The 57,671-nt window shown below is 63.8% G+C and carries 51 protein-coding genes, 2 tRNA genes and 1 rRNA gene (2 of these 54 running past the window's edge); 27 read left to right on the top strand and 27 right to left on the bottom strand.

Going from position 1 to position 57,671, the window contains the following annotated elements; all coding sequences use genetic code 11:
• The 7 genes from U0023_RS04590 to phoB all read left to right on the top strand — a co-directional run.
• On the top strand, positions 1-905 hold the 3' portion of the coding sequence (locus tag U0023_RS04590) for an ATP-binding protein (RefSeq protein ID WP_009763517.1). 394 nt of this gene lie to the left of the window's left edge; only the last 905 of its 1,299 coding nucleotides appear in the window; its start codon lies off the left edge, out of view; it ends in the stop codon at positions 903-905.
• A 315-nt stretch (positions 906-1,220) separates the two neighbouring features.
• Positions 1,221-2,264: a phosphate ABC transporter substrate-binding protein PstS gene (gene pstS / locus U0023_RS04585; protein ID WP_009763518.1), complete on the top strand. Its 1,044-nt coding sequence runs from the start codon at positions 1,221-1,223 to the stop codon at positions 2,262-2,264.
• Positions 2,265-2,336: 72 nt separating this feature from the next.
• Complete coding sequence (gene pstC, locus U0023_RS04580) at positions 2,337-3,272, top strand: phosphate ABC transporter permease subunit PstC (RefSeq protein ID WP_245273024.1); 936 nt, start codon at positions 2,337-2,339, stop codon at positions 3,270-3,272.
• 8 nt (positions 3,273-3,280) lie between these two features.
• A complete protein-coding gene (pstA, locus tag U0023_RS04575; RefSeq protein ID WP_009763520.1) occupies positions 3,281-4,177 on the top strand; it encodes a phosphate ABC transporter permease PstA in 897 nt (298 codons plus the stop codon).
• On the top strand, positions 4,174-4,992 hold the full coding sequence (gene pstB, locus U0023_RS04570) for a phosphate ABC transporter ATP-binding protein PstB (RefSeq protein ID WP_009763521.1): 819 nt from the start codon (positions 4,174-4,176) through the stop codon (positions 4,990-4,992). The genes pstA and pstB overlap by 4 nt, the downstream gene beginning before the upstream one ends.
• Positions 4,993-5,020: 28 nt before the next feature.
• Positions 5,021-5,734, top strand: a complete 714-nt coding sequence (phoU, locus tag U0023_RS04565; protein WP_009763522.1) for a phosphate signaling complex protein PhoU — start codon at positions 5,021-5,023, stop codon at positions 5,732-5,734.
• Positions 5,735-5,736: 2 nt separating this feature from the next.
• Complete coding sequence (gene phoB, locus U0023_RS04560) at positions 5,737-6,453, top strand: phosphate regulon transcriptional regulator PhoB (RefSeq protein ID WP_009763523.1); 717 nt, start codon at positions 5,737-5,739, stop codon at positions 6,451-6,453.
• A 215-nt stretch (positions 6,454-6,668) separates the two neighbouring features.
• Here phoB and U0023_RS04555 read toward each other — a convergent pair whose 3' ends face one another.
• Complete coding sequence (locus U0023_RS04555) at positions 6,669-7,205, bottom strand: GcrA family cell cycle regulator (RefSeq protein WP_009763524.1); 537 nt, start codon at positions 7,203-7,205, stop codon at positions 6,669-6,671.
• Between the two features lie 370 nt (positions 7,206-7,575).
• Here U0023_RS04555 and U0023_RS04550 point away from each other — a divergent pair, with 370 nt between their 5' ends.
• Genes U0023_RS04550 through U0023_RS04540 form a run of 3 tightly spaced genes read left to right on the top strand, consistent with a single transcriptional unit; the run spans position 7,576 to position 10,702 of the window.
• Positions 7,576-8,784 (top strand): aspartate aminotransferase family protein, encoded by a 1,209-nt coding sequence (locus U0023_RS04550; RefSeq protein ID WP_009763525.1) that lies wholly within the window; start codon positions 7,576-7,578, stop codon positions 8,782-8,784.
• Positions 8,781-9,707 carry an ornithine carbamoyltransferase gene (gene argF, locus U0023_RS04545; protein WP_009763526.1) on the top strand — a complete coding sequence of 309 codons (927 nt, stop codon included), beginning with the start codon at positions 8,781-8,783 and terminating at the stop codon, positions 9,705-9,707. Before U0023_RS04550 ends, argF begins: the two co-directional genes overlap by 4 nt.
• Positions 9,704-10,702 (top strand): Hsp33 family molecular chaperone, encoded by a 999-nt coding sequence (locus U0023_RS04540; RefSeq protein WP_009763527.1) that lies wholly within the window; start codon positions 9,704-9,706, stop codon positions 10,700-10,702. The genes argF and U0023_RS04540 overlap by 4 nt, the downstream gene beginning before the upstream one ends.
• Positions 10,703-10,849: 147 nt before the next feature.
• Here U0023_RS04540 and argE read toward each other — a convergent pair whose 3' ends face one another.
• Positions 10,850-12,022, bottom strand: a complete 1,173-nt coding sequence (gene argE / locus U0023_RS04535; RefSeq protein WP_009763528.1) for an acetylornithine deacetylase — start codon at positions 12,020-12,022, stop codon at positions 10,850-10,852.
• Positions 12,023-12,030: 8 nt separating this feature from the next.
• A complete protein-coding gene (gene apaG, locus U0023_RS04530) occupies positions 12,031-12,423 on the bottom strand; it encodes a Co2+/Mg2+ efflux protein ApaG (protein ID WP_009763529.1) in 393 nt (130 codons plus the stop codon).
• A 208-nt stretch (positions 12,424-12,631) separates the two neighbouring features.
• Here apaG and U0023_RS04525 point away from each other — a divergent pair, with 208 nt between their 5' ends.
• Positions 12,632-13,723: a 2'-deoxycytidine 5'-triphosphate deaminase gene (locus U0023_RS04525; RefSeq protein WP_009763530.1), complete on the top strand. Its 1,092-nt coding sequence runs from the start codon at positions 12,632-12,634 to the stop codon at positions 13,721-13,723.
• A 120-nt stretch (positions 13,724-13,843) separates the two neighbouring features.
• Here the strand turns inward: U0023_RS04525 and U0023_RS04520 are convergent, their stop codons facing one another.
• Positions 13,844-14,116 (bottom strand): hypothetical protein, encoded by a 273-nt coding sequence (locus U0023_RS04520; RefSeq protein WP_009763531.1) that lies wholly within the window; start codon positions 14,114-14,116, stop codon positions 13,844-13,846.
• Positions 14,117-14,447: 331 nt separating this feature from the next.
• Here U0023_RS04520 and U0023_RS04515 point away from each other — a divergent pair.
• Positions 14,448-14,522: transfer RNA gene (locus U0023_RS04515), tRNA-Gly, on the top strand.
• 120 nt (positions 14,523-14,642) lie between these two features.
• On the opposite strand, the gene U0023_RS04510 is transcribed toward U0023_RS04515, so the two are convergent.
• From U0023_RS04510 to U0023_RS04490, 5 genes are all read right to left on the bottom strand, one after another.
• A complete protein-coding gene (locus U0023_RS04510) occupies positions 14,643-15,401 on the bottom strand; it encodes an iron ABC transporter ATP-binding protein (protein WP_009763532.1) in 759 nt (252 codons plus the stop codon).
• Entirely contained in the window at positions 15,398-16,360 is a 963-nt protein-coding gene (locus tag U0023_RS04505; RefSeq protein WP_009763533.1) for an iron chelate uptake ABC transporter family permease subunit, read from the bottom strand. The genes U0023_RS04510 and U0023_RS04505 overlap by 4 nt, the downstream gene beginning before the upstream one ends.
• Complete coding sequence (locus U0023_RS04500) at positions 16,353-17,282, bottom strand: ABC transporter permease (protein ID WP_245273025.1); 930 nt, start codon at positions 17,280-17,282, stop codon at positions 16,353-16,355. Before U0023_RS04500 ends, U0023_RS04505 begins: the two co-directional genes overlap by 8 nt.
• 140 nt (positions 17,283-17,422) lie before the next feature.
• Positions 17,423-18,352 (bottom strand): siderophore ABC transporter substrate-binding protein, encoded by a 930-nt coding sequence (locus U0023_RS04495; RefSeq protein WP_040638698.1) that lies wholly within the window; start codon positions 18,350-18,352, stop codon positions 17,423-17,425.
• Between the two features lie 322 nt (positions 18,353-18,674).
• Positions 18,675-20,702 (bottom strand): TonB-dependent receptor domain-containing protein, encoded by a 2,028-nt coding sequence (locus U0023_RS04490; RefSeq protein ID WP_009763537.1) that lies wholly within the window; start codon positions 20,700-20,702, stop codon positions 18,675-18,677.
• Between the two features lie 433 nt (positions 20,703-21,135).
• On the opposite strand from U0023_RS04490, the gene U0023_RS04485 reads away from it, so the two are divergent.
• Positions 21,136-22,599, top strand: a complete 1,464-nt coding sequence (locus U0023_RS04485; RefSeq protein WP_052600593.1) for a glycosyl transferase family protein — start codon at positions 21,136-21,138, stop codon at positions 22,597-22,599.
• Positions 22,600-22,734: 135 nt separating this feature from the next.
• Positions 22,735-24,030 carry an NAD(P)/FAD-dependent oxidoreductase gene (locus U0023_RS04480; RefSeq protein WP_009763539.1) on the top strand — a complete coding sequence of 432 codons (1,296 nt, stop codon included), beginning with the start codon at positions 22,735-22,737 and terminating at the stop codon, positions 24,028-24,030.
• An 18-nt stretch (positions 24,031-24,048) separates the two neighbouring features.
• Here U0023_RS04480 and U0023_RS04475 read toward each other — a convergent pair whose 3' ends face one another.
• The 3 genes from U0023_RS04475 to U0023_RS04465 form a co-directional block, all read right to left on the bottom strand.
• Positions 24,049-25,161 carry an amino acid ABC transporter permease gene (locus tag U0023_RS04475; RefSeq protein ID WP_009763540.1) on the bottom strand — a complete coding sequence of 371 codons (1,113 nt, stop codon included), beginning with the start codon at positions 25,159-25,161 and terminating at the stop codon, positions 24,049-24,051.
• Between the two features lie 3 nt (positions 25,162-25,164).
• Positions 25,165-26,337, bottom strand: coding sequence for an amino acid ABC transporter permease (locus tag U0023_RS04470; RefSeq protein ID WP_009763541.1), 1,173 nt, complete (start codon positions 26,335-26,337; stop codon positions 25,165-25,167).
• 66 nt (positions 26,338-26,403) lie between these two features.
• Positions 26,404-27,441, bottom strand: coding sequence for an amino acid ABC transporter substrate-binding protein (locus U0023_RS04465; RefSeq protein WP_009763542.1), 1,038 nt, complete (start codon positions 27,439-27,441; stop codon positions 26,404-26,406).
• Between the two features lie 191 nt (positions 27,442-27,632).
• Here U0023_RS04465 and U0023_RS04460 point away from each other — a divergent pair, with 191 nt between their 5' ends.
• A complete protein-coding gene (locus tag U0023_RS04460) occupies positions 27,633-29,270 on the top strand; it encodes an amidohydrolase (RefSeq protein WP_009763543.1) in 1,638 nt (545 codons plus the stop codon).
• Between the two features lie 100 nt (positions 29,271-29,370).
• Here the strand turns inward: U0023_RS04460 and U0023_RS04455 are convergent, their stop codons facing one another.
• From U0023_RS04455 to hydA, 4 genes are read right to left on the bottom strand one after another with little or no spacing between them, the layout of a single operon-like run.
• Complete coding sequence (locus tag U0023_RS04455; RefSeq protein ID WP_009763544.1) at positions 29,371-30,819, bottom strand: amidohydrolase family protein; 1,449 nt, start codon at positions 30,817-30,819, stop codon at positions 29,371-29,373.
• Positions 30,820-30,855: 36 nt separating this feature from the next.
• Positions 30,856-31,527: an aspartate/glutamate racemase family protein gene (locus U0023_RS04450; protein WP_009763545.1), complete on the bottom strand. Its 672-nt coding sequence runs from the start codon at positions 31,525-31,527 to the stop codon at positions 30,856-30,858.
• A gap of 7 nt (positions 31,528-31,534) precedes the next feature.
• Positions 31,535-32,983, bottom strand: coding sequence for an amidohydrolase family protein (locus U0023_RS04445; RefSeq protein ID WP_009763546.1), 1,449 nt, complete (start codon positions 32,981-32,983; stop codon positions 31,535-31,537).
• 57 nt (positions 32,984-33,040) lie between these two features.
• Complete coding sequence (gene hydA / locus U0023_RS04440) at positions 33,041-34,501, bottom strand: dihydropyrimidinase (RefSeq protein ID WP_009763547.1); 1,461 nt, start codon at positions 34,499-34,501, stop codon at positions 33,041-33,043.
• A 264-nt stretch (positions 34,502-34,765) separates the two neighbouring features.
• Between hydA and U0023_RS04435 the strand changes: the two genes are divergently transcribed.
• Positions 34,766-35,011: a BrnA antitoxin family protein gene (locus U0023_RS04435; RefSeq protein ID WP_009763548.1), complete on the top strand. Its 246-nt coding sequence runs from the start codon at positions 34,766-34,768 to the stop codon at positions 35,009-35,011.
• Between the two features lie 45 nt (positions 35,012-35,056).
• Here U0023_RS04435 and U0023_RS04430 read toward each other — a convergent pair whose 3' ends face one another.
• Positions 35,057-35,494, bottom strand: a complete 438-nt coding sequence (locus U0023_RS04430) for a hypothetical protein (RefSeq protein WP_009763549.1) — start codon at positions 35,492-35,494, stop codon at positions 35,057-35,059.
• Positions 35,495-35,652: 158 nt separating this feature from the next.
• Here U0023_RS04430 and U0023_RS04425 point away from each other — a divergent pair.
• Positions 35,653-35,737: transfer RNA gene (locus U0023_RS04425), tRNA-Leu, on the top strand.
• A gap of 90 nt (positions 35,738-35,827) precedes the next feature.
• On the opposite strand, the gene U0023_RS04420 is transcribed toward U0023_RS04425, so the two are convergent.
• From U0023_RS04420 to U0023_RS04385, 8 genes are all read right to left on the bottom strand, one after another.
• Complete coding sequence (locus tag U0023_RS04420) at positions 35,828-36,193, bottom strand: hypothetical protein (protein WP_154661140.1); 366 nt, start codon at positions 36,191-36,193, stop codon at positions 35,828-35,830.
• Between the two features lie 113 nt (positions 36,194-36,306).
• Positions 36,307-37,527: a vWA domain-containing protein gene (locus tag U0023_RS04415; protein WP_009763550.1), complete on the bottom strand. Its 1,221-nt coding sequence runs from the start codon at positions 37,525-37,527 to the stop codon at positions 36,307-36,309.
• Entirely contained in the window at positions 37,524-38,438 is a 915-nt protein-coding gene (locus U0023_RS04410) for an AAA family ATPase (RefSeq protein WP_009763551.1), read from the bottom strand. Before U0023_RS04410 ends, U0023_RS04415 begins: the two co-directional genes overlap by 4 nt.
• A 76-nt stretch (positions 38,439-38,514) precedes the next feature.
• Positions 38,515-39,321, bottom strand: a complete 807-nt coding sequence (locus U0023_RS04405; RefSeq protein ID WP_009763552.1) for an FAD binding domain-containing protein — start codon at positions 39,319-39,321, stop codon at positions 38,515-38,517.
• Between the two features lie 12 nt (positions 39,322-39,333).
• A complete protein-coding gene (locus U0023_RS04400; protein WP_009763553.1) occupies positions 39,334-41,697 on the bottom strand; it encodes a xanthine dehydrogenase family protein molybdopterin-binding subunit in 2,364 nt (787 codons plus the stop codon).
• 143 nt (positions 41,698-41,840) lie between these two features.
• Positions 41,841-42,335, bottom strand: a complete 495-nt coding sequence (locus tag U0023_RS04395) for a (2Fe-2S)-binding protein (protein WP_009763554.1) — start codon at positions 42,333-42,335, stop codon at positions 41,841-41,843.
• 173 nt (positions 42,336-42,508) lie between these two features.
• Entirely contained in the window at positions 42,509-42,970 is a 462-nt protein-coding gene (locus U0023_RS04390; protein ID WP_009763555.1) for an SRPBCC family protein, read from the bottom strand.
• Positions 42,971-43,028: 58 nt separating this feature from the next.
• On the bottom strand, positions 43,029-43,496 hold the full coding sequence (locus tag U0023_RS04385) for an iron-sulfur cluster assembly scaffold protein (RefSeq protein WP_009763556.1): 468 nt from the start codon (positions 43,494-43,496) through the stop codon (positions 43,029-43,031).
• Between the two features lie 219 nt (positions 43,497-43,715).
• Between U0023_RS04385 and U0023_RS04380 the strand changes: the two genes are divergently transcribed.
• From U0023_RS04380 to U0023_RS04370, 3 genes are read left to right on the top strand one after another with little or no spacing between them, the layout of a single operon-like run.
• On the top strand, positions 43,716-44,039 hold the full coding sequence (locus U0023_RS04380) for an XdhC family protein (protein WP_009763557.1): 324 nt from the start codon (positions 43,716-43,718) through the stop codon (positions 44,037-44,039).
• 5 nt (positions 44,040-44,044) lie between these two features.
• Positions 44,045-44,737 (top strand): XdhC family protein, encoded by a 693-nt coding sequence (locus tag U0023_RS04375; protein ID WP_009763558.1) that lies wholly within the window; start codon positions 44,045-44,047, stop codon positions 44,735-44,737.
• Positions 44,734-45,780 carry a molybdopterin-binding protein gene (locus U0023_RS04370; protein ID WP_009763559.1) on the top strand — a complete coding sequence of 349 codons (1,047 nt, stop codon included), beginning with the start codon at positions 44,734-44,736 and terminating at the stop codon, positions 45,778-45,780. The genes U0023_RS04375 and U0023_RS04370 overlap by 4 nt, the downstream gene beginning before the upstream one ends.
• Before the next feature lie 141 nt (positions 45,781-45,921).
• Here the strand turns inward: U0023_RS04370 and U0023_RS04365 are convergent, their stop codons facing one another.
• Positions 45,922-46,140, bottom strand: coding sequence for a hypothetical protein (locus tag U0023_RS04365; RefSeq protein WP_009763560.1), 219 nt, complete (start codon positions 46,138-46,140; stop codon positions 45,922-45,924).
• Positions 46,141-46,315: 175 nt separating this feature from the next.
• Here U0023_RS04365 and U0023_RS04360 point away from each other — a divergent pair, with 175 nt between their 5' ends.
• Positions 46,316-46,936, top strand: coding sequence for a hypothetical protein (locus tag U0023_RS04360; RefSeq protein ID WP_009763561.1), 621 nt, complete (start codon positions 46,316-46,318; stop codon positions 46,934-46,936).
• 130 nt (positions 46,937-47,066) lie between these two features.
• Here the strand turns inward: U0023_RS04360 and U0023_RS04355 are convergent, their stop codons facing one another.
• Positions 47,067-47,876: a Crp/Fnr family transcriptional regulator gene (locus tag U0023_RS04355; RefSeq protein WP_009763562.1), complete on the bottom strand. Its 810-nt coding sequence runs from the start codon at positions 47,874-47,876 to the stop codon at positions 47,067-47,069.
• 250 nt (positions 47,877-48,126) lie between these two features.
• On the opposite strand from U0023_RS04355, the gene U0023_RS04350 reads away from it, so the two are divergent.
• The 6 genes from U0023_RS04350 to U0023_RS04325 form a co-directional block, all read left to right on the top strand.
• A complete protein-coding gene (locus tag U0023_RS04350) occupies positions 48,127-49,644 on the top strand; it encodes an ATPase domain-containing protein (RefSeq protein WP_009763563.1) in 1,518 nt (505 codons plus the stop codon).
• Entirely contained in the window at positions 49,628-50,671 is a 1,044-nt protein-coding gene (locus U0023_RS04345) for a sensor histidine kinase (protein WP_009763564.1), read from the top strand. Before U0023_RS04350 ends, U0023_RS04345 begins: the two co-directional genes overlap by 17 nt.
• 137 nt (positions 50,672-50,808) lie before the next feature.
• Complete coding sequence (locus tag U0023_RS04340; protein WP_040638701.1) at positions 50,809-51,027, top strand: hypothetical protein; 219 nt, start codon at positions 50,809-50,811, stop codon at positions 51,025-51,027.
• Positions 51,027-53,963, top strand: coding sequence for a GAF domain-containing hybrid sensor histidine kinase/response regulator (locus U0023_RS04335; RefSeq protein ID WP_009763566.1), 2,937 nt, complete (start codon positions 51,027-51,029; stop codon positions 53,961-53,963). Before U0023_RS04340 ends, U0023_RS04335 begins: the two co-directional genes overlap by 1 nt.
• A 102-nt stretch (positions 53,964-54,065) precedes the next feature.
• A complete protein-coding gene (locus tag U0023_RS04330) occupies positions 54,066-55,826 on the top strand; it encodes a histidine kinase famiy protein (RefSeq protein WP_009763567.1) in 1,761 nt (586 codons plus the stop codon).
• Positions 55,827-56,609: 783 nt separating this feature from the next.
• Positions 56,610-57,671, top strand: a 16S ribosomal RNA gene (locus tag U0023_RS04325) (it continues 425 nt past the right edge of the window).

Genomic DNA, 57,671 nt, shown 5'->3' with positions numbered 1-57,671 from the left:
TGCGCACCCCGGACGTGCTCGACGGCATCCAGGAAGTGCTGGACAGCGGCCATCCGCTCAAGGTCGAGTATTCCGAGCGCATCCCGACGGAGCGGACCTTCGAGGTTCACATCGGTCCCCTGCAGGCGGATGTCGCCGACGCGGAGGTGAATGCGGGGGTGGTCCTGTTCTTCCGCGACCTCACTTCGGCCCGGCGGCTGGAGGCCATGCGGGCCGATTTCGTCGCCAATGCAAGTCATGAGCTGCGCACGCCGCTGGCCTCGCTCCTGGGCTTCGTCGAAACCCTCCAGGGGCCCGCCCGCGACGACGCCAAGGCCAGGGAGCGGTTCCTCGACATCATGAAGGGCCAGGCGCAGCGCATGAAGCGCCTGATCGACGACCTCCTGTCCCTGTCGCGGATCGAGATGCGCGCCCACCTGTCACCCACCCAGACCGTCGATCTCGCCGCCATCGCGTCCCAGATGGTGGAAACCCTCTCACCCCTGGCCAAGGAGAGGGGCGTGGCCATCCAGGCGACCCTGCCGGATCGCCCCGTCCTCGTCCTGGGCGACCGGGACGAGCTTCTGCGCGTCACCGAAAACCTGATCGAGAATGCGGTCAAATACGGCGAGAGCGGCGGCAGGGTGGACGTGGAGGTCGTCCGGACCGGGGAGACGGTGCCGCAGGTTGTTTTCTCCGTGCAGGATTACGGCCCGGGCATCGCGCCCGAGCACCTGCCCCGCCTGACCGAGCGGTTCTACCGGGTCGATGTCGCGCACAGCCGGGACAAGGGCGGAACCGGCCTCGGACTCGCCATCGTCAAGCACATCGTCAACCGCCACCGCGGCCATCTCGATATCGCCAGCGAACCGGGGCAGGGCGCCCGGTTCACGGTTCGGTTCCCGGAGGCAGGGCCTCGTTCGTAAAAGGGCACTCGACCAGTTCCAATGAGCTTCATCCTCCCAAGTCATCACCGGCCTCGTGCCGGTGATCCCAATTCACATGAAGCGCTGAGCCTCACCGTATCGGGATGGCCGGGACAAGCCCGGCCATGACGGGGAGCTTTCACCCGGTCATGCCGATCCAAGGTTCCGCCGCTCCCAAGGGATCCTTTGGGGGTGTCATTTAATTGTCATCCAACTGTCGTAGTGGAGACATCCGTCGGGCCTAGCTGTCCCATCGCGTGACGCGGCCCAGGCTTTGAAGCGGCCTGTCGCGCTCGAATGAACAGGAGACTTACCGTGAAGATCATGTCCTACGCCATTGCGGCCGGCCTTGCCGTCGCGAGCCTCACGACCACGGCATCTGCGGCCGACATCACCGGCGCAGGCGCGACTTTCCCCTTCCCGGTCTATTCGAAGTGGGCTGAAGCCTACAAGAAGGAGACGGGCAACGGCATGAATTACCAGTCGATCGGTTCCGGCGGCGGCATCAAGCAGATCCAGGCCAAGACGGTCGATTTCGGTGCCACCGACGCCCCGATGAAGGGCGAGGATCTCGAGAAGAACGGTCTTCTCCAGTTCCCGACCGTGATGGGCGCCGTCGTTCCCGTCGTGAACATCCAGGGCATCCAGCCCGGCCAGATCAAGCTGACGGGCCAGGTCCTGGCCGACATCTTCCAGGGCAAGATCGCCAAGTGGAACGATCCGAAGATCGCCCAGCTGAACGCCGGCGTGAACCTGCCCAGCGCCAACATCACCCCGGTCTACCGCTCCGACTCCTCGGGCACGACCAGCGTGTTCACCACCTACCTGTCGCAGGTCTCCGATGCCTGGAAGGCCGAGCTCGGCGCTGGCACCACGGTCAACTGGCCGATCGGCCAGGGCGGCAAGGGCAACGAAGGCGTCGCCGCGACGGTGAAGCAGGTTCCGAACTCGATCGGCTACGTCGAGTACGCCTACGCCAAGCAGAACAACATCCCCTACACCCTGCTCCAGAACAAGGCCGGCAAGTATCCGCAGCCCGAGATCAAGTCGTTCCAGGCCGCTGCCGCCAGCGCCAACTGGTCCTCGGCTCCCGGCTTCGGCATTTCGCTGACCAACCAGGCCGGCGACGATGCATGGCCGATCACGAACCCGACGTTCATCCTGGTCTACAAGATCGCCGAAAAGCCTGAGCAGGCCGCCGAAGTGCTGAAGTTCTTCGACTGGTCCTTCAAGAACGGCGACAAGCTGGCCTCCGACCTCGACTATGTCCCGCTGCCGGACAATGTCGTCGAGCAGATCCGCTCGACCTGGTCGAAGGACATCAAGACCAGCGCCGGTCAGCCCGTCTACAAGATGTAAGCTGGTTCCCGACCTGTAGATGGAGTAAGGCGGATGGCTGTTTTGTCTGATGAGATCATCGTGTCGAACAACATGCAGTCCGTCCGCCGCCGTACCTCACCGGTTTTCGATCAGGGCTTCCGCTGGGCCAGCTACGGCTCCGCCCTGATCGTTCTCGCCGTTCTGGCCGGGATCATCGGCACGATGATCTACGGAGGCTGGCCCGCCTTCCAGGAATTCGGCTTCGGGTTCATTACCTCCAGCATCTGGAACGTGGGCGGCGAACAGTTCGGCGCCTGGGTCGCCATCACCGGTACGTTGACCTCGGCCCTGATCGCTCTGGTGATCGGCGTGCCGATCTCCATCGGGATCGCGATCTTCCTCACGCAGCTCTGCCCGCCCTGGCTCCGGCGTCCGGTCTCGACCGTGATCGAGCTGCTGGCTGCGGTGCCCAGCATCATCTATGGCATGTGGGGCCTCTTCGTCTTCGCCCCGCTTTTCGCCAACTACGTGCAGATCCCCCTCACGACTCTCGTCGAGGGCATGCCGATCATCGGAACCATCCTCTATGCGCGTGTGCCGTCCGGCGTCGGCATGCTGACGGCGGGGATCATTCTGGCGATCATGATCATTCCTTTCATCGCGTCGATCACACGCGACATGCTGGACCAGATCCCCAGCATCCTGCGCGAGAGCGCCTACGGCATCGGCTGCACCACCTGGGAAGTGGTGCGCCATGTCCTGCTCCCCCAGGCGGGCGTCAGCATCATCGGTGCCGTCATGCTCGGTCTCGGGCGCGCGCTCGGCGAGACGATGGCGGTCACCTTCGTGATCGGCAACGCGAACCGGCTCTCCCTCTCGCTCTTCGATCCGAGTTCGACGATCGCATCTCGGATCGCGAACGAGTTCAATGAAGCATCGGGCCTGCATATGAGCGCCTTGCTGGCCCTCGGCTGCATCCTGTTCGTGGTCACTTTCATCGTTCTTGCTCTCGCGCGCCTTCTGATCGCCCGCGTGAAGACCCCTTGAGGTGAAGGATGGATACCGTCGTCGACAACCAAGCCCTGGCTGCGGCACCCGCGCCCTGGGGACGTGTACGCCGCAGCCGCTACCTGGCCGATCGCGTGCTCAAGATCGCCTGCACCCTGTTCACCCTGCTCGGAGCCTTCGTCCTCGGCTGGATCCTGCTGATGCTTCTCTATGAGGGCATCGGCGGTCTCTCGCCCGCGGTGTTCACGGAGACGACCCCGGGGCCCGGAACGCAGGGAGGCGGCATTGCCAACGCCATCGTCGGCAGCCTCGTGCTCACCACGCTCGGAATCGTAGTGGCCACGCCCATCGGCGTGCTCGCCGGGACCTATCTGGCCGAGTACGGCAAGGGCTCGGTTCTGGCCACCGTCATCCGCTTCGTGAACGACATTCTGCTCGCCGCGCCCAGCATCCTCATCGGCCTCTTCGTCTACATCCTCATGGTGCAGCCGATGGGCGGCTATTCGGGCTGGGCCGGTGGCGTCGCATTGGCGATCATCGCCGTCCCGGTCATTGTCCGCTCGACGGAAGACATGCTCCGCCTCGTGCCGGGATCGCTGCGCGAAGCCGGCGCGGCTCTCGGGGCTCCCATGTCCAAAGTGATCGTGATGATCAGCTGGAAGGCGGCCCGTGCCGGCATGGTGACGGGCGTGATCCTCGCCACCGCGCGCATCGCGGGCGAGACCGCGCCGCTTCTCTTCACCGCCCTCAACAACAATTTCTGGTTCAGCCCCACCCTGATGGGCGGCGTCTCGAACCTCCCCGTCACGATTTACCAGTTCGCGCTGGCGCCGTACGAGAACTGGCGCGAGCTCGCCTGGGCCGGGGCCCTCATCATCACCATGTCGATCCTGGCGCTGTCCGTCGTGGCGCGCCTCATCCTGAGGAAGGATAGAATCCGATGAGCACGATTGCCCTCAACACGAGCAGCGCCATCGGAAACGCGGCGGCTGCGGATATCGGAGCGCCGGTGCGCATCGCCGTCAAGAACCTCAATTTCTACTATGGCGATTTCCGCAGCCTGAAGGACATCTCGATCGATTTCTACGACCGGCAGGTGACGGCCCTCATCGGCCCGTCCGGCTGCGGAAAGTCGACCCTGCTGCGCACCTTCAACCGCATCTACAGCCTGTATCCCGAGCAGCGCGCAGACGGCCAGATCCTGCTCGACGGGCAGAACGTGCTTTCGCCCAGCATCGACGTGAACGAGCTGCGCGCGCGCGTCGGCATGGTGTTCCAGAAGCCGACGCCGTTTCCCATGTCGATCTACGACAACATCGCTTTCGGCATCAAGCTCTACGAGAAGTTGCCGAAATCGGAACTCGACGGGCGCGTCGAGGAGGCCCTGCGCAAGGCAGCTCTCTGGGATGAAGCCAAAGACAAGCTGCGCCAGTCGGGTATGGGCCTCTCGGGCGGCCAGCAGCAGCGCCTGTGCATCGCGCGCACCATCGCGCAACGACCGGAGGTGATCCTGCTCGACGAGCCGACCTCGGCGCTCGACCCGATCTCGACCGGCAAGATCGAGGAGCTGATCGAGCAGCTCCGCTCGGAATTCACCATCGTGATCGTGACGCACAACATGCAGCAGGCGGCGCGCATCTCGCAGTTCACGGCGTTCATGTATCTCGGCGAGCTCATCGAGTTCGGGCCTACGACCAAGATGTTCATGAACCCGACCAAGAAACAAACCCAGGATTACATCACGGGCCGCTTCGGCTGATCGAAGCGCTTCAAGGGAGGCCTATCCCATGGCGGAGCATATCGTCAGCTCCTACGACAACGACCTGCAGGGTCTGCGGCAGCGCATCTCCGAGATGGGCGGCATCGCCGAGAAGATGCTCGTCGATTCCATCGTGGCCCTCGTGCGCCACGACAAGACGCTCGCTCAGGTGGTCGTGACCTCCGACAAGCGCCTCGACGTGCTTCAGCGCGAGGTGGAGGAGAATGCCATCCTCACCATCGCCCGGCGCCAGCCGCTTGCGGTCGACCTGCGCGAGACCATCTCGGCGATCCGCATTTCCGGCGATGTCGAGCGCATCGGCGACATGGCGAAGAACATCGGCAAGCGGGCGCTCGCCATCGGCGACGACTTCCAGCCGCAGAAGATCGTCGTCGGCCTCCAGCACATGGGCGACCTCGTGCTCGGGCAGCTCAAGGACGTGCTCGACGCCTACGCGCAGAAAGACACCGCGAAGGCTCTCGACGTCTGGAAGCGCGACGGCGCCATCGACGCGCTCTACACGTCCCTGTTCCGGGAACTCCTGACCTACATGATGGAAGACCCGCGCAATATCTCGTTCTGCACGCATCTTCTCTTCTGCGCCAAGAACATCGAGCGCATCGGCGACCACACCACCAACATCGCCGAGACCGTTCACTACCTCGTCACGGGCGAAACGCTGGCCATCGACAGGCCGAAGAACGATCGCTCCATCGACGCGACGGTCGCGTCCGGAGCCTGATCATGGGACCTCGCGTTCTGATCGTCGAGGACGAAGAACCGCTGATGCTGCTCCTGCGCTACAACCTCGAAGCCGAAGGCTACGAGGTCGACAGCGTCTCGCGCGGCGACGAGGCGGAGATCCGCCTGCGGGAGCAGGTTCCCGACATCGTGCTGCTCGACTGGATGCTGCCGGGCCTGTCCGGGATCGAGCTCTGCCGCCGCATCCGGGCTCGTACGGAAACCGAGCGTCTGCCGGTGATCATGCTCACGGCGCGAGGCGAGGAGGGCGACCGGATCCGCGGCCTCTCGACCGGCGCCGACGATTACATCGTCAAGCCCTTCTCGGTACCCGAGCTGCTGGCCCGGGTCCGCGCGCTGCTGCGCCGGGCGAAGCCCGCGCATATCGCGACCCTCCTCAGGGCCGGCGATATCGAGCTCGACCGCGAGACCCACCGCGTGCGGCGCGCCGGACAGGAGCTTCATCTCGGGCCGACGGAGTTCCGTCTCCTCGAGTTCCTGATGCAGAGCCCCGGCCGCGTCTTCTCCCGCGAGCATCTGCTCAACGCCGTCTGGGGTCACGACGTCTATATCGACGAGCGTACCGTGGACGTGCATGTGGGCCGCCTGCGCAAGGCCATCAACCTGCCGCGCCGGCCCGATCCCATCCGCACGGTGCGCGGCGCCGGCTATTCCTTCGACGAGACCTTCGCCCGCGAGGAGCAGGCAGTGAACGCCTGAGGGATCGTGCGGCCTATCTCGTCCGATCCGCACCATAGGCGCCGAACCTTCTCCAATCGATATGGCCGGCCTTGTGCCGGCCATATCGATTGGAGAAGCTCCGCCTCAATCCATCGGGATCACCAGCACGAGGCCGGTGATGACGTGAGTGGGAAACGAAAAAGCGCCGCGCTGATGCTCCTCAGCGCGGCGCTTTTCTTTGAGAGCTTGGGATTTCAGGCGCGCGCCAGCTTCCGCTCACGCTTGCGGTCGGCTACCGGCTGGTAGGCGATGCGGGCGTGGTGGGTGCAGTAGGGCAGGCCGGTGATCGAGCGGGCGCCGCAGAAGCGGAACTCGGGCTTCGTCGGGTCGCCCATGGGCCAGCGGCACATGGACTCGCGCAGGTCCATGATGGTCACGCGCTCGGACATGGGGATGGCGACGTCGTCCTCGACATAGGCCACAGGCTCCTGGGTCACGGGCGGCATCGGGATCGGAGCCAGCACCACGTTGTTGACGTGGGGCTGCGGCGCGATCGGGGTCGGGGCGCTCGGGGCCCGGGTCGCCTTGCGCGGGCGCGCGGCGGCGGAAGCGGCAGGCTTCGCATCCTTGGCCCGGCCGGACAGGCCGAGGCGGTGAACCTTGCCGATCACCGCGTTGCGGGTGACGTTGCCAAGCTCGGCGGCGATCTGGCTCGCGCTCAAACCATCGGTCCAGAGCTTCTTGAGAAGCTCGACCCGCTCGTCCGTCCAAGTTCCGCCCGCATCCATCATTTTTAAACTTGCCTCCATCGTGTCGGGCTTTCAGGCTCAGAATCCCAGACGCCTCGCGGACAGGGTTGATGTCCGACCGCGTTGCGAGGGTCGCTCCTGAGGGTGAATGCCGCCGCACGAATGCTGTACTCGACTGCCCTGAAGTTACAGGATGGGTGGACTCCGGCGCAAGAGTCCCCGAACAGGCCATGTCGTTTTCCCCAAGGAACTCGCCCCAGGCAAAAATTCCTTGTGATGAGTGACTTCATTTCTCTTGAATTGACAGGGTCTCGCACCTCGTTAGAATCCCCGCCGTGCCGCCCCCGCTGGGGCGGCGCTTTCTTTTTCGGGCCCGGGTGCGACCTTGGGCCTCTCTAGGCGGAGACAACCCGTGACATCGCCATTGCTGCCGACTTTTGCCCGTGCCGAGCTTTCCTTCGAGAAGGGAGAGGGCCCCTGGCTCTACGGCCGAGATGGCGAGCGATACCTGGATTTCGGCGCCGGCATCGCGGTGAATGCCCTCGGCCATGCGCACCCGCACCTGGTCCAGGCCCTGACCGAGCAGGCCTCCAAGATCTGGCACAGCTCCAACCTGTTCCAGATCCCCGAGGGCGAGCGCCTCGCCCAGCGGCTCGTCGACAACACCTTCGCGGATTTCGTCTTCTTCACCAATTCCGGCGCCGAGGCGAACGAGGCGGCGATCAAGATGGCGCGCCGCTATCATCATGTGAACGGCAACCCCGAGCGCTTCCATATCGTGACCTTCGAGGGCGCCTTCCATGGGCGCACCCTGGGGACCATCGCGGCCGGCGGTCAGGCCAAGTACCTGGAGGGCTTCGGCCCCAAGGTGCAGGGCTTCGACCAGGTTCCCCCTGAGGATATGGAGGCCCTGAAGGCCGTGATCGGCCCGCAGACGGCGGCCCTGATGATCGAGCCGATTCAGGGCGAGGGCGGCGTCAGGAGCGTCTCGCCCGCCTTCCTGCGCGAGCTGCGCGCCCTGTGCGACCAGAACGGCCTTCTCCTGATCTTCGACGAGATCCAGACCGGCGTCGGCCGTACCGGCAAGCTCTTCGCCTATGAATGGAGCGGGGTGACCCCCGACATCATGACGGTCGCCAAGGGCATCGGCGGCGGCTTCCCGCTGGGCGCCTGCCTCGCCACGGCGGAGGCCGGCAAGGGGCTGACGCTCGGCACTCACGGCACGACCTTCGGCGGCAACCCGCTCGCCATGGCGGTCGGCAACGCGGTGCTCGACGTCATTCTGGAGCCCGCTTTCCTGGAAGGGGTCGAGCGCAAGGGCCTGCTGCTCAAGCAGCGCCTCGCCGAGCTGAAGGACCGCCATCCGAGCGTCATCGCCGAGGTGAGAGGGCAGGGGCTCATGATGGGCCTGCGCACCGTCGTGCCCAACACGGATTTCGTCAACGCCGCCCGGGCCCAGAAACTCATCGTGATCGGGGCCGGCGACAACGTCGTCCGGCTTCTGCCGCCGCTGATCATCACGGAAGCCGATCTCGGAGAAGCCATCGATCGTCTGGACGCCGCCTGTGCGGCCATCGAAGCTGAGCAGAAAAACACCGCTCAGCCGGGAGCAGTTCAATGAAGACCCGCCATTTCCTCGATCTCAGCGACTTTTCCGGCGCGGAGATCCGGCACCTGCTGAATATCGGCCTGGAGCTCAAGGCCAAGCGCCGCCGCGGCGAGAAGAGCAAGGAGCGGCCGCTCGAGGGCAAGGTCCTGGCGATGGTGTTCGACAAGCCGTCCACCCGCACCCGCGTATCCTTCGATGTCGGCATGCGTGAGCTTGGCGGCGAGACTCTGATGCTCACCGGCAAGGAGATGCAGCTCGGCCGTGGCGAGAGCATTGCCGACACGGCGCGCGTCCTCTCGCGCTACGTGGACGCCATCATGATCCGCACCCTCGATCATGCCATGGTGACGGAGCTGGCCCAATATGCCTCGATCCCAGTCATCAACGGCCTGACCAAGACGACGCATCCCTGTCAGATCATGGCCGACATCATGACCTTCGAGGAGCATCGCGGCTCCATCGAGGGGCGGACGATCGCCTGGACGGGCGATTCCAACAACGTGCTGGCCTCATGGGTCCATGCGGCGGCCCGTCTCGATTTCACCCTGAAGATCGCGTCCCCGCCGGAACTTGCTCCGCGCCCGGAGCTTTTGTCCTGGGCGAAACAGGAAGGGGCCAAGATCAGCGTGACCACCGATGCCTTCGAGGCTGCCGATGGCGCCCATGCCGTCGTGACCGATTGCTGGGTGTCCATGGGCGACGACGACGAGTTCCGCCGCCAGAACCTGCTCAAGCCCTATCAGGTCAATGGCAGGCTCATGGGCGTGGCCGACAAGGACGCGATCTTCATGCACTGCCTTCCCGCCCATCGCGGCGAGGAGGTGACGGACGAGGTCATGGACGGCCCGCAATCGGTCGTCTTCGACGAGGCCGAGAACCGGCTTCACGCACAGAAGGGCATCCTGGCCTGGTGCCTGGGAGCAGCAAACGCATGAGTTCAGCTTCGCTTGAAGGAAACGACGACGTCGTCCTGCCGTTCGCGGTCGAGCCTCTCGACGTGCGCGGGCGCGTGGTGCGTCTCGGAGCCTCCATCGACACGATCCTGGCCCGTCACGGCTATCCCGACCGGGTGGCCCGCGTCATCGGCGAGGCCGCGGCCCTGACGGTCATGCTCGGCGCGTCCCTCAAGCTCGAGGGGCGCTTCCAGCTGCAGACCAAGACCGACGGCATCATCGACATGGTGGTGGTCGATTTCAACGCGCCTGACCGTCTGCGCGCGACCGCCCGATTCGACAAGGACAAGCTCGAGGCGCTCGGGCCCGCCACGCCCGGCACGGGCGAGCTCCTGGGCTCGGGCTATCTGGCCATGACCATCGATCAGGGATCCGAGCGCAGTCGCTACCAGGGCGTTGTCGCCCTCGAAGGCCAGGGCTTCGAGGAGGCGGCTCACCAGTATTTCCGCCAGTCGGAGCAGATCCCGACGCAGGTGCGGCTCGCCGTTGCCGAGCAGTTCGAGAACGGCCGCCACACTTATCGCGCCGGCGGCCTGATGATCCAGTTCCTGCCCTCCTCGTCGGAGCGGCTGCGACAGGCTGATCTCGATCCGGGCGACATCCCGGAGGGACATCCCTCCCACGATCTGGCCGCGCCGTCCGAGGACGACGCCTGGCTCGAAGCCAAGTCCCTGGTCGGCACGATCGAGGATCATGAGCTGATCGATCCGACCGTCTCCAGCGAGACGCTGCTCTATCGCCTGTTCCACGAGCGCGGCGTGCGGGTCTTCGAGGGCCAGCACGTGCATGAGGAATGCACGTGCTCGCACGAGCGCATCATGGGAATGATGCGCCGCTTCTCGGCGGAGGACCGCCGCGACATGGTCGGCGACAACGGCCGCATCGGCATCACCTGCGAGTTCTGCTCGCGGTTCTACGACCTCGATCCGGCCGATGTGGAAGCCGAGATCGCGAAGTCGGAAGCTTCGGACTCATAACGCTTCAGCACTCGCTGATCTCACCGTCGAGGCTGGCTCGCAGCGGGTTCACGCGCGTTTCCCTCCCCCTTGTGGGGAGGAGAGTTCTCGCGCCTCACCTCGACAAGTCAGCCTCTCGGAACGAGCGCCGATCGAGACTTGCCGGTGTCACGAACTCGCGCAGGTCGCCGCGAGCCGCCGCATGAAGGCGAGGCCTGCCTCGAGCTGTTCCAGCGTGATGTACTCGTCCGGCTGGTGGGCCTGGTTGATCGAGCCGGGACCGCAGACGACGGTGGGAATGCCGGCCGCTTGGTAATGGCCCGCTTCCGTGCCGAACGGGACGGTCTGCGTATGGTTCTTGCCAGCGAGGCGAAGCGCCAGGACTTCCGCCGTCGAGCCCGGATCGGGCGCGAGGCCCGGCACGTCGGCGTGAAGGACCGTCTCGATCCGTCCGAACTCGCCGAAGCGGTTGAGGCGCTTCAAAGCCACCTCCTCGACGAAGCGATTGAGGCGATTGGGGATCTCCTGCGGGTCGAGGCTTGGCAGACCCCGGAACTCCCAGTGAAAGGTGCAGCTCTTCGAGAGGATGTTGCGCGCCGTGCCACCCGCGATCGTGCCCACATGCACCGTCGTGTAGGGCGGATCGAAGCGTCCGCTCGAGTCGCCTCGTTCCATCATGTCGTCGCCGATGCGGTTCAGTTCCGCGATCAGCTCGGCGGCCGTCATCACGGCGCTGGCCCCGAGATAGGGCTTCGACGAATGCGCTTCGAATCCATGCACAGTGGTTGAGAAGGTCACGACGCTCTTGTGCGCGTCAACCACCTCCAGCATCGTCGGCTCGCCGACGATGGCGGCCTTAGGCAAGGGCAGATCATGTCCGAGGCGGCGGATGGTGTCGACGACGCCCAGGCAGGTCGTCTCCTCGTCGTAGGAGAGCATGATGTGGATCGGCGTCGTGAGATGGGCGGCCAGAAACTCCGGCACCATCGCGAGCGCCAGCGCGTCGAAAGCCTTCATGTCTACGGCGCCGCGCCCGTACGCGCGCCCGTTCTCCACGCGCAGCGTGAAGGGATCGGAGGTCCAGGACTGGCCGGTCACCGGCACCACGTCCGTATGACCGGACAGGACGATCCCGCCCCGGTCCTGCGGGCCGACGGTGGCGTAGATCGCCGCCTTCTCACCGGTCTCGTCGGGCACGCGCACATAAGGCACGTTCCAGCTCTGCAGATAGCCTTCGACGAATTCGATCAGGGGCAGATTCGACTTCGAGCTCACGGTATCGAACGAAACCAGCTTCGCCAGCATTTCGAGCGGCGTCAGCCGCTGTCCGGTGGACATCATCAAAAACCTCAGTGCAGCACGCGCTTGGCGCGGGGGATGTCGAGCGAGAAGGCAGGAACTTCAGCGTCGAAGGTTTCGCCGGCGGCAGTCTCCATCAGATAGGAGCCCTGCATCGTGCCGCTCGGCGTCGGCAGGGGGCAGCCGCTCGTATAACTGAAGCTCTCCCCTGGGCCCAGGATCGGCTCCTCTCCAACGACGCCCGCGCCGCGCACCTCCTGGACCTGCCCATGCTCGTCGGTGATCGTCCAGTGACGGGCGCGGAGCTGGACACGCTCCAGGCCCGTGTTGATGATCTCGACCGTATAGGCAAAGAAATAGCGGCCCTGCTCGGGGGAAGATTCTTCGGGCATGTAGCGGGGCGTCACCGTCACGGAGATGCCACGGGTCACAGCCTTGTACATGAGCCTGCCTCACGCCGGTCGAAGAGTTCCATGAGCCCGTGGTACGGCGGCCTTGGGGTCTCGTCAATCGACCGGGGGAGGAAGGGCCGGGCCCTTGTCCACGGGACTATCCCCAGGCCATGAAAGCGATTGAGAATTCCGTAACAAGCCTTACAGATATTGTCAGGCTCACCAATTCAAAGAGGGCTCGGCCCCTCGGAAGACAGTCATGGTTGCGTTGAAGGACGGGATTCAATCGGCGGATGCCATCATGCGCCTTGCCGAGGCGGGAGCCATCAAACCGGAAACCCCCTTCGCGTCCGACCAGGTCCAGCCGGCCAGTCTCGACCTGAGGCTCGGACGACGGGCCTACCGGGTCCGCGCCAGCTTCCTGCCGGGCCGCAACCATACGGTCCAGGACCGGCTCGACCAGTTGAGCTTCCACGAGATCGACCTTGCCAAGGGGGCGATCCTGGAGACGGGCAGCGTCTATATCGCCGAGCTGCAGGAGGAACTGGCCCTGCCGGAGGACCTGTCGGCCGCTGCCAACCCCAAGAGCTCGACTGGCCGCATCGACGTCTTCACCCGGGTCATCACCGACCGCAGCCAGGAATTCGACACCATCGGGGCCGGCTATCACGGGCGCCTCTACGCCGAAATCTCGCCGCGTACCTTTCCCGTGCTGGTGCGCACCGGCACGCGCCTGTCGCAGCTGCGCCTGCGCAAGGGCGATGTCCGCCTGAGCGACGCCGAGCTGCTGGCCGTCCATGAGCGCGAGCGTGTCGTGACCTCCGCCGAGCCGTCGATCCAGGATGGGGTTGCCGTGAGCGTGGATCTCGCGGGCTTCGGCCCCGACAACCTCGTCGGCTATCGCGCCAAGCGGCATACGGGCCTCGTCGATGTGGACAAGCCCGGCTCCTGCCGCGTGGCGGATTTCTGGGAGCCGCTCTATGCGGATTCCAGCCGGACCCTGATCCTGGATCCAGGCCAGTTCTATATCCTGGCCTCCAAGGAGGCCGTGCACGTGCCGCCGGATTATGCGGCCGAGATGGTGCCCTTCGACCCCCTCGTGGGTGAGTTCCGGGTCCATTACGCGGGCTTCTTCGATCCGGGCTTCGGCCATGCCGATGCAGGCGGAGAGGGGGCCCGCGCGGTTCTCGAGGTGCGTTCCCGCGACGTTCCCTTCATCCTCGAAGACGGCCAGATCGTCGGGCGGCTCGTCTATGAGCGCATGGCAGAGCGTCCGAACGTGCTCTACGGCGCAGGCGCCGGCTCGAACTACCAGGCTCAGGGCCTGAAGCTCTCCAAGCACTTCCGCTGACCACAACGGCACTCTGGTCATCGTACGGCTGGCACGATGCTCCACGCCCGGAACCGGGTCCACTGATCGCAGGCGGGCCCATCGAGCCGCCGATGCGGCCTGAAGGGCCCGCACGATGCTCTAGTGGTGAACTGTCCGCTTCTTGTGGGTGGTCTGATGCCGCTTCACACTGCCGGTGCTCTGCGGGATGCCGAGCACACCCTTGACTCCACCGACGACACCTCCGGTCACGCCGCCGACCGCGCCACCGACAGCCCCGCCGACAGGACCGGCGGCCCGATTGCCGACGGCGGCTCCCTGCTGGGCACCGCGTACGATTCCTTGTGCCTGAACGGCAGCAGGGACGGAAAGAACGGCGAGGCCGAGCGCGACGAACAGAATACTTGCTTTCATAGGGTTTGCTCCTTTCTTTGGAGAAATCAAACCCAATGGACGAGGTAGGTTCCTTCTCGAATTTCCATTCACTCTCGTGGAGTAGAGATTTCGTTGTCGGGTCGATCGGGAGGAGTGGTCCGGTGTTCGTCCTCAACTGGCATGAACGATCGGGCGATCATCCAGGAGGGCTTATCCGTTTCATCCAGGTACCGCTTCCCGGGCTCGAACCATAAGAAGGCGTTTGACGCCAACGCCGCCGCCTTGCTAGAAATGGAAGGCACACAAACGGCACATAGCGCCATCGGCAGGAACTGCTGAATTCGCTAAGTTGCTGAATTTGAAAGTGTTTGCGGGCGTAGTTCAGAGGTAGAACGTCAGCTTCCCAAGCTGAATGTCGTGGGTTCGATTCCCATCGCCCGCTCCAATTCCCTTCAGACGCCAAGGCGCCGGACCGGCTCCAGGCACGCCGAGGCTTCCTGCCGTCGCCGTCCGGCCGGACTGATGAACCTCCCGCGAGAGGGGGCTGGTCGATTCTGATAACGCGTCAGACGTAGTAGAGCGCGATCTTCCGTCCCTCCATGTCCTGAATCGTGACATCCATGTCGTAGACGTCCCGGATCACGCTGGCCGTCATCGTTTCGTCGGGCGTGCCGTGGCGGACGATGGCTCCGTCGCGCATGGCGACGATGTAGTCGGAGTAGCAGGATGCGAAGTTGATATCGTGGAGGACGACGACGATGGTCTTGCCCAGGTCGTCGGCCGCCCGGCGCAGCAGCTTCATCATGCCCACCGCGTGCTTCATGTCGAGATTGTTCAAGGGCTCGTCGAAAAGCACATAGTCCGTATCCTGGCACAGCACCATGGCGACATAGGCCCGCTGCCGCTGCCCGCCGGACAATTCGTCGAGGAAGCGCTCCGCCAGCGGTTCCAAGCCCAGGAACCCGATGGCCTTGTCCGCCTGGGACCGGTCGTCCGGCGTGAGGCGGCCCTTGGAATAGGGATAGCGGCCGAATTCGACCAGGTCGCGAACGGTCAGGCGCGCATTGATCCGGTTGTCCTGGCGGAGAATGGACAAGCGCCTGGCGAGAATGTCCGACGGCGTCCGCGTGATGTCGAGCCCATCAATCGTCACCGTCCCGGCACTCATGGGCAGCAGGCGGCCGACCATCGACAGAAGCGTGGACTTGCCGGCGCCGTTCGGGCCGATGATCGAGGTGACGCCTCGCCGGGGCAGAGTGAGCGACACGTCGCGCACGACGATGGTGTCACCATAGGCTTTGCTTGCATGAGAGATTTCGATCAACGGGCCGTTCCTCTGATCAGGAGGGCGAGGAAGACGATCCCGCCCACGAATTCGATGACGATGCTGAGCGCCGTGTCGAAGGCGAAGATCCGCTCGAGGACAAGCTGTCCGCCGACGATGCAGATGACCGCCAACAGACTTGCGACCGGCAGAATGAAGCGGTGCTTGTGGGATCCGGCGATCTGGTAGGCGAGATTGGCGACCAGCAAGCCGAAGAAGGTCACGGGACCGACGAGGGCGGTGGAGACCGAGATCAGGATGGCCACCAGCATGAGCACGATCGTCACGGCCCTTGTGTGATCGACACCGAGATTGATGGCTGCTTCCCGCCCCAGGGCCAGCACGTCGTAAGCATGCATCATCCGCCAGCCTACGATGGAGACGGCCACGACCGCCGCGGTCGAGACGGCCAGCAGGTCGTCGTTGACGCTGTTGAAGTTCGCGAACAGGCGGTCCTGCAGGACGACGAACTCGTTGGGATCGATGATCCTCTGCATGAAGCCGGCGAGGCTTCGGAACAGCACGCCGAAGACGATGCCGACGAGAAGCAGCAGGTGAAGGCTGCGGCTGTTGCCGGAGAAGAGCCAGCGATACAGGAGGCTGGAGAACGCCACCATCGTGACGACCTCGATCCCGAACAGCAGGCGCGGATCCAAGGCGCCCAATCCTGCCGATCCAAGCGCGAAGATCAGGCCGGTCTGAAGGAGGCCGTAGAGGGCGTCGAAGCCCATGATCGAGGGCGTCAGGATCCGGTTGTGGCTCACCGTCTGGAACAGCACGGTCGACACCGCGATGGCATAGGCGACCAGGATCATGGACAGAACCTTCGCGCCGCGAAAGGCCAGGATGAAATCCCACCGTCCCTTGGCGTTGACCGTCATGAACAGCACGATCACCGCCGCCGCGACGGCGGCGAGAATCACGAGCACGCGGATTGGATGCAGGTCTGTGTTACGCAAAGCGCCCGCGCCCCTTCAGCAGAAGAACCAGAAAGAGTGCGCTGCCGACGACCCCCATGATGGTTCCGATGGGAACCTCGTATGGGTAATACACCACCCGTCCGATCACGTCGCAGACCAGCACGAGGCCCGCGCCCATCACGGCAACCCGGGGCAGGGCGCGGCGCATGTTGTCTCCGATCATCATGCTCACCACGTTCGGCACGATCAGGCCGAGGAACGGCATCATGCCGACCGTGACGACGACGGTCGCCGTCACCATGGAGACGATGACCAGCCCGAAGGACACCACGCTTCGGTAGCGCAGGCCCAGATTGGTCGAGAAGTCACGCCCCGTCCCGGCCAGCGTGAGCCTGTCGGCGGCCAGATAGGCGAGAAGAGTCAGGCCGAAGGTCACCCACAGCAGCTCGTAGCGGCCGCGAAGGACGCCGGAAAAGTCCCCGGTCGTCCAGGCGTTCAGGGACTGCATCAGGTCGAAACGATAGGCGAAGAACGTGGTGATCGCGCTGATGATGCCGCCCAGCATGATGCCGACCAGCGGCACCGTCAGGACGGAGCGCAGGGGGACGAGGCGAAGAATGCGCAGGAACAGGGCGGTTCCAGCCAGGGCAAAGCCGGCCGCCACCAGCATCTTGCCGAAAACGGGCAAGTCGGGGGCGAAGAGCGTTACGGTCAGAAGGCCGAGGCCAGCCGACTCGACGGTTCCCGCCGTCGACGGCTCGACGAACCGGTTCTGGGTCAGCATCTGCATGATCAGTCCGGCCACCGCCATGGCCATGCCGGCCAGGACGAGGGCGACGGTCCTGGGGATCCGGGACACCACGAGAATCCGAGTCGCCTGGCTTCCATCCTGTGGCGAAAGGAGGCTCGCCGGCGACAGATCGCTCGCTCCGATCAGCAGGCTGATCAGAGCCAGGACCATGACGGCTGCCAGGACAAGGAGGAGGGATCTCACGGGCGCTCGGGGCTTCAGCGGGCCTTCGACCGGCCCTAGGTTCCACATGCAAAAGCGGATCGCTCAGTGAGCGACCCGCGGTCGATCCGTATCCGGCCGGATGCGGGTTACTTCTTCGCCACGGCCTTGGCAATCTGATCGACGCTGGCCTGCAGGGCGGTCAGCCCGCCGCCGACCAGGTACCAATTGACGGGGTCGAGATAGACGACCTGCTTCTGCTTCCAGGCCGTGGTCTGGGCGACGAGTTCGTTGTCCAGCACGTTCTTGGCCGCGCCGCCTTCCCGACCGACCACCGCGTCCCGGTCGATCACGAAAAGCCAGTCCGGATCGGTTTTGAGAATGAACTCCGCCGACACCGCCTGCCCGTGGTTGGTCGTGGCCAAGCCCTCGACCACGGGCACGATCCCGAATTCCCCATGAAGGATCCCGAAGCGCGAGCCGGGGCCGTAGGCGCTCATCTTGCCGCCTGTCGTGAGGACCAGAAGTCCCTTGCCGGCCTTGGCGGCATCCTGGCGAAGATCAGCGATGGATGTCTCAAGCTTGGCCAGCTGAGTCTCGGCCTCCGGTTCCTTGTCGAAAATCTTGCCGAGAACCCGCACGTTGCGCTTCACGCTGCTCATGAAGTCCTTCGGGTCGACCGTGAGATCGATGGTCGGCGCGATCTTCGCCAAGTCGGCATATTTGGCGCTGGAGCGGCCCCCCACAATGATGAGATCGGGTTCGGCCGCGTTGACCGCTTCGTAATCGGGCTCGAACAGGGTGCCGATTTTCTCGTATCGATCCGAAGTGTACTTCGCGAGATATTCCGGGAATCGGGCCGTCGGGACGCCGGCAACCTCGACACCCAGGGCATTCAGCGTATCGAGCGAGGCCATGTCGAACGCGAGGACCTTCGGAGGCTTCCGGGAGAGGGTCGTCTCGCCCTTGGCATGCTGGATCGTCAGATCCTGCGCCTGAGCGCCGACCGTTACGGAGCCGAGGGCCAAGGCGCCGGCAACGAGGGCGGCGAGCGGGTAGCGGGCCGGGAAAGTCATCATCACTCCAATTCTCTGGTTATCGCGTTTTCTGCGGCATACGGGCATTCAGTCGTCCACATGGTCGTGTCCGCCGATCCGGCCACGTCGCCAAACGAGTGCCTGTCCTGGCTTGTAGATGAATTCGCCGTATCGTCCGCCGTCGGGACGACGCGGCGCATGTTGGGTTCTCCGTCAAAGCTTTCGCCGACACGAAAAGTCCAGGTCCTGAGAGGGGGCGCCGGCGCGGTCCCTCGTGAATATCCGTCATACCGTCCTGTGCCATGCCTGTTCCTGTCCGTCGTTCGGAGAACGATGCTTAGTGGAGGGAGGAGGGGAGGAGCTTTCAAAAGGTCGCCGACATGCCGATCCAGAGGCGCCGTCCCTCCACCACCGTGTTGTGGTCAGTAGGTTCGATCTCCTTGTCGAAGACGTTGTAGATGGCGGCGTTCAGGGCAAGCTTCTCGGTAAAGTTATAGGTCAGGCCCGTATCCATCGTGGCGTAGGCATCGTACCTTCGACCGGCTGCGCCGTTGATGATGACGGGCGTGCCGTTCGTGCCGATGCGTGCGCCGCCCACAATTTCCGCGCCGTGGTAGTTCACCTGCGTCCAGGTCGAGAGCCCGGTGATCGGCGTGTTCCAATCCAGGCGCGCATTGGCCATGTGCCGGGGCGTGCGGGCGAGCGGGAAGCCCGCAAAGTCGCCCGTCCGCTGCTCGGAATCCGTCAAGGTGTAGCTGCCGCGGATCGATATCGATTCCGTGGCGCGCCAGCTTGCAGCCAGCTCGACGCCTTGGATGACCGCATCGTCGATGTTGTAGTTGTACCAGAGGCGATAGTTCGGATCTTCCGACCAGCGCACCGGGTTGCCGGCGTCGTCCAGAACCAGCGCGTTGCTGATCTTGTCACGGAAATCCGTGTAGAAATAGGTTGCGCTCGCGGTGAAGCCGTCGAGATTGTCCCAGAGAGCGGCGATCTCGTAGCTCGTGCTCGTTTCCGCCTGCAGATTGGGGTCGGCCAGAATGACGCCGCAGGTTCCGTTGGGCCCGTAGCTGCAGCCCGCGCCGCCTGTCGTATAGGCGTAGCCCGGCGCGATCTGGCGGATCTCGGGAGCCCGAAAACCGGTCGAGAGACCTCCCTTCAGGGTCAGGTTCCCGGTGGCGTGCCACACCGCGTAGCTGCGAGGACTATAATGGGCGCCGTAGATCTCATGGTGATCCATGCGCAGCCCGTTCGTGAGCGAGAAGGTGTCGGTGAGGCGCCATTCGTCTTCGGCGAAGAGAGCCCACTGGTTGATCGTGAACGTCTCGTCGATGCGCGTGCGCCGACCCGGATTCTGGTCGTCGAGCGAGGCGTTGGACCATTGGCCGCCCGTGACGAGCGTGTGGGTTCCGAAAAAATCGAAAGGAGTGGTGAACTTTCCGTCGACGATCGTGTTGCGGATCTCGGGCGAGCGCGGATTCTTATCGAAAGCGAGCGTGCGTGGATTCTCCGTGTAGCTCCGTCGCTCCGCCCATTCCTGCATGATCGAGAATGTCGAGGTCGTGGGACCCCAGCGCCCCTCATGGGTGAGCGACCAATACTTGCGGTCATTGTGATTGTAAGTGTCGTTGGCGGTGCTCTCGAGCGTTCCCCATTTAGACGCGTCGCGGCGGATGCGCGTGAAACCGCTTTCAAGCATGATGTCGTGGTTCTCGGTCGGGGTGAAGGTCAGCCGTCCGCCAATATTGCCTTCGCGGGCTCCTGTGATGCCGCTGAGGAAATCATCCTCGCGGCGGCCGAACCCGCGTCCCCACAATTGAAGCCCGAGCATACGGTGGATGAGCGGGCCGCTCGTGTAGAACGAGCCTTGCGCCGAATTGCCGAAATACTCGTGCTGCTGGAGCGTGCCGTCCGCCGTGACGGAGGTCGTCCAGTTGTCGGATACCTTGCGTGTGATGATGTTGATGACGCCACCCATGGCGTCGGAGCCATAAAGGGAGGACATCGGGCCCCGCACGACCTCGATGCGGTCGATGGCCGTAACGGGAGGAATGAAGCTCTGTTCGAAACCGGCATTGCCGTTGGTGCGCGCATCTCTGGTGCTCTGCCGCTTCCCATCGACGAGAATCAGCGTGTAGGTGCCCGGAAGTCCGCGGATGAACATGTCCTTCTCGTTGGCGACACCGGTGACGACAACACCCTGAACCTCCCGCAAAGCGTCGGTCAGATCACGAAAGGAACCTCTCTCCAGTTCCTCCCGCGTGATGACGGAGATGCTCGCAGGCGCATTCTTCACAGTCTGTTCGAACCCGGAGGCCGTCACGACGATCTGGTCCAGGTTGATCACGTCATCGTTACCAGGAGCGGCACTGGCTTCGACGTCCTGCGCCATGGCAGCTCCAGGGCTGAGGAGAAGAACTGTCGACAGGCTCGTGCAGGCGAGAAGCACGGCGATCTTTCGGCCCGTCTTGTACCCCCCGCACTGAGAGCGCGAGACGGCGGATTCTGGCAGTGCGATGGGAGCCGAGGAGGTTGAAGGCCCCCTCTTTGAATCCTGCCGAGTCTGCTTAGTGGTCCCTCTCATCTGTCCCAGTGCCCCTCATGCTGAAAAATGATGGGGCAGCTAGTAGGTTTGCGGTCCGATGATGGTCAACGGCTATGTTTGAGACTCATTCTGAGTTCAGGAAATCGCAAATTATAATGACTCTAAAGTCGTGGGGCATGGCTTGAAAGATCTCGTGGAATGAGGAATAGCCGTTCCACGATGAGACATTTCCCGATCATCATGCGGCCATTCCACCATAGGTCTTGAAGACAGAAAAATTGTGACATCTGCAGCCGAAGAACACTCCCTGAAGCTCGGTCATCTCCGTCTCCTCTTGGCGCTTGATGCTCTGCTGGTGGTGGGAAGCGTCAGCCGCGCAGCCGAGCGGATGGGGATGGGAACGCCCGCGATGAGCCGCCTCCTCGGACAGATCCGCGAGGTCTATGGCGACCCGATCTTCGTTCGCTCGTCCCGACGGCTCATTCCAACGCCGTTCGCGGAATCCATGCGGCAACGCATCCGTGCCTTGGCGGCCGAGGCGGAAGCTCTCTTGCGGCGGGACGATGCATCGCCGATGCGCGTCGCCATCGATCCAATGGACATGCCAGGAAGCCCGGTCATCGAAGCAGCTCCCCTGACGACGAGGCCGAGCATCCTGCTGGAGGGGGAGCCACTTCCCGAGGCCTTCGCGCTAAAACTCGCGACCCTTGGGAAAGCTGAGGATTCCCGCAAGCGGCTTGCCAAGCACATTGCCACAATCGCTGCCGGCATCGGACACAGCCGCCCCCTCACGATGAGCGAAGCGCAGGATGCGTTCTCCATTATTCTCGACGGAAAGGCTGATCCGGTGCAGGTCGGAGCACTGCTCTCAGTCATGCACTTCCGGGGAGAAACGGCAGCCGAGCTTGCGGGGTTCGCTCGAGCGGCGCGTGCCCACATCGACATCATGAAACCGGAGATCGCGATCGATCTCGACTGGCCGGCCTACATCTCCCCGAAATCCAGACGAATGCCCTGGTTTCTCCAGGCTGCCCTGCTGCTGGCCCAGTCCGGCCACCGTATCCTCCTGCATGGCAACGACGGCAGTGCCAACACCAGGGGCACGCTCGTATCGGCGGCGAGAGCCATCGGCATTCCCGTCTGCGCGAGCCCTGCGGCAGCCTTCGACGCGATAGCGGATGTCGGGATCGTCTATATCCCGATAGCTGCTCTATCCTCGCAGATCCACCGTCTGCTGTCGCTCTACAGCGTACTTGAAACGCGATCGCCGATCCATTCCCTCATGCCGCTCGTCAACCCTTTCGGTGCTCCCGCAAGCGTGATGGGCGTCGTGCGCCCGGCCTACCGCGACCTGCATCGCGATGCAGGGTCGATCCTCGGGTGCCGGAACATGACCATCCTTGGCGCAAGCCGCGACGCCGCCGAGGCAACGCCCTTCCGCTCGAGCACGCTCCTCCGCCTGGTGGACGGTTTGGCGGAAGATCTCCTTGTTCCGGCGCAGCCGGAGCCGAAGGCCTACGCTCTGGCGGGAATGACAAGCCTCGAATACTGGCACGGCGTGTGGGAGGGCACCATTCGTGACGAGCGGGCCGTTGCCATCATAACCCACACGGTTGCCGTCGCGCTTCTCACGATGAGCAAAACTGCGGAATCCTTCGAGGAGCATCTGAGGAGGGCGCAGGAGCTCTGGACCACTCGCAGAAGGAGTTCCGCGCGTGGTCGTCGGAACGGGATCGGATCATAGGAATTCGAAGCGGATCCGTCGTGGATCCGAGCGGAGACCATAAGACGTTTTGCTGCCCTTTGCAGGAGAAAACCGGGTCCACTTTTCCGTAGGATGCGCTACGCTTTGCGAAGATCACCTGGATTGGGGGGCTTCATGACCGGCTATGGCGACACCTACTACGCCCGTACACTCGCGGATGCTTCCCAACGACATTCGCTCGCAGGGACGGTCAAGGCCGATGTCGCCATTGTCGGGGGAGGATTAGCAGGTCTCACGGCAGCTCTCGAATTGGCCCGGGCAGGCCGGTCGGTCGTGGTTCTGGAGTCCGAGCGGGTCGGCTGGGGGGCATCGGGGCGCAATGGAGGCTTCGTCGGCCCGGGCTACGCGACGAGCCATGCCAACATCTCCCGCATGGTCGGCAGCGAGCGGGCGGAAGCCTTGCACAGGCTCTCGATCGAGGGTGTACGGATCGTCGAGGGAAACCTCGATGGTCTCGGTATGACCGAGAACAAGCGCGTTTATGGCAAGATGAGCGTGCTGCGCTACCACGATCCTGAGAGCCTCGCGCGCCAATGCGAGATGCTGAAGAGAACTTTCGACTACCACGTGGAGGTGATGCAGGCCGACGCCGTACGCGCCGTCCTGCGCTCGCCGAAGTATTTTCAGGCGCTCTACGATTCCGCATCCTTTCACTTCCATCCCCTCAACTATGCCCGCTCCCTGGCGAAGGCGATCGAGGACCTGAACGGGAAAATCTTCGAAGGCTCACGCGTGACCGGATGCGATTTCGATGGTGCGGAGAAGGTCGTCAGGACGGAGCGCGGTGAAGTCAGGGCCCGTGACGTGGTCCTGGCAGGCGGCGGCTATACGGACAATCTGGTGCCCCGCTTGCGGCGCAGCATTCTCCCGATTGCAACCTATGTCCTCCTGACGGAATCGGCGCCGGAGAAAATCGCACAGGCGGTGCTGACGCCGATGGCGATCAGCGACAACCGGCGCGCAGGCGATTACTACCGCGTTGTCGATGAAGGAACACGGCTTCTCTGGGGCGGACGGATCACGACGCGCACGACCGAACCGCGTCGTCTTGCCGAGATGATGCAGAAGACGATGGCCTCCACCTATCCACAGCTCGAAGGCGTGCGTGTGGAGACGGCTTGGTCGGGCCTCATGGCCTATGCACGCCATCTGATGCCGCTCATCGGCAAGCTGCAGCCTGGCGTCTGGCACGTGTTCGGCTTCGGCGGGCGCGGCATGAACACGACGGCCATCGGAGGGCGCGTGATCGCCGAAGGAATCCTCGGTACGAGTGATCGCTACCGTCTCTACGAACCCTTCAGCCTCGCGTGGAATGGAGGACCGTTCGGGGTTGCTGCGGCGCAGCTCACATACTGGACCTACCAGGCCCTGGATCGCGCAAAAGAGCGTCAGGCGGCACGCGCCGCCTGAGCCCTCTCAGATGGGGGGTTAGTCGTGGCCGAGGCGCATTCGCCGCTCCAGGAAGCGGCTGTATGCTCCCATTCCGTATGAGAACACCAAGAAAACGAAGGCCGCGAAGACGTAGCCTTCGAGGACCGCGATACCGACCCAGTTCGGGTCCGTCATGGCCGTGCGGACCGTAGACAGGAAGTCCAGGAGGCCGATGATCGTGACGAGCGTCGTGTCCTGGAAGAAGCCGATGGAAATGTTGACGAGCGGAGGGATGGCGATCTTCAATGCCTGCGGCAGAACGATGAGGCGCATGGCTTGCCAGTAATGCAGGCCCATCGCGCTGGCGGCCTCGTGCTGCCCTCGAGGGATCGCCTGCAATCCGCCACGGACCGCCTCCGCGATATAGGCCGCTGCAAAGATGATGATGGCGATCTGCGCCCGCAGCAGCTTGTCCACCGTGACACCGCTTGGCATGAAGAGCGGCAGCATCACGGATGCCATGAACAGGATACTGATCAGCGGCACGCCTCGAATCACCTCGATGAAGATGATGGCGATCACTCGGATGGCAGGGAGCGTCGACGAGCGGGCCAAGGCGAGAACGACGCCGAGAGGAAAGCCGAAGGCGAGCCCGACCGCGGACAGCAGAAACGAAAGCGGTAACCCGCTCCATTGCGTCGTCGGCACATAGGAGAGGCCGAATACGCCACCCCCGATCAGGATCGCCGTCGCGACGATCGTGACGCCCCAGAGCACGAGAAGATTTCTGCTCCAGAAGCGCGGGATCATGGTGATCCCCATGGCGCCGAGAAACAGGATCATGGCGAGCAGCACACGCCACTGCTCGTCATAGGGATAGACGCCGAAGATCATGAAGCGCAGCTTCGCCTCATAGAAGGGCCAGCAGGCTCCGTTGCCGACCTTGCAGGCCTGGGCGCCTCCTTCCGTGACCGCCCGGGTCACGAGCCAGCCATAGGCGCCCTTGGCGCCAAGCCACAGGACCCACAGGCAAGCGAGCGTGATCACCGCATTGAGCGGCGTCCCGATGAGAGGCTTGAGCGTACGATGCAGCAGGCGGCGGCCGATATCCGGCTCCCGTCGAACCGGCATCTTCAACTGGGCTTCGGCGATGTCGGTCGCGGTCGTCATGGCCTAGCGCTCCTTCAGCGCGACGCGGCTGTTGTACCAGTTCATGAACAGGGAAATCATGATCGACAGGCCGAGATAGACGAGCATGAAGATCGCAATGCCCTCGATGGCCTGTCCGGTCTGGTTCATGGTCGTATTCGAGACCATGACGAGATCCGGATAGCCGATCGCGATGGCGAGAGACGAGTTCTTGAACAGGCTCAGGTAGCTGCTTGTGAGCGGCGGAATGATCACGCGGAGCGCCTGGGGAAGAATGACGAGGCGCATTGTCAATCCATCGCGCAGGCCCAGCGCGCGAGCTGCCTCCCATTGCCCTTTGCGAACCGACAAAATCCCGCTTCGCACGATCTCGGCGATGCCCGCGGAAGCCGACAGAGCAAGGCCCACCAGAAGGGCTGTGAATTCCGGCCTGAGCTGGGCACCGCCCGTCAGGCGGAAGCGTCCCTTCTCCGGAAGGCTGACAGTCAGGTCGGGCTGCACGATCAAGATCGCGAGCATCGGAGGGACCAGAAGAGCCAGGGCGACCCAGGGCCACGTCGTCCGCGTCTTGCCTGTGCTGATCCGCAGAGCCGTCGCCCGGCGGTGAACGAAAATCCCGAGAGCACCTCCGAGCACAAGCGCCAGGAGAACGATCGTATGGGCACCGGTCCACAAGAGGGACGGTACGGTCAGGCCGCTGTTGCTCAAGAAGACATGGGGCAGGATTTCCCATGCTTCGCGCACGGCCGGCAGGCTCGTGACGATCAGGGCGTACCAGAGGAAGAGATAGAGAAGCAGAGGCACATTGCGCAAAGCCTCCACATAGAGAAAGGCCAGCAGCGCCAGCAGCGGGTTGCGGGAAAGACGGGCGATGCCGACGAAAAGCCCGATGATCGTCGCGAGCACCACGCTCCAGGCCGAAACCCAGACCGTGTTGACGATGCCGGCCAGGATGGCATGGCCATACGTATCGGTGGGCTTGTAGTCGATCAATGTCTGGCTGATCACGAAGCCCGCTTCACGGCTCAGGTAGCCGAAGCCCGTGGCGATATTCTGCTCGGCCAGCTTCTGCGATACGTTGGAGAACAGATAAAGTCCGAGGAGGACGATGCTTCCGACGGCGATCACTTGATACAGGATCGCCCGAAAACGCAGATTGTACAGGAGTCTCGTCCCGCTCATCGCATCGACGCGCATGATGATCCTTTCCGGATAGGACTGAGGGGGAAACGGGTGGCCCTGAGGCCACCCGTCGATCTCAGACTACCGGAACGGGGGCGCGTAAAGCAGGCCGCCCTTGGTCCAGAGCTCGTTCGGGCCGCGCGTCAGGCCCAGCCGGGTCTTCGGGCCGAGATTACGGTCGAAGACCTCGCCGTAATTGCCGAGCGACTTGATGATGTTGTAGCCCCATTTGTTGTCGAGGCCGAGCATCTTCCCGAAGTCGCCGTTCACGCCGAGCATGCGCTGAATCTCGGGATCCTCGCTCTTGAGCTGCTCATCGACATTCGCCTGGGTAACGCCCTTCTCCTCTGCGCCGATGAGGGTATAGATCGACCAGTTCAGAATATCGCGCCAGTTGGGATCGTTCTGGCGGATCGTCGGTGCAAGCGGCTCCTTCGAGATGGTCTCCGGCAGGACGACATATTGCGACGGGTCGTTGGCGATCGCACGGACGGAAGCGAGGTCAGAGCGATCCGTCGTGATGGCATCGCAGCGTCCGTTGAAGAAGGCATTGCGCCATTCGTCGGAGTTCTCGAACACCACGGATTCGTACTTGATGTTCTTGGGCCGGAAGAAATCCTCCAGGTTCTGAAGGGTCGTCGTTCCAGGCAGCAGGCAGATCGCCGCATCGGCGAGTTCGCTGGCGCTCTTCACGTTGAGCTTGGCCGGAGCCATCAGGCCCTGGCCGTCGTAGAACACCACGGGGCCGAAATCGAGGCCGAGGGAGGCATCGCGCGAGAAGCTCCAGGTGTTCTGGCGGGAGAGGATGTCGACCTCTCCGGACTGAACCGCCTGGAACCGGACATTGGTGTTCAGCGGAACATATTCGACCTTGTCGGGATCGGCGAAGATGGCGGCCGACACGGCGCGGCAGATGTCGACATCGAAGCCCCGCCGGACGCCCTTGTCGTCGGCATAGGAGAAGCCGGGAGCGACCGGCGATACGCCACACAGGATCTTGCCGCGCTTCTTGACCGTATCAAGGGTCGATTGAGCAGATGCCGGCGCGGCGGAAACAGACGCGACACCGGCGATGAGGCCCAGTGCGAGCCACCGGCCTAAGGATTTCGATTGAATCATTGTACTCCCTCTTTTTCTGCGCCTTATCTGGTCGCTGTACTTCAAGCTAGACCCGAAACAATCAAGGTTTCAAGGATAGAATTTCCTAACGTAAGATGTTTGGGATCTTGCTGATTGACTAAAAGGTATGCACACTCGCCCGCCTCCGACTGCAGCGCCCGCTGCACCCGCCCTTGCCGCGCGAGTGGTCCATGCCCATCCTGCCCAAAGCCGATATCGTCCTCACAAACGGCCGCGTGTTCCGCGGATATTCAGAGCAGGTGACCGAAGCCGTCGCCCTGTGGTCCGGACAGGTTCTCGCGGCCGGATGCACATCCGACATGGAGCCGCTGATCGGGCCGTCGACCCGGGTGATCGATCTGCGGGGCCGCCTCGCCACGCCGGGATTGTGCGACTCGCACATGCATCTTCTCCCCTACGGCGTGATCATGGGACATGTGGATGTGCGCGCATCGTCCGCGCCGACGCTCGCGGCCCTGCTCGACAAGGTTCGGCAGCGCGCTGCCGTCACTCCGCCTGGCCATTGGATTCAAGGGCGCGGCTACGACCAGTTCGAGCTCGATGTGAGACGCCATCCGCTCCGTGAGGAACTCGACGCGGTTGCGCCCGATCATCCGGTCGCGATCGTGCGGGCCTGCGGCCACGTGACGATCTGCAACTCGAAGGCGCTGGAGCTGGCGGGCATCGACGAGACGACGCCGGTCCCCCAGGGAGGCGCCATCGAGCAGCGGGACGGTCGGCTGACCGGTCTGCTGGCCGAGACAGGTCGCGACCGGCTCAAGGCCGTGCTGCCCGAGCCAACGGACCAGGAACTCGTTCAGGCCATCGACGATGCCGGCCGCGCATGCCTGTCCTACGGCATCACCAGCGTGATGGATGCGGGCGTCGGCATGAGGGCAGGATACCGCGAGGTCGCCGCCTATCGCACGGCCCAGCGCCTCCGCCGCCTGCCCGTTCGGACGACCCAGTGCCTCCTCGGCGGCCCGGGCGGCATCGTGGAGCAGGCTTATGCGGACGGCGTGGTGACGGGAGCGGGCGATTCCATGCTGCGCGTCGGACCCGTGAAGATCTTCACCGACGGCAGTGCGGGCGGTCGAACCGCCGCCATGAGCGAGCCCTATCTCGGAGAGCCGAAGACCCATGGGCTCATGCTCCTGCACGACAACGAGATGAACGACCTCGTGCATGATTATCACGCCAAGGGCTATCAGCTTGCCGTTCATGCGATCGGCGATGCCGCGATCGAGCAGACCCTCAATGCCTTCGAGCTTGCTCTCGAGGCGATGCCGGATCCGGACCGCCGCCACAGAATCGAGCATGCGGGCTATGCGAGAGCCGATCAGAATGCACGCATGAAGCGCCTGGGCGTTCAACCGGTGCCGCAGCCGGTGTTCATTTACGATTTCGGCGACCTCTATGTTTCAGTCGTCGGCGAGAAGAGAGCGAAACCGTCCTATCCGCTTCGGACCTGGATCGGTCTCGGTTTCAAGCCTGCCGCCGGCAGTGATGCTCCGGTCTGCGACATCAATCCCTTTCCGAACTTCTTCTCGATGCTGACCCGCAAGACGGCTCATGGAACCGTCATGGACGAGCGGGAGGTGGTGTCCATCGAGCAGGCGATCATGGCCTTCACGGAATTCGGAGCCTATGTGAACAAAGCCGAGCATGAATGGGGTCGTCTCGATCCAGGTCTTGCGGGCGACGTCGCGGTCTTCTCCCGCGATCTCCTGACGGCGTCCCCTGAAGACATCCTGCATGACACCCGGTGCGATCTCACGATTCGCGGCGGCGAGATCGTGTTCGATCGTCATGGGGAAACGGCCGGTTAAAGCTTCAGATGATTGGCTGGTGAACCAACAGCGCTCGAAATCAAAAGGCCCCGAAATGGTTCGGGGCCTTTCGTCTTTCAGAACGTCGTTGCGACGCCACTTAATTCCGAATTGGAAAGACCCTGGGGCTCAGTTCCTCGAGCCCGCGTCCGGCCCAGTCCCGCTGCGGTGCTGCCGCGATGGCTTCCGCTTGCCCCTTGCGCAGCATTTCGAGATCCTCGCCGATGTCGAACTCGAGGACCTCGCCATCCTTCACGACCTGGCGGCCGTCCACATAGACGTCCTTGATAGCCCTGTCGTTGGCCGAATAGACGAGGCTGCGAACGGGCTCGTAATCCGGCTGCATATAGGGGTTGCTCATGTCAACCACCGAGAAATCCGCCTTGCAGCCGGGCGCCAGGCGTCCCAGGTCGGGGCGGCGGATCATGTCGGCACCAACGGCGGTGGCGGCCATGAAGGCATCGTGAGTCGTGGCCGCCGTGAAGCTGCCTCCCACGATGCGGCCGGCGTAGCAGGCCATGCGGAGTTCATCGAGCATGTTGTGCGGGAAGCTGTCCGTCCCGATGCCGCACCGGATGCCGGCCTTCACATAACGGCTCAAGGTGTTTAGGGCGATGCCGCGGCGCGCGAAGACTACGGGGCAATGCGCCACTTGGGCGCCGCTGTCGCGCAGGCGCTCGAAATCGTTGGCGTGAGGCCAGTGCAGCCACGGATGGTCGTTCAGGAAGATGCAATGGCCGATGATCGTGTCAGGACCCAGCGCTCCGATCTTGTCCAGCCATTCGATCGGCGTTGAGCCGTAGCGGCGCATGATCTCCTGGAATTCCACGATGCTCTGCGCCGCGTGGATCTGAATCGGCTGACCCCGCTCCCGCGCCGCATCGAGCGCGTCCCGGATCTGGCCCTCGGTGCAGGTATCGATCTGCGCCGGTCCGATGAAGCCGGTGATGCGTCCGCTCGGGTGCTTCGACGCAGCATCGGCGATTTCGATGGCCTCACGCAGCAACCGGTCTCCGGTTGCCGGATCGAGGTCGTATTCCACCGAATGACCGTTGGTGGTCTTCCAGGGGCCGGACCGGAACATGCCCCAGAGCACGGCGCGGATGCCGGTCTCCGCATATTCATCGGCCCAGGTCGTGCGGGGGCGGCCGAGATCGCAGATCGTCGTCACACCGCTTTTCAAGAGCTCCGACGTTGCCACCCGCAGGGCAGGGCGCGTGTATTCGGGGCCGATCTGGAAGACCGGCATGAACTCGTAGAGCGAACTCTGGCCGAGGCGCGGGCTGCCCAGTTCCTCCAGCATTCCCTTCCAGCCGGGCTCGTGTCCGGGATGGCTGTGGATGTCCACGAAGCCGGGGATGATCATCATCCTGCTGGCGTCGACCTCGGCATCGATGGGACCGGCATAGCCCTTGCCGACATGGACGATGTCGGCGCCACGGATCACGAAATCCGCGTTACGGAGATAGACATGGGATCGGGCGTCTTCATCCCAGGCGACGATCCAGTCGCAGTTGCGGAAGAGAGTCGTCTTGTCGGGGGCGGTCATTTCAGGCTCCAAGAGGCAGAGGAGGAGTGTAAGTATTCAGAATGCGAGCGCTTGCGACAGGCGAACGTGGCCGACCGCCATGGCAACGGCAGCCTGCGTCGGCTCGACGACCGGGATGCCGACCGCACCTTCCAGTGCGGCGCGGTATCGGGCCATGCCGGCGCATCCCATGACGAGAACGTCGGCGCCGTGCATATCCTTCAGCGTCCGCCCGACTTCGACCATGCGGGTCAAGGTTCGATCTTCGTCGGAGAGTTCCGCGACGCCGAGGCTGATCGACAGATCGGCCGCGAAGCGGTCCATGACGCCCATCGCGCCGAAATAGCGAAGATGCCTCGGAATGGATGTCGGCAGGATTGCGATGACGCCGAAGCGCTGGCCGAGAGTGAGCGCCGCCAGCACGCCGCATTCGGCGATACCGAAGACGCGACGGCGGCTCTGCTCGCGAAGGGCGTGGAGACCGGGATCCGAAAAGCACGCGATGACGAACGCACCCGCGTTTGCCTCCAGGTCGGCTGCCTTGCGCAGGATCGGAGTCACGACGCCGTCCACATCCCGCTGGGACTGGATGCCGGGCGGTCCTTCGGCCAGGGAGAGGCAGACGATGCCGGGCCCGCCCGCACTTCGCAGGGGTGCTACGGCCTTGTCGATCTCCGCCATGACGGTCTGGGACGAGTTCGGATTGATCACATAGACCGGAGAAGCCATGATCGACTTATCCTTGGCGAGCAAACGGCAGGGAATAGGGAGCGAGGACGGAGATAGGGCGGCCCTGCGGATCGTCCCGCTCGGCCCGCCGGCAGGCGCGCTTCTGTGCATCCTGCAGTTCCCGAACCGCGCCGTCGTAATCGAGGTTGACGACGCGTCGGTCCTTCAGGACGGCCTGCCCATCCACATAGACGTCGCGAATGGCGCGCTCCGCAGCGCAATGGATCAGGTTGCGCAACGGATCGTGGACGGGCTGCATGGCCGGATGGCTCACATCCACCAAGGCCAGATCCGCCTTGGCGCCGACCGCCAGCCGGCCGATGTCGTTGCGACCAAGAGCCTTCGCCCCGCCCGTCGTCGCGACCGCGAACAGGCTGCCGGTATCGAGATCGAAAACGCTGCGGCCGGCGATGCGCGAGCAGATCAGCGCCTCCCGCATCTCTTCCAGCATGTTGAACGGATAGCTGTCGGTGCCGAGACCGACATTGACGCTGGCCCGACGATAGGCGCCGAGGCTCTCCAGGGTCATGCCGCTGCGCGCGAAGGTGACGGGGCAGTGGGCGACCGATGTTCCGCTTGCGGCGAGCCGAGTCAGGTCGTCACGGCTGCGATGCCTCGTCCAGGAATGGTGATCGAGAAAGATGCAATGGCCCAGGATCAGGTCCGGTCCGAGGACGCCGAGGCGCTCCAGAAATGCCGGGGCGGTTTCGCCGGTCCGCCGCAGCAATTCCTCATGCTCGGCCATGGTCTGAGCGGCATGGATGGTGATGCGCATGCCGCGGCGGCGCGCCTCGGCGACGGCGTCCTGGATCAGCTCCTCGGAACAGGTCTCGATCTGCGACGGTGCAACCACGCCGTCGATGCGGCCGCTGGGATGCGCACGCGCTTCGTCGACGAAAGCCAGGGCTTCGGCATATCGCTCGCGGCCCTGGGCCGTGTTCCACGCGAAGTCGAGGCGATGGCTTCCGGCCATGCGCCACTGCGCCTCGCGGAAACCGGGTGCGAGATAGGCCCGCAAACCGCTCGCGGCCGCAAGGGAGAGCCATTTCGGGGAAGGCGATGCGATATCGAGATGCGTGGTCACGCCGCTGCGCATCAGGTCGCTCAGCATCACCGTCTGACAGGCGGCCTTGGCGTCCGCGTCGGCGTCGATCAGGGCCGAATATTCATACAGGGCATTGCCCCAGAGAGCGGCTGTTCCGACATCCTCGAACAAGCCCTTCGCGATCGGCTCGTCGCCGGAGTGACAATGAATGTTGACGAGGCCCGGCATCGCCATGAGTCCTGCGCCGGCAATCTCCTTGTCGGCGCGGCCCTGATAATCCGGGCCGACATACAGAATTCCGGAGGCCGAGAAGGCGATGTCGGCATCGCGCATGTAGACGTGCTGCGAGGAAGCCTCGTCCCAGGCGACAGCCCAGGCGGCTTTGCGGACAACCTTGATTGTGTCGGTCATGATCTGTCGACCCGATGGGAATGGGTTGATGGGTGATGAGGCAGGCTGCCGGCGCGATCACAGAAGCTGCGCGCCGAAATTGGTGGCGGGATCGAACTCGGGGCTGAGCCTGCCGGTCGGCCGCATGGAGGCCGCGATGTCGCGCAGCTGCAATTGCCCCGATCCCGGAGCCGCCTGAAGCCGCCCGTCGCTGATGATCGTCTCGCCGCGGCGCAGGACGGTCTCCGGCCAGCCTTTCAGCCTGCGGCCCGCGAAGGGATTGTAGCCGACATTATCGTGCAGGCCATCGTCCCGGAGAACGACTTCCCGGTCGGGATTCCAGATCGCGATGTCCGCATCGGCGCCCACCGCGATGGCGCCTTTGCGAGGATGGAGCCCGTACATCTTCGCCGGGGCGGTGGCGGTCAGCTCGACGAATTTCTCGATGGTCGAGCGCCCCTGGCTCACCATGGCGTCGAAGAGCAGCGGCAGACGGGTCTCAAGGCCAGGCAGACCGTTCGCGATCTGCTTGAAATCCGCGTTCGCCCCGGCTGCCAGCTTGCCGCTTTCATCGAACCTGTAGGGTGCGTGGTCGGAGGAGACGATCTGCAGGTCTCCAAGATCGATCCCGCGCCATAGGGCCTCCTGGTCCGACGTCGTGCGCGGAGGAGGGGAGCACATCCACTTGGCGCCCTCGAGGTCCGGACGGTCGAGGTCCTGGGCCGTCAGGAACAGGTATTGCGGACAGGTTTCCGCGAAGATCTTGATGCCCTCGCCACGCGCGCGCCGGACGACCGCGGCGCCTTCCGCAGTCGAGACGTGGAACAGCATGACGGGCTGGTCGAGAAGCTGCGAGAAGCGGCTCAGGCGCTCGAAGGCCTCGATCTCGCAGACCCGTGGATGACTCACGCCATGGAACTTCGGCTCGACATAACCGCGAGAGATGAGCCTGTCGGCCATCCACTTGATCATGCCGTGGTTCTCGGCATGGGCGCAGACCAGGGCTCCGTGCTTGCGCGCTACCATCATCACGTCGAGCACCTGCTCGTCGAGAAGGCGCACCCGATCATACGTCATGAAGATCTTGATCGACCGATGGCCGGCCTCGATCAGGCGCGGGAGATCCTGCTCCAATGTTTCAGGCGTCGGGTCTGAAATCCAGAGATGGAAGGCATAATCCGTCACCGCGCCGGCTGCTGCGAGGCGCGAATAGTTCTCCACCACATCGCGCAGGCTGTCTCCGCGGTGCTGGGCCGCAAAGGATATGACCGTTGTCGTTCCGCCGAACGCGGCGGAGCGTGTCGCCGTCTCGAAGGTGTCGGCATTCATCAATCCGCCGCCGGAGAGCTGCTCGATATGACAATGAGCATCCACGCCGCCGGGCAGAACGAGCTTGCCGGCGGCAACGATTCTGGCGCGGCCCTGAAGGTCGCGGCCCAATGCGGCGATGGTTCCACCCTGGATCGCCACGTCCATCGTCGCGACGCCTTCGGTGGTCGCGACGCTCCCACCTTTGATGACCAGGTCGTACTCGGCCAAGAGGTCCCCCCAAAGTTCCTGCAGGATTGATTGTTCTTGTCGTTGATGGGGTTCAATGTACGCAGACGGATCGGGCCTCAGCAAGGAGAAGTTGTCCGAGACACAAGTCTAAATTCGGCGCTCCCCCGATGATGTGGAATATCGTTCGATGACGTGGCCCGATCCGCAGCGGCCGCTCAGCGGAAACTGTCAGGGTTCAAATTTTTCCGAACCTGCTACCATGCACGAGTCGGATCCCTACGGCTCAATCGCAGGAGCAAAAGCATGTCGAGATCACCGGGCGGACGTCGCACGACAGATCCCTTGAAGGCGGCGGAAGCGGCGTTCAAGAAGGTCACGACGAAGCCGATCGAAGGACCGCCCAAGGCGGCTGCGATCCCAGGCGTGAAAGAAACCATCACGCTGCGCATCGACCAGGACGTGCTCGCGTATTTCCAGGAGGATGGTCCAGGCTGGCAGGAGCGCATCAACGCGGCCCTGCGCAAAGCCGCTGGGAAATCCGGCGACTGACGTTCATCAACGACTTTCTGCTCCAAGTCGATTGCAGAGGGCTGCCTACCAGCGATGCCGTGGCTCGCCCTGCCGCGGATCGTCGACGAAGTCGGAGCGTTCGTCATACGGTTCATACCGACGAATGCGCTGCTGCTCGTCGGACCAGCGCGGCTCGCGCCTCAGCTCCGGTTCGGTATCGCCGCTCACGCCGTTCAGGAGGGCAAGACCGCCCTGCAGCACGGAGCGAATCGCGTCCACGGCGACATCGGCGATGTCGCGCAGGCGGAGATCGCCGATGTCGCTCGCGGGACGATGCTGGGCTTGGCCATGAGATACGTCTGGGCCACGCTCCGGAATCAGGCTCGAGAATATGCCGGCTCCGCCCAGGATGATGAGCAATGCCACGGGAACCACAAGGCGGAAAGCCAGGCCGATGACCCGAGACACGATCATGTAGCCGATGATCAGAACGATGGCAGTCGCGATAAATCCGGTGCTCAAGGTGGTTGTAACCTCGTATGGGTCGATATGGAGCGCAGGCCATCGGGGAGATCGACGGCTTTTTTATGGACCCGGCTGCCCATTCCTGGACCAGCGCATCGTCGCGAGCGAAAAACCGGGTTCCCCTTTTCCGCACGATGCGCTAACAGAGCCCCAGCGCGGCCGTGGCGGAATTGGTAGACGCACTACCTTGAGGTGGTAGCGGGGAGACCCGTGGAGGTTCGAGTCCTCTCGGCCGCACCATTCATTCGAATGTCGAGCGCAGCACCTCCGGAATCGGTATCATCGATGCCGCGTGAGGAAGCGAGAGAGCGCCCCGACCGAGGCGCTGTCTCAAGCTTCGATCAGGGCGTCCATGTGCCAAGGGGATGACGCATATCCTGGATGTAGATCACGCATCGCCAGCGACAATCCCGCATTCCTATCGAGTTCTTCCTGCCATTTTCGGGCGTCTTCGGGACCACGTGCGAGCGCCTGACGAGCGACGCCCTTCACCGACATCACTGCGCGATTCATGGGAATGACCGATACACAGATCTTCGTCCTTCTGGTGATGCCTTTTCTGTTCGTCCTATGTTGCAGCGCGGTTTTCTTCAGCCGCGAAGGGACGAAGCCGAAGAGTCCCGTCGTGCCGTCCGAGCCTGTGACGCGGCCGAACACGTATACACGCAAGCCACGCAGCCGAACGCGGTCAGCCAAGCGGTCCAGTGAGGCGGAGGATTAGGGCATTGTGCCGTGAAGTGGATCCTGGGCCGCAGGTTCACCTTTATGAGCAGGCTCCCCGAGCGATGGAGGATTGACGAACCCGATTTTCACGATGCCCGCAGCCACTGGCGTGGAAAGGCCCTCTTGGACGGGTCGCCGGACAACGTGCGGCAGAGGTCTTCCATCGACGCGAGGTTATGAATGGGCCGGAACTCGTCGACATGGGGCAGCATCGCGCGGATTCCGGAGGCGCGGGCCTCGAAGGCGTCGAATCGAAGGAGCGGATTGAGCCAGACGAGTCGGCGGCAGGAGCGCTTGAGCCGGTCCATCTCGAAGGTCAGCTCCGGCGTCACCTCCCGCTCGAGCCCATCCGTGAAAAGCAGCACGATCGCACCCTGACCGAGAACCCGGCGTGACCAGTGGCGGTTGAACTCATGCAGCGCATGGGCGATGCGGGTCCCTCCTTCCCAGTCCTGCACGCGTTTCGATGCGCGGGCGAGAGCTTCGTCCGGGTCGCGGCTCATCAGCTCGCGGCTGATATTGGTCAGCCGGGTCGCAAAGACGAAGGAATGAATCCGTCGCCTCTTCTCCGCGATGGCATGCAGGAAATGCAGGAAGACGCGGGAGTAATCGGCCATGGATCCCGATATGTCCACGAGCGCCACCACTGGCGCGTGCCTCACGGCCGGGGAGCGATAGGCCAGGTCGATCACGGCCCCGCCGCCGCGCAGCGACCGCCGGAAGGTCCGGCGCGGATCGATTCGGCGGCCGCGCGGATCGGACAGGAACCGGCGCGTGGTCACCTCGTCGTCCGGCAGGGATATGTCTGCGATCAAGCGCTTGGCCATTGCGATCTCCGCGGCCGACATCTGGGCGAAATCCTTCACTTTCAGAACTTCACGATCCGATACGGTCAGGCGGGCGGAGAACTCCGTCCTCTCGACGGGATCCGGTTTCTCCTGTCGCGGAGTGGCAAGTGCCTCGGCCACGCGCAGGGCGCCGGCCTTCGGCGCCTTCTCCTCCTGAGCTCTGCCAGGAGCGACCGGCGACATCTGGGCGATCAGCTTCTCGATCAGCGCGCGCCGCCGCCAGAAGATCCGGAAGGCCTGATCGAACAGGATGCTGTGCTCGTGCCGCTTCACGAACACGGCATGGAGAATCCAATAGAAGTCCTCGCGCGGACCGATCCCCACCGTCGCGACAGCCGCGATGGCATCGAGAACCGCCCCGGGCCCGACCGGCAGGCCCGCGGCCCGCAGGGCCCTGGCGAAATAGGCGATGTTGTCCGCGAGACGGCCTTCGCCCCGGCTGGCGAGCGCATCCGTCACGCGGGTGTCCTCAACGCGCCCTGAACGCGATCCAGCATCTCCTTCGCCCGGCTGCCCTGCATCTTCTGGATGTCGTCCTGGTACTTCAGCAGCACGCCGAGCGTATCCGACACCAGAGCCGGATCGAGCGCCACCGCGTCGAGCTCCACAAGGGCCGAGGCCCAGTCGAGGGTTTCCGCCACGCCGGGAGCCTTGAACAGATCCTCCTTGCGGATCGCCTGCACGAAGGCGACGATCTCCTGGGACAGTTGGTCGGAAGCCTGTGGGATGCGGCTCCTGAGGATGGCGAGCTCCCGCTCCGCATCCGGATAATCGACCCAATGATAGAGGCAGCGGCGCTTGAGCGCGTCGTGAATCTCGCGCGTGCGGTTCGACGTGATGATGACGATCGGAGGATGCTCCGCCTTGACCGTGCCGAATTCCGGTATGGTGATCTGGAAGTCGGAGAGCACCTCCAGAAGAAAGGCTTCGAAGGCCTCGTCCGTGCGGTCGAGTTCGTCGATCAGGAGGACCGGTGCGCCGGCGGTGTCAGGTTCGAGAGCCTGCAGGAGCGGACGCTTCACCAGGTAGCGCTCCGAGAACAGATCGTCCTCCAGGGTGTCGCGTTCCACCGCACCGGTGGCCTCGGCCAGCCGGATCGCCATCATCTGCCCGGCGTAATTCCATTCATAGACCGCGGACGCGACATCGAGGCCCTCGTAGCATTGCAGGCGGATGAGGCGACGCCCGAGTGCGGTCGAGAGCACCTTCGCGATCTCGGTTTTGCCGACGCCCGCTTCCCCCTCCAGAAAGAGCGGCCGCCCGAGCCTGAGAGCCAGGAAGAGCACCGTCGCGAGAGGCCGGTCGGCCACATAGCCGGTGCGCTGCAGAAGGGCCAAGGTGTCGTCGATGGAACCGGGTTGGTCGGCCACGGGTCTTTATGCTCCCTGAGGGCATGATGCCCGGGCTCGCCCGGGCATCATGTCAACGTTCTGCTGGTGTGGCTGTTCAGCCCCGTGCAACCGCCGCCTGAACGGCCCTGCGGGCCATGACGCCGACGAGGTGAGCGCGATACGCGGCATCCGCATGGATGTCGCTGTTCATCTCAGCTTCCGGCACGACGACGCCGTCGAGGGCCTCCGGGGTGAAGTTGCCGCTCAGCGCCTGTTCCATATCGTTCGGGCGAAAAACGCCGTTCGAACCTGCGCCAGTCACGGCGACGCGCACGCCATCGGCATGTTTGGCCACGAACACGCCGACGAGTGCGTAACGCGATGCCGGGTTGCGGAATTTGGCATAGGCCGCCTGAGACGGGATCGGGAACGCGATCTGGGTGATGATCTCTCCCTCTTCCAAGGCCGTCGTGAAGATGCCCTGGAAGAAATCGTCCGCCGCGATCTTTCGTCGGTTCGTGACGATCGTCGCGTTCAGGGCGAGGCAGGCGGCAGGATAATCCGCCGAAGGATCGTTGTTTGCGATGGAACCGCCGATGGTGCCGCGATTGCGCACATGCGGATCACCGATGAGTTCGGCGAGTTCCGCCAGGGCCGGGATTGCCTCCTTCACTTCGGCCGCGTTGGCGACCTCCACATGCTTGGTCATGGCCCCGATGGTGAGCGTGTCGTCGGTGCGCTCGATGCCGCGCAGCTCCGCGATCTGACCGAGATCGATCAGGTTGGCGGGGCCGGCGAGCCGCAGTTTCATGGTCGGCAACAGGGTGTGGCCGCCGGCGAGGAACTTGGCATCCTCGACTTGACCGATGAGACCGGCGGCCTCCTTGATGCTCGTCGGGCGGTGGTATTCGAAAGCGTACATTCCATCCTCCCCTTATTCCGCCGCCATGGGCATGCGCGCCTTCTGGGCCGCGCGCCACACCGCCTGGGGCGTGGCCGGCATGGCAATGTCCTCATGGCCGAGGGCGTCGGTGATCGCATTGATGACGGCCGGCGGAGCCGCGATGGCTCCGGCTTCTCCGCAGCCCTTGATCCCGAGCGGGTTCGAAGGGCAGGGGGTTACCGTCATGCCGACCTGGAACGACGGCAGGTCGATCGCGCGCGGCATGCAGTAATCGTTAAAGCTCGCCGTGATGAGCTGTCCGCTCTGGTCGTAGAACGCTCCTTCGAGGAGCGCTTGGCCGACGCCCTGCGCGATGCCGCCATGGACTTGGCCTTCGACGATCATCGGGTTGATGATCACGCCGAAATCGTCCACCGCCGTCCAGCGTTGGATGCTGGTCACGCCCGTATCCGGATCGATCTCCACCTCGCAGATATGCACGCCCGCCGGGAAGGTGAAGTTGGTCGGGTCGTAGAACGCTCCCTCCTTCAAGCCGGGCTCTAGGTCCTGGCCCGAGAACTTGTGCGCGATATAGGCCTGGAGCGCGACTTCGCCGAAGGCCAGCGAACGGTCGGTGCCGGCGACGCCGAACCGTCCGTCCTTGAACTCGATGTCGCCCTCCGACGCTTCGAGCACATGGGCGGCGACCTTCTTGCCCTTGGCGATCACCTTGTCGATGGCCTTCGCGATGGCCGACATCCCGACCGCGCCGGAGCGCGATCCGTAGGTGCCCATGCCGAACTGCACCTTGTCGGTGTCGCCGTGCACGATGCTGACCTGATTGATGGAGATGCCGAGCCGGTCCGAGACCAGTTGGGCGAAGGTTGTCTCATGGCCCTGGCCATGGCTGTGCGAGCCCGTCAGCACCTCGACCGAGCCAGTCGGGTTGACGCGCACTTCGGCGGATTCCCACAGGCCCACGCCCGCGCCGAGAGACCCGACGGCCTGCGAAGGAGCGATGCCGCAAGCCTCGATGTAGCTCGAGAAGCCGATGCCCCTGAGCTTGCCGCGACGGGCGCTCTCCTGCTTGCGCTGCTGGAAGTTCTTGTAGTCGGCGATCTCCAGGGCCTTGTCGAGCGAGGCGGCATAGTCGCCCGTGTCGTAGGTCATGATCACGGGCGTCGCGTGCGGGAACTGCGTGATGTAATTCCGGCGGCGGAACTCGGCCGGGTCCTGGCCCAGCTCGCGGGCGGTCTTCTCGACGAGCCGCTCGACCACGAAAGTAGCTTCAGGGCGGCCCGCGCCGCGATAGGCATCGACGGGGGCGGTGTTCGTGTAGACCGCATCCACCTCGCAATAGATCGCCGGGATGTCGTACTGGCCCGACAGGAGCGGTGCGTAGAGATAAGTCGGTACCGATGACGAGAAGGTCGAGAGATAGGCGCCGAGATTGGCCGTGGTGTGGACCCGCAGGCCGATGATCTTGCCGGTCTCGTCGGTTGCCATCTCCGCGTGGGTGACGTGATCGCGCCCATGCGCGTCGGACAGGAAGGCTTCCGAGCGGTCGGATGTCCACTTGACAGGGCGCTTGACCTTCCTCGCGGCCCAGACGCAGACCGTCTCCTCGGCGTAGATGAAGATCTTCGAGCCGAACCCGCCGCCCACATCCGGCGCGATGACGCGCAGCTTGTGCTCCGGCGCGACGCCGATGAAGGCCGACAGGACGAGACGGGCCACGTGCGGGTTCTGGCTCGTCGTGTAGAGCGTGTAGTTGTCGGTCCCGGGGTCGTACTCGCCGACGGCCGCGCGGGGCTCGATGGCGTTGGGTACCAGCCGGTTGTTGACGAGATCGATTGTCGTGACGTGCTTGGCCCGCGCGAAGGCCGCCTCCGTCTCGTCCTTGTTGCCGAGATGCCAGTTGAAGACGGTGTTGTCGGGCGAGACGTCGTGCACCTGCACGGATGCCTTGGTGGCCTGCGCCGTGTCGACCACCGCCGGCAGGACGTCGTAATCGACCACGATGGCCTCGGCGGCGTCCTTGGCCTGGGCCAGCGTTTCGGCGATCACCACCGCCACATGGTCGCCCACGTAGCGCACCTTGCCTTGGGCGAGGGCCGGATGAGGCCCGGCCTTCATCGGCGAGCCGTCCTTCGAATGGATCATCCAGCCGCAGATGAGGCCGCCGATCTTGTCGGCCGCGAGGTCGTCACCCGTGAAGACGGCGACGACGCCCGGCATGATCCTGGCCGGGCCCGTGTCGATGGACCGGATCACCGCATGGGCGTGGGGCGAGCGGAGGAAATAGGCGTAGGTCTGGCCAGGTCGGTTGAAATCGTCCACGTAGCGCCCCTGGCCGGTGACGAAACGCTGATCCTCTTTCCGGCGGACGGGTGCGCCGATCCCTGTTGCGGTCATGTTGTCCTCACTTGTCTTCATGGGCCTCATGAGGTGGGAGCGGGGCCTCGGCACGGACGTCGGTGAGATCGCGCCTGCTTCGAGGCTCGCCCGCAGCTTCCACCCGTCGATGAGGGCGTCGCGTCTTCGGTGAGCCTGTCGGTCTATTCGGCCGCCTGCCGCAGGGGGGCTTGGGCCATGCCCTGCGCGCCTGCGGCCACGGCCTTGACGATGTTGTGGTAGCCCGTGCAGCGGCACAGGTTGCCTTCGAGTTCGGCCCGGATGGTCTGCTCGTCGAGAGCGTTGCCCTTGCGGTTCACGATGTCGATGGCGGCCATGATCATGCCCGGCGTGCAATATCCGCATTGAAGGCCGTGATGCTCGCGGAAGGCCGCTTGCATCGGGTGCAGCTCGCCGCCTTCAGCGATGCCCTCGATGGTGGTGACGACGTTGGCATTCGCCTGAACGGCGAGAACGGTACAGGACTTCACAGCCTGTCCGTTCAGATGGACGACGCAGGCGCCGCACTGGCTGGTGTCGCAGCCCACATGGGTACCGGTGAGCCGAAGATTGTCGCGCAGGAATTGAACGAGCAGGGTGCGGGGATCGACGTCTGCGGTGACGGATTGACCGTTCACCGTCAGGGAGACGGTGGTCATGCGTGGTATCCTCCTCTGGCGCCAGCGGCCCGGCCGACCTTCGGGTGGTCTCAGGCGCCAGCAGGCATTTTTGTTGGACGGCCGCACGAATGCGATCCATCGAGGCCGAGTGTGGCCCTCTCCGTTTGAACGGTCAAGTATCGGCAGATGGCGCAGAATGACTCACAGGATGATCACGCAGCGGTAGTCTCGGGCGAGAGTATCCTGGCGAAATTCGCGAAGAACTCGTCGGCGTATTTCTTGGCGACACCGTTGATGAGGCGTCCGCCGAGCTGGGCGATCTTGCCGCCCACATTGGCTTCGACATCGTAGATCAGCTTCGTTCCGCCCTCGATGTCTTCGAGCCGCACCTTCGCGCCGCCCTTGGCCCAGCCGGCGACCCCTCCCTGGCCCTCACCGCCGATGGTATAGCCGTTGGGTGGGTCGAGGTCGGTAAGAGTGACGCCGCCCTTGAAGGTCGCCTTGACGGGTCCGACCGATACCTTGGCAGTTGCCTGGAATTCCGTGTCGCTGATCTTCTCCAGTTCCTGACACCCGGGAATGGCCGCTTTCAAAACCTCCGGAGCGTTGAGGGCGGCCCATACCGTTGCCCGGTCGGCCGGAAGTTCGACTTCTCCCTGCATCGTCATGGCCATGTTCGGATCTCCTCGTGTCACAGACCGGCTACAGAGTAAGTACAATTCAGGCGGCGCGTCATCTGCCAAGCGTTGCTGCATTGCACGCCTGCTCCGTCCTGGCCGCTTCGGCCTTGGCGAGCGCGTCCACGACGGCGTCGAAGGTCAGGAGGATGGAGGCGTGTCGGGATTTCAGCTCCCGCGCGGGTTGCAGGAGCGCCAGCTCGGCCCATTTGCCCGAAGGGGGCTCTCCGCCATCCTTCAGCATGCGGCGCATGTCCTCCCGGAGCGCCCGCAGCTCATCGGCGGTCGAGCCGACCACGTGCCGCCCCATGACCGATGAGGAGGCTTGGCCGAGGGCGCAGGCCTTCACCTCGTGGGAGAAGGCACTGACGACGCCCCCGTCGAGTTTCAGATGAACCGTGACCGTCGACCCGCACAGCTTCGAATGAGCCTTCGCGCTCGCATGGGCGTCCGGCAGAGGACCCTGAAGCGGTATATCGGCCGCGAGCTCCAGGATGCGGCGGCTGTAGATGTCGTTCAGCATCCCGGTCGCGATCCATCCGACGAAGGTGCTTGTTCACCATCGATGAGACGCCGCTCCACCGTGCCTGTCAATGAGACGATAGGTGCCCGCTTCCCTGCCGGTTGCAGTTCGAGGATCGGAAGTGGCAATATCGATCATGGGCGGTTCCGGAAGATGCTCTAAATACTGTTCAGTGCGGGCCCGCGGGGCCGCCCCATGCGCCTAACACCGGGAAGAAACATGGTCTCGACCGATACTGATATCCTGAAGACGGCGGAAGCCTGGAGGCGCGAGGGCAGGGGGGTGGCAATCGCGACCGTGGTCGAGACCTGGGGATCGGCCCCTCGACCCGTGGGCAGCCATCTGGTCATCGATGAGGATACGAACTTCCTGGGATCCGTGTCCGGAGGCTGCGTCGAGGGAGCGGTCATCACGGAAGCCTTGGACGTGATTGCCGATGGCAAGCCGCGCATGATCGAGTTCGGGGTCGCCGACGAGACCGCTTGGCAGGTCGGCCTGTCGTGCGGCGGGCGGATCAGCGTCTATGTCGAGCGGGTGGATTAGAGAGCATGCGCCTGGACCTCCTGTCGCGTCTGAACGCGGAGCGCGCTGCCCGCCGCGCCGCCATCCTCGTGACCGATGTCGAGGCGGGCGAGCAGCGTCTCGTCTTGGAGGCGGAGGTCGGGAGCGACCCCCTGGCCCAGGAGCTTCAGGGGGCTCTGCGCCAGGGCAAGAGCGGTTTCATTGAACGGGATGGGCGCCGATATTTCCTGACCGTGCAGGCACCGCCGGTGAAAGTGATCGTCATCGGGGCAGTGCATATCAGTCAGGCCCTTGCGCCCATGGCCAAAGGCCTCGACCTCGACGTCACCATCATCGATCCGCGCACCGCCTTCGCGACGCCGGAACGCTTCCCCGACGTTGCAGTCGTGGCCGAATGGCCAGACGCGGTGCTGCCCGACATCGGGATCGACCGCTACACGGCTCTCGTCGCGCTCACCCATGACCCGAAGATCGACGATCCGGCGCTCACGGCGGCTCTGCGGTCGGACAGTTTCTACATCGGTGCGCTGGGCTCGCGCAAAACCCACGAGCGCCGCGTTCAACGCCTGACCGCGTCCGGGTTCACCGAAGCGGACATCGCCCGGATCCATGCGCCCATCGGTCTCGACATCGGGGCCGTTTCGCCCGCGGAGATCGCGCTCTCCATCCTGGCCGAAATCGTCGCGAGCCTGCGCAAGGAGCGGAGGCGCTTGACGTGAAGTTCGGACAGGTTCCGATCGAGGAGGCCGTCGGAGCCCTGGCGGCTCACAGCGTCAGGGCGGGCGAAACGATCGTGAAGAAAGGGACCCTCGTCACAGCCGAAATCGCCGGGCGCCTGAAGGAGGCCGGGGTCGAGACCCTCATCGCAGCCCGCTTCGAGCCCGGCGACATCGCCGAGGACGATGCGGCCTTCCGGCTCGCCCGTGCCCTGGCGGGAGACGACGTCGCTGTCGAAGACCCTTTTACGGGACGCTCCAATCTCTACGCCGAAACCGCGGGAGTGCTCGTCATCGACGTCGATGCCGTCCATGGGCTCAACGCTGTCGACGAGGCCATGACGGCCGCCACCCTGCCGGCCTATAAGCCCGTCGTCGCGGGAGAGATGGTCGGCACCGTCAAGATCATTCCCTATGCCATTCCGGAGGTCCTGCTGCAGAAGGGCATCGCGCGAGCCGGCGACGGCGCGCTGCGTATCGCACCTTACCGGCGGCATGCAATCGGGGTCGTCTCGACGGTCCTTCCCGGCCTCAAGCCGAGCGTCGTCGACAAGACCCTGGCCGTGCTTGGCCGACGGCTGGAGCCTGCGCAGGCGCGGATCACGCAGGATCACCGCGTGCCGCACGAAGCCGCTCCCCTGGCCGAGGAACTGGCACTGCTGGCGCGGGGCGACGCGGAACTCATCGTTATCTTCGGAGCATCGGCCATCGCCGACCGTCGTGACGTCATCCCCTCGGCCATCGAGATGGCGGGCGGGCGGGTAGAGCATTTCGGCATGCCGGTCGATCCGGGAAACCTGCTTCTTGTCGGGTCCATTGGCGGCAAGCCCGTCATCGGCGCGCCCGGCTGCGCCCGGTCCCCGAAGGAGAATGGCTTCGACTGGATCCTGCACCGCCTGCTGGCCAATGTGCCTGTGACCCGGGCGGACATCATGTCCCTGGGGGTCGGGGGGCTTCTCATGGAAATCGTCTCCAGGCCTCAGCCACGGGCGGGCGGGGAAAGCGCGGGATGGACGGACGTTGATCCTGGAGAGAAGGTTGAGTAAGGGCTCGCAAGCAGAGCGCCTAAAGGCGGCCTTTGGCGGAGGGTAGACCCGATGCGGTGACAGGACGTGGTTCTGCGCTGACCGATGTCGCCGCCATAACACCTTGCTGTCCTGTCCTCTCCCGAGGCCTCGGTAAGAATATCAGTGCGTCTTCGATCCCGACTCGAGCGACAGGATCGCTTTCTGCAAACCTGGAGGGAGTGGCTGCTGAAGGAATTCAGCGTACATCTCGCATAATGTCGTGCCGATCCGCTCCTGGGCTTCGGCCTGCATGTCGTTCCAGAGATCGTCGTCCCGCCATGCATGAGGCACAACGATGATATGGCCTTCAGGCCAGTCCTCGTCAGCTCCAGACTCCATCGGTATCCCCACCAGTCGCCTTACTTTCGAAGTGCGAATTCAACTGATTTCGCGACAGACCGTTCCGGCCCAATCCGCATATTCTTATAACTTATGTTTATTTTGCGTTTGTAGCGGAGTAACAGGAACGTGAGGAGCTTAGCCACGTTGCTTCCATCATCGTAGGAGGCCGGGGATGCTGAAGCTCAGAATGCCACTTTCAACACGGGCGAAGCCTGGAAGCATATTGGCTCTGGCTCTGATCCTCCCGGTAGCGGCGGGAAGCGTACCGGCCCACGCCGAGGGGATTTTCGCATTCCTCCAGGCACTCACCCAACCTGCTGCCCCGCCGCCCCCGCCGGCTCAATCCTTTGGGTACCAGCCCGATCAGGGACTTGAACGATCCTACCAGAAGCCTCGGCCACGGCCGAAGCCCGTCGTTCTGGAGCAGCCGGAGATCAAGAAACCCGTCGAGCCCAAGCCGATCGGCGAAATTGCCAATCCTGTTCCGGCGCTTCTGGCCGACAGCACCTTGCGTCCAGGTGACATGGTGATGTTTCCCGATGGATTGCGCGTATTTACCGGCCGACCGGGGGAGGCGCACAAGCTTGCGGACTTCAAGCCCCTGGCCCAGGCAGGCAAGCACCTGTCCCGTGAGACACGAAAGCTCGTTGCTCATCTGCTCCCGGCAGAAAACATCGCGTGGAATACGGATGCGGTGAAATCCGGCGGCATGCTTGCTTCCAACACGAATGATGTCTCGACCACGGGAAGCGTGAACAGGTTCAAGAGCCGAAAGGACTCGCGTTCGCGATAACGGTTCATCGAGCAGAGCACGCCCGGCTTGCCCGGGCGGCTCGCGCAGCGTGCCGGCCTTGATGATGCGCCGGCCCCTTGCAGAGGTCACGTGCTTCCAATGCGCCCTGCCGCAGGAGGGTGAAAGCGCGTCAGGCCTTCATCCTTGAGCCAGGGTGCCTGCTACCTGCTGCTGCCTTCTGAGCCGAACTCTCCTCGACCGTGGGATAGACGCCCGCCAGCACCTGTTCGAAATGGCGGCGAAGAGCATTGTTGCACCCGCATGACAGGCCATCCAACCTGTCCATGTCCCGGACACGGACGCCGCCTCTGCGCGTCTCCAGCAAATGCCGGCGCTTTAAGGACTGAATAACGCGGCTGACATAGCTTCGTCCGACGCCCATCATGCTGGCCAGCTGTTCCTGGGTCAGGGGAATGTCATGGTCGCCCGTTCGGTCGATCGCCGCCAGCAGCCATTTCACAGTGCGCTGCTCGATCGTATGAACCGCATTGCACGCCACAGACTGGAAGACCTGCGCCAGCATGCAATCCGCGTAGCGGGCGAACAGATGCCTCAGGCTAGGCGACCGGGTTTCGAACTCCTCGAGATCCGCAGTCGATAAGCGCAGGAACGGACCTGGGAACTGGACTTCGGAACGGGCATAGGCCGGAAGGCGTCCCTGGCTCACGATCCCGCCGACCGCTCCCTCGCGCCCGATCAGGGCCGTTTCCACCGTGAGACCTTCCTCGAGCTCTACCACGAACGAGACCAGGCTGGGCCCACAGGGGAAGTAGACGAACCTGACCTCGTCTCCAGGCTGGTAAAGCTTCGATCCGGCTTCTCCCTCCCATTCCTGAAGCGAAGGCGCCACGATGGCCAGGTCTTCAGGTCTGAGGGCACTCAGAAGATTGTTGCCGGCAATCCTTTCCCTGAGGCGTGATGGGATCGTGGCAGGCTGCATTGGGCGTCCTTCCTCCATGGCTTCGGCTGGTCCAACGCACAAGAGCAACTTACGTTCAACTGTGAACATAACCTTGGCGATGTGTGCACATGTGGACAGACAGGTCCGCGGCTCCTATCTACAAGATCATGCTAGCGCCTCCTCATGAGGGTCACATCGTATCGCTGAGCTGAACGTCGGATCGTTGAGCAGCATGGGACTGAGGCGTTGACTCGGACGTGATCGAAACAGTTGACCCGTTGAGACTTCCATGACGTTACCGTCGCATTCCGATGCCGCCCCGGTTCCGACCGGGGTTCCCGGCCTCGACGATATTCTCGCCGGCGGGTATGCCGCCAACCGCGCTCACCTCATCGAGGGGCGGCCCGGCTCGGGAAAGACGACGCTGGGGATGCAGTTTCTCCTTGCCGGGGCAGAGCAGGGGGAACGTTGCCTCTACATCACCCTGTCCGAGAGCAAGCGTGAACTCCTGTCCGTCGCCTCGCGTCATGGCTGGGCCCTGGACGGTATCGAGATCTTCGAACTGGTGCCACCGGAACTGAGTCTCGACCCGCAGCAGCAACAGAGTCTCGTCTACTCGTCTGATCTGGAACTCGGTGAGACAGTCCGCATGGCACTGGCGGAGATCGAACGGGTGAAGCCGAGTCGGGTCGTGTTCGACTCCCTGTCCGAGATCCGGCTGCTGTCCCAGGGTTCCTTGCGCTATCGGCGGCAGGTTCTGGCCTTGAAGAGCTATTTCCTGCTCAACGATGCCACTGTGCTGATGCTCGACGACCTTACATCCGAGCAGGACGATCTCAACCTGCACTCGATCAGTCATGCCGTCATCCGTCTCGAGCAGGTTGTTCCAGCCTATGGGGCGGAGCGGCGCCGGCTCAGTGTCACCAAGATGCGCGGAACCGCCTTCCGGGGCGGCTATCACGATCTCGTCATCCAACGGGGCGGGCTGCGGATCTTCCCTCGCCTCGTGGCATCCGATCACCATACGTCGTTCGCACTCGAAACAATCCCCAGCAACATCGGTGAACTCGATACCCTTCTTGGCGGAGGGTTGAGCCGGGGGACGAGTACCCTGGTTGTCGGCCCTTCGGGCGCGGGCAAGTCCACGCTCGCGCTCGGCTATCTCTGGGCCGCCCTGGAGCGCGGTGAGCCGGCCTTGATGGTCAGCTTCGACGAGACGACCGGTATCCTGATGCAAAGGGCAATGGGGGTCGGCTTCGACCTGACGGCTCATGTGGAGTCAGGACGATTGCGGATCGAGCAGATCGATCCGGCCAATGTCTCACCCGGTGAGTTCTCGGGCCGGGTGCGGGATGCCGTAGAGCAGGGAGGTGCCAAGGTCGTGCTGATCGACAGCCTGACCGGGTACCTGAATGCCATGCCGGAGCAGCCCTTCATCGTGCTTCAGATGCACGAGCTGCTCACCTATCTGAACCAGCAAGGCGTTGTGACGATCCTGATCCTGGCACAGCACGGCATGGTCGGCCACATGGTCTCGCCGATCGATCTGACCTACCTGAGCGATGCTGTCGTGTTGCTTCGGTTCTTCGAGGCCGACGGGCGGATCCGGAGAGCGTTGTCGGTGGTTAAACGGCGCACGGGCCCGCACGAAGATACGATCCGCGAATTTCGGATCGACAGCCAGGGCTTGCGCGTTGGTCCGCCACTGGAGCAGTTCCGGGGTGTGTTGACAGGCGTACCGACATTCGAGGGCCGACGCGCCTCGCTTCTCGAGGAGCGTGAGACCGACGATGACGCAGGCCGATGAGGTATCCGTGCTGATCCTTGCCCCGCACGGGCGGGACGGCGTGGTGGCAGCGGCCATTCTCGGCGAAGTCGGAATCAAAGCCACTATCTGCTCCAGTCCCGAGACACTCGTTGCGGGGTTGGATGCGGCAGCCTGCGGGGTGATCACCGAGGAGGCTCTGCTCAGCGCCGACCGGCGGGAGCTTGCCGCCTGGGTCGAACGGCAGCCACCCTGGTCCGATTTTCCGTTCATTCTGCTGACCCATCGCGGCGGCTCGCCGGTCGAGCACCTGACCGAGTTGCTCGGCAACGTGACGGTGCTGGAGCGTCCGTTCCATCCGACAGTCCTGGTGAATGCCGTACGTTCGGCGCTGCGCGCGCGCCAGAGGCAGAGGGAGGTCGAGGCCCATCTCGAGGAGCGCCAGCGGACGCATGAACGTCAGGCCCTGCTGATCCGCGAGCTGCATCACCGGGTCAAGAATACGCTTGCGACGGTACAGGGCCTGCTTGGAGCCACGGCCCGTTCCACGCGCTCGGTCGACGAATTCTACAATTCGTTCTCGGACCGGATCGTGTCCCTGTCCAATACGCACAATCTCCTGACGGAGGATTACTGGCAGACGGCGCCGCTGATCGAGATGTTCAGGAATGAGCTGTCCCATTACGATGACGGCGCACAGCGGCGGATCACCCTGGACGGGCCACCCGTTGAGCTTTCGGCCGATCTCGCAGTGCCGATCGGTATGGCTGTGCATGAGTTGACGACGAATGCGGCGAAACACGGGGCGCTCTCGGTTCCGGGCGGGCAGATTTCCGTGGTGTGGGCCGTGCGTGATCGGGAAGCGGGGCGCCGCCTCGACATCAAATGGCTGGAGCGCGGCGGTCCACCTGTCGAGAAGCCCAGTCGAAAGGGTTTCGGCTCGACGTTGCTGCATCGGGTTTTGACGCATCAGTGCCATGCGACGATCAGCATCGCCTATGATCGCGAGGGATTGTCCTGCCACATGGATATTCCTCTCGTCGAGGAAAGGCTCGTGCCGGAGTATTGAATGTCTCAGGGGATCTGAGTGAGGCTCGGGTGACTACCCATCGCGGCTTCGCGCCTGCGCCTGACGGGCGAAAGCCGGTCTGCCTCGGCCTTTGTGACGCATTCGCGCTCTCTTGATTGGCTAGGCGTGACATCTAGATGCCCTCTCTCACTGGACTTGTCTTCATGCCCTTCGATCCGACCCACAACGTCTCGCTCACGGCGGAACCGGCCCTGTTCATTCGCGCGCAGAATAGGTCTAGCCGTCATCGGGATATGGGCGAGGCGGTCCGGGTGAGCCTGCGTCTGTTCCAGAGGCTGGAGCGCCAGAACCAGCGCAACAGGGCGGCACGGCCCTCGGACCAGGCTTGCGGGTAATGGATAGCGAGCCAGTTTTTCCGGCCAGCCCTGGCTTCCTGTCCGGTGGCGGTGAGATGGGGGCTCTGATCCGGTCCCATGACTGGGCGGCCACACCTCTGGGTCCTCCTGCGACCTGGCCGCAGGCCCTGAAGACGGCTGTCAGCCTCATGCTTCTGGCGCGCCAGCCTGCCTATGTCGCCTGGGGCCCTGAGCAGATCTCGCTCTACAACGACGGCTACATTCCCATCCTCGGCACCAAGCATCCAAGCGGGCTGGGGCAGCCTGCGCCGATCCTGTGGGCGGAGGTCTGGGACACCCTGGGACCCATCAACGCGGCGGTGCTCGCGGGTGAGGCGCAATGGTTCGAAGACATGCCGTTCGCGCTCGCCGGACGAGACCGGGACATGAGCTGGTTCAGCTATTCCTATACGCCGCTCCGGGGCGATGACGATCGGATCATCGGCATCTTCTGCGTCGCCCAGGAGACGACGGCCAAGGTGCTGGCCGGCCGCCGCATCCAGGCCGAACGAGAGCGCCTGACCCGGATGTACGAGCAGGCGCCCGGCTTCGTGGCGCTGCTGGAAGGACCGGAACACCGGTTCGGATTGGCCAATCCTGCCTACCTGCAGGTCGTTGGCCGGCGTGACATCATCGGCAAGACCATCAGCGAGGCTCTGCCGGAAGCTGTCGAGCAAGGCTATGCCGATCTGCTGAACGAGGTTTATGGCAGTGGCAGGGCTCTGCGACTGGCCGCCGCGAAATATACCATTCAACCGAGGCAGGGCGAGCTGGCTACGGAACGGTACGTCGATTTCGTCTATCAGCCGCTGACCGATGCGGACGGCGCCGTAACCGGGATCTTCGTGGAAGGGTATGACGTCACGGATCGGGTTCGTGCCGAAACCCATCGTCGGGCGCTGGTCGAGCTCGGGGATCGCATCCGGGACATCGCCGATCCTGACGAACTTTCGTTCGCGGCGGCCGAGATCCTCGGCCGAACCCTCGAGGTGAGCCGGGCCGGTTATGGTACGGTCGACAAGGCGGCCGAGACCATCACGATCGCCCGCGACTGGAACGCGCCGGGCATCGAGAGCATCGCAGGCGTCCTGCACTTCCGCCAATACGGCTCGTATATCGAGGATCTCAAGCGCGGTGAAACCGCCGTGATCGCCGATGCCGACAGGGATCCACGCACCGCCGGTACGGCGGACATGCTGAAGGGCATCAGCGCCCAGGCCTTCATCAACATGCCCGTGACGGAGCGGGGGAATCTCGTCGCGCTCCTGTTTCTCAACCATGCCACGGCGCGCGAATGGCGCGAGGACGAACTCGCCCTCGTGCGCGAGGTGGCCGAGCGCACCCGGACCGCGGTCGCGCGGCTGGAGGCCGAGCAGGAGCTGCAGGCGCTGGCCGCATCGCTGGAGCAGCAGGTCTTGGAGCGGAGCGCCGAATACGACCGGGTATGGCGCAACTCGCGCGACCTTCTCGTCATCGTTGGTGCCGACGGCATCTTCCGGGCCGTCAATCCAGCCTGGACGACCATTCTCGGCCACGAGCCGGACGAGGTGGTCGGTCGCAGCTTCCTGGAGTTCATCTGGCCTGAGGATGCCGCTCTGACTCAGGATGGCCTCGACGAGGCGGCGGCGGCGCATGATCTGACCAATTTCGAGAACCGCTACCGCCACAAGGATGGAACTCCTCGCTGGATCTCCTGGCACACTTCTGTCGAGGGCGATCTGGTCTATGCCTACGGGCGCCACATCACGGCCGAGAAGGAGGCCGCCGCGGCCTTGGCCCAGGCCCAGGACGCCTTGCGTCAGTCGCAGAAGCTGGAGGCGGTGGGGCAGCTCACGGGAGGCGTGGCGCACGATTTCAACAACCTGCTCACGATCATCAAGTCGTCCACCGACCTGCTGCGCAAGCCCGGCTTGCCGGACGAGCGGCGGCGGCGCTACGTCGATGCGATTTCCGACACCGTCGATCGTGCGGCCCGTCTGACAGGCCAGCTCCTGGCTTTCGCCCGCCGGCAGGCCCTGAAGCCGGAGGTGTTCGATGCGTCCGACCGGATCCGCGCCATCACCGACATGCTGCGCACGGTCGTCGGCTCGCGCATTCGGATCGTCTTGGAAATGGTCAGCGAACATTGCCTGATCGAAGCCGACATGAGCCAGTTCGAGACCGCGCTGGTCAACATGGTGGTCAATGCGCGGGATGCCATGAACGGCGAGGGCACGCTCACGGTACGGGTGGATGAGGCGTCAGGAGTGCCGGCCATCCGGGGACATCGGAGTGGGACGGGCCCTTTCGTTGCCGTTTCGCTGACGGATACCGGGAGTGGCATTGCGCCGGACGAGCTCGCCCGCATCTTCGAGCCCTTCTTCACCACCAAGGAGGTCGGCAAGGGGACAGGGCTCGGGCTGTCGCAAGTCTATGGCTTCGCCAAGCAGTCCGGAGGCGATGTGGCCGTGGAGAGTGAGGTTGGCCGTGGCACCACCTTCACCCTGTATCTGCCGCGCATCGACGAGACCGTTGTTGCCAGGGGCGCGCGCAATGTTCGGTCAGGCTCGGCCCCCGAGGAGGGACGCGGCCGCCGGGTGCTCCTGGTGGAGGATAACGTCGAGGTGGGGCGCTTTTCGACGCAGGTTCTCCAGGATCTGGGTTACGAGACCACCTGGGCGGCCAATGCTGCCGAAGCCCTCGTTCTTCTGCAAAGTACGGACGATTTCGATGTCGTTTTTTCCGATGTAGTCATGCCGGGCATGAGCGGGATCGAACTCGGCCAGGAGATCCGGCGGTGCCATCCGGGCCTGCCGATTGTCCTGACGTCGGGCTACAGCCATGTGCTGGCCGAAAAGGGCCGACACGGCTTCGAGCTGCTGCAGAAGCCCTATGCGGCCGAGGAACTGTCGCGGATCCTGAGACGTCTTACCGGAGGCCGCCATTCATCACGATGATGGCTCTTGTCCGGGTGCCATGCCGGCTGGTGACGATTGCCAGTTCCCGGATGTTTACAATCATGAGGCGAGACCCAGGTCGAGCCGGGTCGCAAGGTCTTTATGAGTCACGATCAGATCGACAAAAAGCAGGGTGTATCGAGGAACGAGGCCGATATCCAAGGTGGAGGCCAGAGCGTCGGTCGCCCTGCCGCGGGCGAGCATGAGCATGCCTCCTACAATCCCACAGGCGGACCTGGTGTTCATCACTGGCAGGAGGCGAGGATCAGCGAGCCGGGTCTCGACGACCGCAGCAATGTGTTCTTCGCCGCGATCGAGATGACCCGGATGCCGATGATCCTCACGGATCCAAATCTTCCGGACAATCCCATCGCCTTCGCCAACCGGGCCTTCCAGGATCTGACCGGATATACGGAAGAGGAGGTGCTCGGGCGCAATTGTCGCTTCCTCCAGGGCGCCCTGACGGACAAGGAGGCCGTGGCCGAACTGCGCAATGCGGTCCGCGAGCAAAGGGCCATCTCCGTCGAGCTCCTCAACTACAAGCGGGACGGAACACCCTTCTGGAACGCTTGTTTCATCGGCCCCGTCTTCGACAAGGACGGGAAGCTTCTCTACTTCTTCGCGTCCCAGCTCGACGTGACGCGGCGGCGGACGTCGGAAGCCGCCTTCCGCCAGGCGCAGAAGATGGAGAGCATCGGCCAGCTCACGGCAGGCCTCGCTCATGACTTCAACAATCTGCTTCAGGTGGTTTCCGGTAACCTGGAGCTGGCGCTCTCCCGCACCCAGGACGATTCCCTGCGCCGTCCCCTGGAGAACGCCAGCCGGGCCGCCGAACGGGGTTCCAAGCTGACGAAGCAGCTCCTGGCCTTCGCGCGCAAGACACGGCTGGAGCCGAAGCCGACGAACCTGAACAATCTGATCGTCGAGTTCGGCGAGATACTGGAGAACTCGGTCGGCCCTCAGATCGAGGTGCAGCTCAGCCTGCGGCCTCGCGTGCCGCTGGCGCTGGTCGATCCGGTGCATCTGGAGATGGCCGTGCTCAATGTGCTGATCAACGCCCGTGACGCCATGCCGAAGGGTGGCACCGTCACGATCGGCACGTCCAAAGTGCACCTGAACGGTGATGCGGCCGCTCATCACCTGCCGCCGGGGGATTATGTGGCGCTCACGATCCGGGACGAAGGCGAGGGGATGCCGCCGCATGTGCTGGAGCGGGCGACGGAGCCCTTCTTCACTACCAAGGGGCAGGGGAGGGGGACCGGTCTCGGCCTCGCGATGGTCCACGGCTTCGTGCAGCAATCGCTCGGCCGGCTGGAAATCGAAAGCGAGCGGAAGGCAGGCACGACGATCCGCATGCTCTTTCCGGCTGCGGGAGCCCAGGAGCAAGCGTCGCACCAGCCGAGCCCAGGGCTTCCGCTGACGGAGCCCAGAGGGCAGGCGGAGACGATCCTCGTGGTCGAGGACAGCAACGATGTGCTGGACCTCGCCCGTGAGCACCTTACCGCCCTGGGATACAAGGTCCTGGTTGCAAGGGACGCCGACGAAGCGCTCGCCGTCTTCGGCAAAGCCGGCGACAAGATCGACCTGCTGTTCACCGATCTGGTGATGCCGGGCGGCATGAACGGCTTGGCGCTCGCCGATGTCGTGCGCGAGCGGGCCCCTGACATCGGGGTGCTCCTGACGACCGGCTACAACGATGAGCTGCTGATGGAGGAAAAGGCTTCGGTCGGAGCCGACGTCCTGGGCAAGCCGTATCGCCGCTCCGAATTGGCGGACCGGGTCAGAACAGCCCTCAACAACCGTGGCCGGGCGCGGCACCTTCCGAAGGTGGGTTCGCCGCAGGGGCCGCGGCACGAGGGGTGAAAGCCTGCTTTCCCGCACTTCGATCGCAGACTGACTTGATCCGAGTCCGATACCGGCTGGGCGGCGTAGGCGCTCTCTTGGGACCCTGCTGCATCGGGAGTTGACAAACGGGTTTGGAGGGGACATATCCGCAGCCCCGCCGGCTTGTGGCCGGGCGGGCTTCATTTTTCTTCCGACGCCGTTTGGGCCGGGATCTTCGGATGCCGCCGGGCGGGTCGCGATCGCGGTTCCTGCGGGATCCGGATCGACGCCACGAGCCATGAACGCCAGTCTTGGGTCAGTTCCTGCGGCTCCTCTGACGCCATGGAGAAGCATCCGGACAGCATTCGTTCTGTCGGATGAGCGCAACGCGGAGGGCGAATACGCTGTCTGCGGCCGCGGAAGCTTGCCCGAATACTGGACGGGCGGGGCGGGGTGCCGGTTTCGAATGATTTTCTTCGAAAAGGTGTTGACCGCAGCGGAGGGTTCGGCTAGAACCTCTTCATCGGCGGCGGGGTTCGGACGGATCCTGCGGCCAGCGGCTTCGGGGCCTGGTTGTCCTGGTAGGGACGGTTGGGCCTGCGTGGTTGTTTTGCTGTCTCCGGAGGAGGCGGCGTTGTTCTTTGACATTGTTGAGAGGGAAGAGAAGCGTAGGCGGCGGTGTCCTTGCGCCGGACCTTTTGGGGTTCGGGTGGATAGACATCGACCAGTTCTATGCTTTGGTGAGTACACCGCTTCAGGGCGACCTGGAGTGAGATGGACTCTGTCAATTTGCGTAGTGACTACAGTCGAGATCAAATTCTTCAACTTGAGAGTTTGATCCTGGCTCAGAACGAACGCTGGCGGCAGGCTTAACACATGCAAGTCGAACGGGCCCTTCGGGGTCAGTGGCAGACGGGTGAGTAACGCGTGGGAACGTGCCCTTCAGTTTGGAATAACCCAGGGAAACTTGGGCTAATACCGGATACGCCCGCAAGGGGAAAGATTTATCGCTGAAGGATCGGCCCGCGTCTGATTAGCTGGTTGGTGAGGTAATGGCTCACCAAGGCGACGATCAGTAGCTGGTCTGAGAGGATGATCAGCCACATTGGGACTGAGACACGGCCCAAACTCCTACGGGAGGCAGCAGTGGGGAATATTGGACAATGGGCGCAAGCCTGATCCAGCCATGCCGCGTGAGTGATGACGGCCTTAGGGTTGTAAAGCTCTTTCGCACGCGACGATAATGACGGTAGCGTGAGAAGAAGCCCCGGCTAACTTCGTGCCAGCAGCCGCGGTAATACGAAGGGGGCTAGCGTTGTTCGGAATCACTGGGCGTAAAGGGCGCGTAGGCGGCTTTGTAAGTCGGGGGTGAAAGCCTGTGGCTCAACCACAGAATTGCCTTCGATACTGCATGGCTTGAGACCGGAAGAGGTTAGTGGAACTGCGAGTGTAGAGGTGAAATTCGTAGATATTCGCAAGAACACCAGTGGCGAAGGCGGCTGACTGGTCCGGATCTGACGCTGAGGCGCGAAAGCGTGGGGAGCAAACAGGATTAGATACCCTGGTAGTCCACGCCGTAAACGATGAATGCCAGCCGTTGGCGAGCTTGCTCGTCAGTGGCGCAGCTAACGCTTTAAGCATTCCGCCTGGGGAGTACGGTCGCAAGATTAAAACTCAAAGGAATTGACGGGGGCCCGCACAAGCGGTGGAGCATGTGGTTTAATTCGAAGCAACGCGCAGAACCTTACCAGCCTTTGACATGTCCCGTATGAGGAGTGGAGACACGCCTCTTCAGTTCGGCTGGCGGGAACACAGGTGCTGCATGGCTGTCGTCAGCTCGTGTCGTGAGATGTTGGGTTAAGTCCCGCAACGAGCGCAACCCTC

The sequence above is a fragment of the Microvirga lotononidis genome, from assembly GCF_034627025.1.
Classification (GTDB): Bacteria; Pseudomonadota; Alphaproteobacteria; order Rhizobiales; family Beijerinckiaceae; genus Microvirga; species Microvirga lotononidis.
Note: the sequence above shows the minus strand (reverse complement) of the source record. Positions and strands in the feature narration are given on the sequence as shown.

Bases quoted from the DNA above. Each gene is read 5' to 3' on its own strand.
- U0023_RS04490 (WP_009763537.1), bottom strand. From the start codon at position 20,702: ATGGCGCAGGACGTCGAAGCCAGTGCCGCTCCTGGTAACGATGACGTG.
- U0023_RS04520 (WP_009763531.1), bottom strand. From the start codon at position 14,116: ATGAAAGCAAGTATTCTGTTCGTCGCGCTCGGCCTCGCCGTTCTTTCC.
- U0023_RS04450 (WP_009763545.1), bottom strand. From the start codon at position 31,527: ATGGCTTCTCCGGTCTATGTGATCAATCCGAACTCGTCCCAGACCGTC.
- U0023_RS04465 (WP_009763542.1), bottom strand. From the start codon at position 27,441: ATGATTCAATCGAAATCCTTAGGCCGGTGGCTCGCACTGGGCCTCATC.
- U0023_RS04345 (WP_009763564.1), top strand. From the start codon at position 49,628: ATGACGCAGGCCGATGAGGTATCCGTGCTGATCCTTGCCCCGCACGGG.
- phoB (WP_009763523.1), top strand. From the start codon at position 5,737: ATGGGACCTCGCGTTCTGATCGTCGAGGACGAAGAACCGCTGATGCTG.
- apaG (WP_009763529.1), bottom strand. From the start codon at position 12,423: ATGTACAAGGCTGTGACCCGTGGCATCTCCGTGACGGTGACGCCCCGC.
- argE (WP_009763528.1), bottom strand. From the start codon at position 12,022: ATGATGTCCACCGGACAGCGGCTGACGCCGCTCGAAATGCTGGCGAAG.
- pstB (WP_009763521.1), top strand. From the start codon at position 4,174: ATGAGCACGATTGCCCTCAACACGAGCAGCGCCATCGGAAACGCGGCG.
- U0023_RS04500 (WP_245273025.1), bottom strand. From the start codon at position 17,282: ATGGTCCTGGCTCTGATCAGCCTGCTGATCGGAGCGAGCGATCTGTCG.
- U0023_RS04365 (WP_009763560.1), bottom strand. From the start codon at position 46,140: ATGGAGTCTGGAGCTGACGAGGACTGGCCTGAAGGCCATATCATCGTT.
- U0023_RS04480 (WP_009763539.1), top strand. From the start codon at position 22,735: ATGACCGGCTATGGCGACACCTACTACGCCCGTACACTCGCGGATGCT.
- pstA (WP_009763520.1), top strand. From the start codon at position 3,281: ATGGATACCGTCGTCGACAACCAAGCCCTGGCTGCGGCACCCGCGCCC.
- U0023_RS04495 (WP_040638698.1), bottom strand. From the start codon at position 18,352: ATGATGACTTTCCCGGCCCGCTACCCGCTCGCCGCCCTCGTTGCCGGC.
- U0023_RS04445 (WP_009763546.1), bottom strand. From the start codon at position 32,983: ATGACCGACACAATCAAGGTTGTCCGCAAAGCCGCCTGGGCTGTCGCC.
- U0023_RS04405 (WP_009763552.1), bottom strand. From the start codon at position 39,321: ATGTACGCTTTCGAATACCACCGCCCGACGAGCATCAAGGAGGCCGCC.
- U0023_RS04475 (WP_009763540.1), bottom strand. From the start codon at position 25,161: ATGACGACCGCGACCGACATCGCCGAAGCCCAGTTGAAGATGCCGGTT.
- U0023_RS04400 (WP_009763553.1), bottom strand. From the start codon at position 41,697: ATGACCGCAACAGGGATCGGCGCACCCGTCCGCCGGAAAGAGGATCAG.
- U0023_RS04540 (WP_009763527.1), top strand. From the start codon at position 9,704: ATGAGTTCAGCTTCGCTTGAAGGAAACGACGACGTCGTCCTGCCGTTC.
- U0023_RS04470 (WP_009763541.1), bottom strand. From the start codon at position 26,337: ATGCGCGTCGATGCGATGAGCGGGACGAGACTCCTGTACAATCTGCGT.
- argF (WP_009763526.1), top strand. From the start codon at position 8,781: ATGAAGACCCGCCATTTCCTCGATCTCAGCGACTTTTCCGGCGCGGAG.
- U0023_RS04460 (WP_009763543.1), top strand. From the start codon at position 27,633: ATGCCCATCCTGCCCAAAGCCGATATCGTCCTCACAAACGGCCGCGTG.
- phoU (WP_009763522.1), top strand. From the start codon at position 5,021: ATGGCGGAGCATATCGTCAGCTCCTACGACAACGACCTGCAGGGTCTG.
- U0023_RS04395 (WP_009763554.1), bottom strand. From the start codon at position 42,335: ATGACCACCGTCTCCCTGACGGTGAACGGTCAATCCGTCACCGCAGAC.
- U0023_RS04525 (WP_009763530.1), top strand. From the start codon at position 12,632: ATGGTTGCGTTGAAGGACGGGATTCAATCGGCGGATGCCATCATGCGC.
- U0023_RS04355 (WP_009763562.1), bottom strand. From the start codon at position 47,876: ATGCAGCCTGCCACGATCCCATCACGCCTCAGGGAAAGGATTGCCGGC.
- U0023_RS04390 (WP_009763555.1), bottom strand. From the start codon at position 42,970: ATGGCCATGACGATGCAGGGAGAAGTCGAACTTCCGGCCGACCGGGCA.
- U0023_RS04330 (WP_009763567.1), top strand. From the start codon at position 54,066: ATGAGTCACGATCAGATCGACAAAAAGCAGGGTGTATCGAGGAACGAG.
- U0023_RS04385 (WP_009763556.1), bottom strand. From the start codon at position 43,496: ATGCTGAACGACATCTACAGCCGCCGCATCCTGGAGCTCGCGGCCGAT.
- U0023_RS04435 (WP_009763548.1), top strand. From the start codon at position 34,766: ATGTCGAGATCACCGGGCGGACGTCGCACGACAGATCCCTTGAAGGCG.
- U0023_RS04555 (WP_009763524.1), bottom strand. From the start codon at position 7,205: ATGATGGATGCGGGCGGAACTTGGACGGACGAGCGGGTCGAGCTTCTC.
- U0023_RS04335 (WP_009763566.1), top strand. From the start codon at position 51,027: ATGGATAGCGAGCCAGTTTTTCCGGCCAGCCCTGGCTTCCTGTCCGGT.
- pstC (WP_245273024.1), top strand. From the start codon at position 2,337: ATGCAGTCCGTCCGCCGCCGTACCTCACCGGTTTTCGATCAGGGCTTC.
- U0023_RS04375 (WP_009763558.1), top strand. From the start codon at position 44,045: ATGCGCCTGGACCTCCTGTCGCGTCTGAACGCGGAGCGCGCTGCCCGC.
- U0023_RS04360 (WP_009763561.1), top strand. From the start codon at position 46,316: ATGCTGAAGCTCAGAATGCCACTTTCAACACGGGCGAAGCCTGGAAGC.
- U0023_RS04455 (WP_009763544.1), bottom strand. From the start codon at position 30,819: ATGACCGCCCCCGACAAGACGACTCTCTTCCGCAACTGCGACTGGATC.
- U0023_RS04340 (WP_040638701.1), top strand. From the start codon at position 50,809: ATGCCCTCTCTCACTGGACTTGTCTTCATGCCCTTCGATCCGACCCAC.
- U0023_RS04380 (WP_009763557.1), top strand. From the start codon at position 43,716: ATGGTCTCGACCGATACTGATATCCTGAAGACGGCGGAAGCCTGGAGG.
- U0023_RS04350 (WP_009763563.1), top strand. From the start codon at position 48,127: ATGACGTTACCGTCGCATTCCGATGCCGCCCCGGTTCCGACCGGGGTT.